Origin of the sequence: Marivita sp. (genome assembly GCF_051859345.1) — a bacterium.
GTDB lineage: Bacteria > Pseudomonadota > Alphaproteobacteria > Rhodobacterales > Rhodobacteraceae > Marivita.
Window position 1 is genome coordinate 1 of sequence record NZ_JBHYFV010000013.1, and the last position, 56,155, is coordinate 56,155.

Annotated in this window: 54 protein-coding genes (1 of these 54 cut by a window edge); 25 read left to right on the forward strand and 29 right to left on the reverse strand. The window is 61.5% G+C overall.

The genetic code is table 11. From position 1 onward, the window contains the following. From ACTIEN_RS10305 to rlmJ, 5 genes are all read right to left on the reverse strand, one after another. Positions 1-423: ATP-binding cassette domain-containing protein (locus tag ACTIEN_RS10305; RefSeq protein WP_439523046.1), on the reverse strand; the 423-nt coding region annotated here is incomplete at its 3' end. A 102-nt stretch (positions 424-525) separates the two neighbouring features. Beyond that, on the reverse strand, positions 526-1,296 hold the full coding sequence (locus tag ACTIEN_RS10310) for a PhnD/SsuA/transferrin family substrate-binding protein (RefSeq protein WP_439523047.1): 771 nt from the start codon (positions 1,294-1,296) through the stop codon (positions 526-528). Next, on the reverse strand, positions 1,293-1,730 hold the full coding sequence (locus tag ACTIEN_RS10315) for a TerB family tellurite resistance protein (protein WP_439523048.1): 438 nt from the start codon (positions 1,728-1,730) through the stop codon (positions 1,293-1,295). The genes ACTIEN_RS10310 and ACTIEN_RS10315 overlap by 4 nt, the downstream gene beginning before the upstream one ends. 41 nt (positions 1,731-1,771) lie before the next feature. Beyond that, complete coding sequence (locus ACTIEN_RS10320) at positions 1,772-2,458, reverse strand: hypothetical protein (protein ID WP_439523049.1); 687 nt, start codon at positions 2,456-2,458, stop codon at positions 1,772-1,774. Further along, positions 2,458-3,222, reverse strand: coding sequence for a 23S rRNA (adenine(2030)-N(6))-methyltransferase RlmJ (rlmJ, locus tag ACTIEN_RS10325; RefSeq protein ID WP_439523050.1), 765 nt, complete (start codon positions 3,220-3,222; stop codon positions 2,458-2,460). Before rlmJ ends, ACTIEN_RS10320 begins: the two co-directional genes overlap by 1 nt. 189 nt (positions 3,223-3,411) lie before the next feature. On the opposite strand from rlmJ, the gene ACTIEN_RS10330 reads away from it, so the two are divergent. Then, positions 3,412-4,677 carry a hypothetical protein gene (locus ACTIEN_RS10330; RefSeq protein WP_439523051.1) on the forward strand — a complete coding sequence of 422 codons (1,266 nt, stop codon included), beginning with the start codon at positions 3,412-3,414 and terminating at the stop codon, positions 4,675-4,677. Between the two features lie 4 nt (positions 4,678-4,681). Here ACTIEN_RS10330 and ACTIEN_RS10335 read toward each other — a convergent pair whose 3' ends face one another. The 3 genes from ACTIEN_RS10335 to ACTIEN_RS10345 form a co-directional block, all read right to left on the reverse strand. After that, the gene (locus tag ACTIEN_RS10335; protein ID WP_439523052.1) at positions 4,682-6,325 is read right to left on the reverse strand and encodes a CTP synthase; all 1,644 of its coding nucleotides are present in this window, start codon (positions 6,323-6,325) and stop codon (positions 4,682-4,684) included. Positions 6,326-6,553: 228 nt separating this feature from the next. Next, complete coding sequence (gene secG, locus ACTIEN_RS10340) at positions 6,554-6,928, reverse strand: preprotein translocase subunit SecG (RefSeq protein ID WP_439523053.1); 375 nt, start codon at positions 6,926-6,928, stop codon at positions 6,554-6,556. A gap of 95 nt (positions 6,929-7,023) precedes the next feature. Further along, positions 7,024-7,419 carry a DUF6524 family protein gene (locus ACTIEN_RS10345; RefSeq protein WP_439523140.1) on the reverse strand — a complete coding sequence of 132 codons (396 nt, stop codon included), beginning with the start codon at positions 7,417-7,419 and terminating at the stop codon, positions 7,024-7,026. A gap of 248 nt (positions 7,420-7,667) precedes the next feature. Here ACTIEN_RS10345 and ACTIEN_RS10350 point away from each other — a divergent pair, with 248 nt between their 5' ends. Together ACTIEN_RS10350 and ACTIEN_RS10355 are read left to right on the forward strand one after the other, a co-directional pair. Further along, positions 7,668-8,960, forward strand: coding sequence for an adenylosuccinate synthase (locus ACTIEN_RS10350; protein ID WP_439523054.1), 1,293 nt, complete (start codon positions 7,668-7,670; stop codon positions 8,958-8,960). Positions 8,961-8,977: 17 nt separating this feature from the next. Continuing rightward, on the forward strand, positions 8,978-9,199 hold the full coding sequence (locus tag ACTIEN_RS10355; RefSeq protein ID WP_439523055.1) for a DUF2842 domain-containing protein: 222 nt from the start codon (positions 8,978-8,980) through the stop codon (positions 9,197-9,199). A gap of 123 nt (positions 9,200-9,322) precedes the next feature. Here ACTIEN_RS10355 and ACTIEN_RS10360 read toward each other — a convergent pair whose 3' ends face one another. Beyond that, on the reverse strand, positions 9,323-11,653 hold the full coding sequence (locus tag ACTIEN_RS10360; RefSeq protein ID WP_439523056.1) for a hypothetical protein: 2,331 nt from the start codon (positions 11,651-11,653) through the stop codon (positions 9,323-9,325). Positions 11,654-11,876: 223 nt separating this feature from the next. On the opposite strand from ACTIEN_RS10360, the gene ACTIEN_RS10365 reads away from it, so the two are divergent. Continuing rightward, positions 11,877-12,560: a thiamine diphosphokinase gene (locus tag ACTIEN_RS10365; RefSeq protein ID WP_439523057.1), complete on the forward strand. Its 684-nt coding sequence runs from the start codon at positions 11,877-11,879 to the stop codon at positions 12,558-12,560. Here the strand turns inward: ACTIEN_RS10365 and ACTIEN_RS10370 are convergent. Next, entirely contained in the window at positions 12,484-13,428 is a 945-nt protein-coding gene (locus ACTIEN_RS10370; protein ID WP_439523058.1) for a DMT family transporter, read from the reverse strand. The two genes, ACTIEN_RS10365 and ACTIEN_RS10370, sit on opposite strands and share 77 nt — an antisense overlap. A gap of 99 nt (positions 13,429-13,527) precedes the next feature. Further along, positions 13,528-14,901, reverse strand: a complete 1,374-nt coding sequence (locus ACTIEN_RS10375; protein ID WP_439523059.1) for an L-serine ammonia-lyase — start codon at positions 14,899-14,901, stop codon at positions 13,528-13,530. Between the two features lie 539 nt (positions 14,902-15,440). Between ACTIEN_RS10375 and rpiA the strand changes: the two genes are divergently transcribed. After that, the gene (rpiA, locus tag ACTIEN_RS10380) at positions 15,441-16,223 is read left to right on the forward strand and encodes a ribose-5-phosphate isomerase RpiA (protein WP_439523060.1); all 783 of its coding nucleotides are present in this window, start codon (positions 15,441-15,443) and stop codon (positions 16,221-16,223) included. Here the strand turns inward: rpiA and ACTIEN_RS10385 are convergent, their stop codons facing one another. Continuing rightward, on the reverse strand, positions 16,224-16,676 hold the full coding sequence (locus tag ACTIEN_RS10385) for a GNAT family N-acetyltransferase (RefSeq protein ID WP_439523061.1): 453 nt from the start codon (positions 16,674-16,676) through the stop codon (positions 16,224-16,226). It abuts the gene before it with no gap. A 259-nt stretch (positions 16,677-16,935) separates the two neighbouring features. On the opposite strand from ACTIEN_RS10385, the gene ACTIEN_RS10390 reads away from it, so the two are divergent. The 5 genes from ACTIEN_RS10390 (at position 16,936) to ACTIEN_RS10410 (ending at position 22,476) form a co-directional block, all read left to right on the forward strand. After that, positions 16,936-18,378, forward strand: a complete 1,443-nt coding sequence (locus ACTIEN_RS10390; RefSeq protein ID WP_439523062.1) for an FAD-dependent oxidoreductase — start codon at positions 16,936-16,938, stop codon at positions 18,376-18,378. Between the two features lie 71 nt (positions 18,379-18,449). Next, positions 18,450-19,634, forward strand: coding sequence for an FtsH protease activity modulator HflK (hflK, locus tag ACTIEN_RS10395; RefSeq protein ID WP_439523063.1), 1,185 nt, complete (start codon positions 18,450-18,452; stop codon positions 19,632-19,634). After that, a complete protein-coding gene (gene hflC / locus ACTIEN_RS10400; protein WP_439523064.1) occupies positions 19,634-20,668 on the forward strand; it encodes a protease modulator HflC in 1,035 nt (344 codons plus the stop codon). Before hflK ends, hflC begins: the two co-directional genes overlap by 1 nt. Then, positions 20,668-20,856 carry a DUF2065 domain-containing protein gene (locus ACTIEN_RS10405; RefSeq protein WP_439523141.1) on the forward strand — a complete coding sequence of 63 codons (189 nt, stop codon included), beginning with the start codon at positions 20,668-20,670 and terminating at the stop codon, positions 20,854-20,856. The genes hflC and ACTIEN_RS10405 overlap by 1 nt, the downstream gene beginning before the upstream one ends. A 225-nt stretch (positions 20,857-21,081) precedes the next feature. Further along, entirely contained in the window at positions 21,082-22,476 is a 1,395-nt protein-coding gene (locus ACTIEN_RS10410) for a Do family serine endopeptidase (RefSeq protein WP_439523142.1), read from the forward strand. A gap of 188 nt (positions 22,477-22,664) precedes the next feature. On the opposite strand, the gene prpE is transcribed toward ACTIEN_RS10410, so the two are convergent. The 4 genes from prpE to ACTIEN_RS10430 all read right to left on the reverse strand — a co-directional run bounded on the left by prpE (position 22,665) and on the right by ACTIEN_RS10430 (position 26,290). Further along, positions 22,665-24,557 (reverse strand): propionate-CoA ligase PrpE, encoded by a 1,893-nt coding sequence (gene prpE / locus ACTIEN_RS10415; RefSeq protein ID WP_439523065.1) that lies wholly within the window; start codon positions 24,555-24,557, stop codon positions 22,665-22,667. 233 nt (positions 24,558-24,790) lie between these two features. Continuing rightward, the gene (locus tag ACTIEN_RS10420) at positions 24,791-25,339 is read right to left on the reverse strand and encodes a peptidoglycan-binding domain-containing protein (protein ID WP_439523066.1); all 549 of its coding nucleotides are present in this window, start codon (positions 25,337-25,339) and stop codon (positions 24,791-24,793) included. A 41-nt stretch (positions 25,340-25,380) separates the two neighbouring features. After that, complete coding sequence (locus ACTIEN_RS10425) at positions 25,381-25,821, reverse strand: OB-fold nucleic acid binding domain-containing protein (RefSeq protein ID WP_439523067.1); 441 nt, start codon at positions 25,819-25,821, stop codon at positions 25,381-25,383. Between the two features lie 64 nt (positions 25,822-25,885). After that, a complete protein-coding gene (locus tag ACTIEN_RS10430) occupies positions 25,886-26,290 on the reverse strand; it encodes a hypothetical protein (RefSeq protein WP_439523068.1) in 405 nt (134 codons plus the stop codon). Between the two features lie 250 nt (positions 26,291-26,540). Here ACTIEN_RS10430 and ACTIEN_RS10435 point away from each other — a divergent pair, with 250 nt between their 5' ends. Then, positions 26,541-26,864 carry a 2Fe-2S iron-sulfur cluster-binding protein gene (locus ACTIEN_RS10435; protein ID WP_188481986.1) on the forward strand — a complete coding sequence of 108 codons (324 nt, stop codon included), beginning with the start codon at positions 26,541-26,543 and terminating at the stop codon, positions 26,862-26,864. A gap of 4 nt (positions 26,865-26,868) precedes the next feature. Beyond that, on the forward strand, positions 26,869-27,624 hold the full coding sequence (locus ACTIEN_RS10440) for an FG-GAP repeat domain-containing protein (RefSeq protein WP_439523069.1): 756 nt from the start codon (positions 26,869-26,871) through the stop codon (positions 27,622-27,624). Positions 27,625-27,688: 64 nt separating this feature from the next. On the opposite strand, the gene ACTIEN_RS10445 is transcribed toward ACTIEN_RS10440, so the two are convergent. Beyond that, positions 27,689-28,438 (reverse strand): YebC/PmpR family DNA-binding transcriptional regulator, encoded by a 750-nt coding sequence (locus ACTIEN_RS10445; RefSeq protein WP_439523070.1) that lies wholly within the window; start codon positions 28,436-28,438, stop codon positions 27,689-27,691. Positions 28,439-28,561: 123 nt separating this feature from the next. Here ACTIEN_RS10445 and ACTIEN_RS10450 point away from each other — a divergent pair, with 123 nt between their 5' ends. Next, positions 28,562-29,302 carry a glutamine amidotransferase gene (locus ACTIEN_RS10450; protein ID WP_439523071.1) on the forward strand — a complete coding sequence of 247 codons (741 nt, stop codon included), beginning with the start codon at positions 28,562-28,564 and terminating at the stop codon, positions 29,300-29,302. Positions 29,303-29,362: 60 nt separating this feature from the next. Here ACTIEN_RS10450 and ACTIEN_RS10455 read toward each other — a convergent pair whose 3' ends face one another. The 4 genes from ACTIEN_RS10455 to xseA all read right to left on the reverse strand — a co-directional run bounded on the left by ACTIEN_RS10455 (position 29,363) and on the right by xseA (position 34,555). After that, the gene (locus ACTIEN_RS10455) at positions 29,363-31,102 is read right to left on the reverse strand and encodes an SLC13 family permease (RefSeq protein WP_439523143.1); all 1,740 of its coding nucleotides are present in this window, start codon (positions 31,100-31,102) and stop codon (positions 29,363-29,365) included. Positions 31,103-31,164: 62 nt separating this feature from the next. After that, positions 31,165-32,088, reverse strand: a complete 924-nt coding sequence (locus ACTIEN_RS10460; RefSeq protein WP_439523072.1) for a DMT family transporter — start codon at positions 32,086-32,088, stop codon at positions 31,165-31,167. Then, positions 32,085-32,906: a TIGR00282 family metallophosphoesterase gene (locus ACTIEN_RS10465; RefSeq protein WP_439523073.1), complete on the reverse strand. Its 822-nt coding sequence runs from the start codon at positions 32,904-32,906 to the stop codon at positions 32,085-32,087. Before ACTIEN_RS10465 ends, ACTIEN_RS10460 begins: the two co-directional genes overlap by 4 nt. 98 nt (positions 32,907-33,004) lie before the next feature. Next, positions 33,005-34,555, reverse strand: a complete 1,551-nt coding sequence (gene xseA, locus ACTIEN_RS10470) for an exodeoxyribonuclease VII large subunit (RefSeq protein ID WP_439523074.1) — start codon at positions 34,553-34,555, stop codon at positions 33,005-33,007. Positions 34,556-34,631: 76 nt separating this feature from the next. Between xseA and purD the strand changes: the two genes are divergently transcribed. From purD to ACTIEN_RS10510, 8 genes are all read left to right on the forward strand, one after another. Further along, the gene (gene purD / locus ACTIEN_RS10475; RefSeq protein WP_439523075.1) at positions 34,632-35,894 is read left to right on the forward strand and encodes a phosphoribosylamine--glycine ligase; all 1,263 of its coding nucleotides are present in this window, start codon (positions 34,632-34,634) and stop codon (positions 35,892-35,894) included. Then, positions 35,895-36,488 carry a LysE/ArgO family amino acid transporter gene (locus ACTIEN_RS10480; protein ID WP_439523076.1) on the forward strand — a complete coding sequence of 198 codons (594 nt, stop codon included), beginning with the start codon at positions 35,895-35,897 and terminating at the stop codon, positions 36,486-36,488. A gap of 78 nt (positions 36,489-36,566) precedes the next feature. After that, a complete protein-coding gene (locus ACTIEN_RS10485) occupies positions 36,567-37,478 on the forward strand; it encodes a DMT family transporter (protein ID WP_439523077.1) in 912 nt (303 codons plus the stop codon). A 143-nt stretch (positions 37,479-37,621) separates the two neighbouring features. Continuing rightward, positions 37,622-37,819: a hypothetical protein gene (locus ACTIEN_RS10490; RefSeq protein WP_439523078.1), complete on the forward strand. Its 198-nt coding sequence runs from the start codon at positions 37,622-37,624 to the stop codon at positions 37,817-37,819. An 85-nt stretch (positions 37,820-37,904) separates the two neighbouring features. Further along, positions 37,905-38,357, forward strand: a complete 453-nt coding sequence (locus ACTIEN_RS10495; RefSeq protein ID WP_439523079.1) for a methyltransferase family protein — start codon at positions 37,905-37,907, stop codon at positions 38,355-38,357. A 136-nt stretch (positions 38,358-38,493) separates the two neighbouring features. Next, entirely contained in the window at positions 38,494-40,065 is a 1,572-nt protein-coding gene (locus ACTIEN_RS10500; protein ID WP_439523080.1) for a Re/Si-specific NAD(P)(+) transhydrogenase subunit alpha, read from the forward strand. A gap of 13 nt (positions 40,066-40,078) precedes the next feature. After that, the gene (locus tag ACTIEN_RS10505; RefSeq protein ID WP_439523081.1) at positions 40,079-41,575 is read left to right on the forward strand and encodes an NAD(P)(+) transhydrogenase (Re/Si-specific) subunit beta; all 1,497 of its coding nucleotides are present in this window, start codon (positions 40,079-40,081) and stop codon (positions 41,573-41,575) included. A gap of 194 nt (positions 41,576-41,769) precedes the next feature. Beyond that, the gene (locus ACTIEN_RS10510; protein WP_439523082.1) at positions 41,770-42,207 is read left to right on the forward strand and encodes a phosphate-starvation-inducible PsiE family protein; all 438 of its coding nucleotides are present in this window, start codon (positions 41,770-41,772) and stop codon (positions 42,205-42,207) included. 31 nt (positions 42,208-42,238) lie between these two features. Here ACTIEN_RS10510 and ACTIEN_RS10515 read toward each other — a convergent pair whose 3' ends face one another. Beyond that, positions 42,239-42,775 carry a flavodoxin domain-containing protein gene (locus ACTIEN_RS10515; protein ID WP_439523083.1) on the reverse strand — a complete coding sequence of 179 codons (537 nt, stop codon included), beginning with the start codon at positions 42,773-42,775 and terminating at the stop codon, positions 42,239-42,241. A gap of 285 nt (positions 42,776-43,060) precedes the next feature. On the opposite strand from ACTIEN_RS10515, the gene ACTIEN_RS10520 reads away from it, so the two are divergent. Then, complete coding sequence (locus tag ACTIEN_RS10520) at positions 43,061-44,359, forward strand: DUF3422 family protein (protein ID WP_439523084.1); 1,299 nt, start codon at positions 43,061-43,063, stop codon at positions 44,357-44,359. Between the two features lie 51 nt (positions 44,360-44,410). Here the strand turns inward: ACTIEN_RS10520 and ACTIEN_RS10525 are convergent, their stop codons facing one another. Continuing rightward, the gene (locus tag ACTIEN_RS10525) at positions 44,411-45,958 is read right to left on the reverse strand and encodes a Ppx/GppA family phosphatase (RefSeq protein WP_439523085.1); all 1,548 of its coding nucleotides are present in this window, start codon (positions 45,956-45,958) and stop codon (positions 44,411-44,413) included. A gap of 187 nt (positions 45,959-46,145) precedes the next feature. On the opposite strand from ACTIEN_RS10525, the gene ACTIEN_RS10530 reads away from it, so the two are divergent. After that, positions 46,146-47,063, forward strand: coding sequence for a ketopantoate reductase family protein (locus ACTIEN_RS10530; RefSeq protein ID WP_439523086.1), 918 nt, complete (start codon positions 46,146-46,148; stop codon positions 47,061-47,063). A 48-nt stretch (positions 47,064-47,111) separates the two neighbouring features. Here ACTIEN_RS10530 and ACTIEN_RS10535 read toward each other — a convergent pair whose 3' ends face one another. From ACTIEN_RS10535 to ACTIEN_RS10560, 6 genes are all read right to left on the reverse strand, one after another. Next, entirely contained in the window at positions 47,112-49,289 is a 2,178-nt protein-coding gene (locus ACTIEN_RS10535) for an RNA degradosome polyphosphate kinase (RefSeq protein ID WP_439523087.1), read from the reverse strand. A gap of 67 nt (positions 49,290-49,356) precedes the next feature. After that, positions 49,357-50,052 (reverse strand): chromosomal replication initiator DnaA, encoded by a 696-nt coding sequence (locus ACTIEN_RS10540; protein ID WP_439523088.1) that lies wholly within the window; start codon positions 50,050-50,052, stop codon positions 49,357-49,359. After that, complete coding sequence (locus tag ACTIEN_RS10545; RefSeq protein ID WP_439523089.1) at positions 50,053-51,120, reverse strand: AI-2E family transporter; 1,068 nt, start codon at positions 51,118-51,120, stop codon at positions 50,053-50,055. 153 nt (positions 51,121-51,273) lie between these two features. Continuing rightward, entirely contained in the window at positions 51,274-52,233 is a 960-nt protein-coding gene (locus tag ACTIEN_RS10550; RefSeq protein ID WP_439523090.1) for an ADP-ribosylglycohydrolase family protein, read from the reverse strand. 34 nt (positions 52,234-52,267) lie between these two features. Next, the gene (locus ACTIEN_RS10555; RefSeq protein WP_439523091.1) at positions 52,268-53,737 is read right to left on the reverse strand and encodes a sensor histidine kinase; all 1,470 of its coding nucleotides are present in this window, start codon (positions 53,735-53,737) and stop codon (positions 52,268-52,270) included. A gap of 107 nt (positions 53,738-53,844) precedes the next feature. Then, positions 53,845-53,991 (reverse strand): hypothetical protein, encoded by a 147-nt coding sequence (locus ACTIEN_RS10560; protein ID WP_439523092.1) that lies wholly within the window; start codon positions 53,989-53,991, stop codon positions 53,845-53,847. A gap of 16 nt (positions 53,992-54,007) precedes the next feature. On the opposite strand from ACTIEN_RS10560, the gene proS reads away from it, so the two are divergent. Then, entirely contained in the window at positions 54,008-55,351 is a 1,344-nt protein-coding gene (gene proS / locus ACTIEN_RS10565) for a proline--tRNA ligase (protein ID WP_439523093.1), read from the forward strand. Between the two features lie 50 nt (positions 55,352-55,401). Beyond that, positions 55,402-56,155, forward strand: the 5' portion of a protein-coding gene (locus tag ACTIEN_RS10570) for a serine hydrolase domain-containing protein (protein WP_439523094.1). The gene runs 185 nt beyond the window's last position; only the first 754 of its 939 coding nucleotides appear in the window; its start codon is at positions 55,402-55,404; its stop codon lies beyond the right edge, outside the window.

Below are 56,155 nucleotides of genomic sequence, written 5' to 3' on the forward strand. Positions count from 1 at the left end.
GATGCCGACCTTGTCGAGATAGCCGCGCGCCGCCTGTTCGGCCTCGGACCGGTCACGGCCCAGAACCGTCACGGGGGCCTCCATCACGTTTTGCAGGATGGTCATATGGGCCCACAGGTTGAACTGCTGGAACACCATGCTGAGATTGGTGCGGATGCGCAGCACCTGCTTGGGGTCAGCCGGGTGGCGGCCCAGGCCGCTGCCTTTCCAATGCACGGCTTCGCCCTTGAACAGGATATCGCCCTGCTGACTGTCCTCGAGAAGGTTGGCACAGCGCAGGATGGTGGATTTGCCCGATCCGGACGATCCGATCAGCGACACCACGTCCCCGCGATGCGCGGTGATGTCGACGCCTTTGATGACCTCAAGACTTCCATACTGCTTGTGCAGGTTGCGGATTTCGAGAACGGGCGTTTCTGTCACAGGTGGGCCTGACGGCTGAGATCGACGTTGCACCCGAAGATGGGGCCAAAAGGCGCAACGATGCAATGCAGAATTTGCCGGATTGCCCTGTGTGACCCTGCGTCACCCGGGCGGCGGCGCGGGAATGGGCTCTGCGAAATAGCGTTGCGCGTCCAGCACGCAAAAGGACATTGGCCCACCCAGTACGAACGGGTCTTCGGGTGCAAACGCCGTGGTCGCCGCCGTCAGCGCCGCGCGCAAGGGGGTGGGGTCGGTGCCAAGGCTGGTGATCAGCGGAAGAGCCGGCGTCGGTTTGGTGTGACCCGCGACATGGACGCGGGACGCGTTCGGATCATGGCGTTTCAGCAGGCGCCATGTAACGGCGTCGATATAGGCGATGTCGGCCCGACCTTCTGCCACGGCGGCCAGTGATGCCGCATGTGATCCGGTTTCGACAAAACCGGCGAATGCGGGGGCGGACGCAAAGGGCGCGGCCTGTTGCGAGGCAGCCCAGCCGGATTGGCTGTTGGCTGCGTTGTAGGCGAGACGCAGACCGTCGGCTGGGCTGGTCCGGCCCGTATCATCGGGTGGCCGCCCTGTGATCACGCGCGAATGGTAATGACCCTCGGTGCAGTTCAGCCCAAACCCCAGAGTGCCGACATAGCTGACCCGATCCTTGAGGGCAGTGCGAAACGGCAGGCCGCAGGTCATCGACAGGGCCAGATCGGGCGCGCGCCAATGGTCGTGCCAGTCGGTCGGCAAATCCTCGGGCGCGGTGAGGTCCGGGAGCGGACAGCCTTCGCGCGCGGCGCAGTCTTGCAGGATCGACCAGAACTCGCGCCACTGCGCCGCGTTCTCGTCCCGCCAGTACATCGGCAGGCTGGCGCGTGTCATGTGGTGTCGACGCGTTGCCGCGCCAACGCGCTGTCGCGGTCGTTGACGCCAAGCAGCTTGGACACGAGGCGCAAGAGCGCGTCTTCCTCGGCCTCGCGGACGCCATCGGCCAGCACAACCTGCCACAGCGCCTCGATCACCGCGATGCGGTCTTCGTAGGGCACGGCGTCCTTGATCGCGCCGGTAAAGCGGACGGTGTCGGGGGCTTCGGATTCGAGCACTTCCGCCTCGCCACGCAGTTTCGACGCCTCGAACGGCGACAGGCCATAGCGGGTGGCGGCGATCCTGTCGATGCGGGTTTTCTCGCTTTCGTCGTATTCGCCATCGGTGCGGGCGACGCGGACAAGCAGGGCGGTCAGGGCCAGACGCGCATCGGCATCGGGCAACGGGGCGGGGTCGGGCGCGGTGAGGCGCTTGAGGAAATCACCAAACATAAGAGGGATATATGCCGTGCGGGACGGTTCGCCAATGGGCGTTATCCCGAGAGATCCTCGACCTCGTAGAGAATGTCGTCGATGGCGATGCCGCCGGGATCGGTGTTCTGGATCGTCACCGCCGCCACGCCATAGCCGCTGCGCCATGCCAGCGAGATCACGCCGCGCCCCAGCGGCAGCACAAACTGGGTGATCAGCCGCGCGTTGACGTCATAAAGCGCCACTTCGGCCGCGCGCGGCATCGGGCGCTGGCCCAGCGGATCGGGGTATTCGGCGTGAACCCGCAAGCCAAAGGCGAATTGCGGATCATCAAAGGTCATCGCGATGCTGCCTTCGCCCCGGCCATCAGCCCCGGCAAGTCCCACCGGACCAAGCGGGAACAGCGCGTTTGAGCCAAATCCGTCGTGATGGGCGATGGTGAAATTCTGGCCGGACGCGCCGGGGATCACGCGGGGCGGCGCACCGGGAAGGCCGGTCAACCTGTCAAAGCGGCCATAGTCGGTGTCGGTTTCCCCAAGACCCTGACCCAGCAACCGCTCTGCGATGGACAGGCCCGGCGCGCGCCAGTGCTGGTCGAAATTGATGCCGGGTTCTGTGACCGAGGGCAGGCTGTCGAAGGTCTCGATCCGGTGGGGTTGAGAGCGCAGGTCGTCATAGGGCACCTTGCGCAGCTCTGCGGCCGTGGCAAGGCCAGGCAGGCAGACCAGAACGAGGGTCGCGCGCAGCATCACAGCGCCCTGAACAGCGCCGACAGGCGTTTGAGGTCTGGTCCGAGGCCATAAGGCGGGTTCACGATGAACAGGCCCGATCCGATCATGCGGTGGCCGTCGCGGGCCGGGGGAAACCGCACCTCGTGGGTGAGCGCATCGGTGTGATCGCCCTGAAGCGCGCGCAGCATCGGGGCCTGAGCGCCGGAGGTCAGGATCGGATACCAGATCATCACCACGCCGACATTCCATTTCCGGGTGATCGCGGCCAGCCATTTCGGCAGCGCGGCATAGTCGGCCTTGATCTCGTAACTGGGGTCGACCAGCATCAGGCCGCGGCGCGGTGTCGGTGGACACAGGCTTTGGGCCAGCGCGAGGCCGTCCTGTTTGTAACTCGTCACGCGCGGATCGCGCAGGTTGGAGCGAAGCGCGTCATATTCCTGCGGGTGCAGTTCGGCGAGGTGGAGCTTGTCCTCGGGCCGCAGCAATGCGCGGGCGATGGCGGGGGAGCCGGGATAGAGCCGATCCGGCTGGGCATTCAGCGCCTTGAGATAGGGGTGATCCTTTGGAAAGCCGCCGCGCAACCGCGCGATCCCCTGCGCGGCCTCTCCGGTCTTGACCGCTTCGGGGGCGTCGAGGTCATAGAGACCCCGGCCCGCATGGGTTTCGAGATAGGTCAACGGCTTGGGTTTGCGGGTCAGGTAGTCCAGCGCCAGCGCAAGGGCGGCGTGTTTGTGGACATCTGCGGCGTTGCCCGCGTGGTAGAGGTGTTGGTAGGACAGCATGGGGTGGTGATAGGGCAGATGGCGGGGAACGGGTAGGGGGATTTGTGCGGGGGTGGTGGTTACAAACTGGATTTGCTGAAAGAATGAAGCTGAGTTTGAAAATAGGTGATGTTAAAAAAACACCTGGGGTTGCGAACTATTTTGATTTATGTAACCTAATTTTTAACCTTTTCTAGTTTGGGCGCGAACATGTTTTCACCTCACAGGTTCTCTTCAGATGAGGAAATTCAAAAATCTTTGGAGCTATCAGGTTTTCTATTTGTGTATGGCGAAAATACGCTTAATCCAGAATTAGTAAACTTTTGCTATGACCAAAACTACGATCCTAGATTTTTCGCACAATTTTCTATGAATGATTATGCTTCTGCGCAAGGCGATCAAAAGATTTCATTTAAGAATATAGCTATCACAGAAGAATTTATACAGATTAAGACTACTATGGATTTTTCGGACAAGTGGAGCGCTATATATTCGCCAAGGACAGAGCCATTTCTTTGGGGTGACTCTGGCCTTATTGATAAAGCTACTTTTGTAGTTTTGAATGGACCCTATGTCTTTTTCTCAAATCGAAGTTTAGAGTGGAGATCAGGTGACTTCCGATTTGAATACTCAATGTTTGATGAGGTGCGTGAATGCCTCAAAGACCCGCGCTTGTGCAAAAAAAAGGTTATCGCCAGTGGAACTCTGACTGTCTTTTGTGAAAACGGTACAACCGTTATGCCTGATGTGGCTAGAATGCAGGCTTACCTTGCATCCCTAGCACTCACCTTCATAAGTGGAATTGGCGTTTCTATTGGACATGGCGAGTTGTCAAAGGATGAGGTTATTTCTTCACATTACATTGGCTTTATTCGATGTGACCCATTAACGCATCATAAGAATTGGTTTGATATTGAGATATTTAAGGATGCTGGCGATTTTTCAGAACGATATATGCAATTTCTCGTAAGCGAACCCAAAACATCACCAGTTACTTATGCAACTGACTTCTACCGAACATCTAATGCAATAAGGGATTCGAGCCTAGAGATGGCGGTAATAGCATCTTATAGCGCTTTGGAGGTTCTAGTGAGTTACATTCTCCGCGAAGAGGCGGGGTGGTCTAGCTCGTTACTTGGCCCACGCACAACAATGGCAGACAAAATGAGAGCTTGCACTCGATATTGTGGTCTTCGTGACACCCCACTCTCCAAGGCGAAGAGAATAAGAAAAAAGCTAAAATCATTTAATAATTATGACGATTATGACGTCTTCTCGGAAACGCGAAACTCAATAGTGCATGCTGACAAGTCTTTCAAACTAGAAGGTTTTGAGCTTCATGAAGTATGGCTTGCATCGCAGTGGCTTGTAGAGGTGCTTGTGTTCTACATGATTGATTACCGAGGAATGATGGCGGATCGACGGCCAATGACCGGTTGGCGCGGTGAATATAATTGCAAAGTACCTCTTGCATGAACACTCAAACCAAACGCGACACATCCTTCGCCGCCCGGACAAAATCCTTGAACAGCGGGTGCGGATCAAACGGTTTCGACTTCAGCTCGGGATGGAACTGCACACCGATGAACCACGGGTGATCCGACCATTCGACGATCTCGGGCAAACGGCCGTCCGGGGACATGCCGGAAAAGCACAGGCCCGCCTTTTCCAGCGCGTCCTTGTACTTGATGTCGACCTCGTAACGGTGGCGGTGGCGTTCGTCGATTGTGGTGGTGCCATAGATACCCGCCACGCGTGAGCCTGTTTTCAGCACGGCGTCATACGCCCCGAGGCGCATGGTGCCGCCCTTGTCGTCATCGACCTTGCGGTTGACCTTCTCGTTGCCCTGCACCCATTCCTTGAGGTGGTACACCACGGGTGTGAACCGCTTTTTCCCGGCCTCGTGATCGAATTCCTCGGACCCGGCATCGGGGAGTTTGGCGACGTTACGGGCGGCTTCGATCACCGCCATTTGCATGCCAAGGCAGATTCCCAGATAGGGCACGTTGTGTTCGCGGGCGAATTGGGCGGCCTTGATCTTGCCCTCGGTGCCGCGTTCGCCAAATCCGCCGGGGACAAGGATGGCGTGGTAGCCCTGAAGGTGGATCGCGGGGTCTTCGCGTTCGAAGATCTCGGCATCGACCCATTCGATATTGACCTTCACGCGGTTGGCCATGCCGCCATGGGTGAGCGCCTCTGCGATGGATTTATAGGCGTCTTCAAGCTGGGTGTATTTGCCGACGATGGCGACCGTGACCTCACCTTCGGGATTGTGGATGCGGTCGGCAACGTCGTCCCATTTCTGGAGGTTGGGCTTGGGGGCAGGGGTGATCTGGAACGCGTCCAGCACCGCCTGATCCAGCCCTTCGCGGTGATAGACCAGCGGCGCTTCGTAGATCGACTTGAGGTCTTGCGCGGCGATCACGGAATCGGGACGCACATTGCAGAACAGGGCCAGTTTCTCGCGTTCCTTGGTCGGGATCGGGCCTTCGGAGCGACACACGAGGATGTCGGGGGCGAGACCGATGGAGCGGAGTTCCTTGACGCTGTGCTGGGTTGGCTTGGTCTTCAGTTCGCCGGAGGCCTTGATGAAGGGCAGAAGCGTGAGGTGCATGAAGATGCACTGGCCACGCGGTTTGTCTTGGGAAAACTGGCGGATCGCCTCGAAGAAGGGCAGGCCTTCGATGTCGCCCACCGTGCCGCCGATTTCGCAGAGCATGAAATCCACCTCGTCTTCGCCGATCGAGATGAAGTCCTTGATTTCGTTGGTGACGTGCGGAATCACCTGGATCGTCTTGCCAAGGTAGTCGCCGCGCCGTTCCTTTTCGAGCACGTTGGTGTAGATGCGCCCGGAACTGATGCTGTCGGTCTTGCGGGCCGGCACGCCGGTGAAACGTTCGTAATGGCCCAAGTCCAGATCGGTTTCCGCGCCATCGTCGGTGACAAACACCTCGCCATGTTCAAACGGCGACATCGTGCCGGGATCGACGTTCAGATACGGGTCAAGCTTGCGCAGACGGACGGAAAAGCCGCGCGCCTGCAACAGCGCGCCAAGGGCGGCAGAGGCGAGGCCCTTGCCAAGCGAAGACACCACGCCGCCGGTGATGAAGATAAAGCGTGCCATGTGGTGAAACCTCCCGCGAAGCGCCTGCAAATCATGCAACCTGCGCAGCCCGGGGCGCGCAGTATCACGGGATTTGACCGGTAAAGGATTCGGCAGCGAAACGCAAGCCTGAACCCCCAGATGATGTTACGTCAGATTGGCGCACCTCAAGGGATTGTGGCCCCATGGTGCAAAGAAAAACGCGCGGTCGGTTTGGACCGCGCGTCGGTGTGTTGGATCAGGCCCGTGTCAGTCGGCGCGCGGCACAATTGGTGCGTCGGTGCTGCCGGACGAGGGAGGGGGCAAGAGACCATCCGTGGCAAGCGGATCGTCCGCCTGTTCCGTCGCAGGGGCGCTGCCGTCGCGGGTCAGGCGGTCCATGATGGAACTGCCCGATGCGTTCTGCGCGGCGATTATGGTCAGGGCGAGAGACGTGCAGATGAAAGCAATCGCCAGCACCCATGTCAGCTTGCCCAGCCCGGTTGCCGCGCTGCGGCTGCTGACCGAGCCACCGCCGCCGCCACCCATGGCCCCGAGTCCCCCGCCATCAGAGCGCTGCAGCAGCACGACGCCGATCAGCGAGAGCGCAAGAAGAAGGTGGATGGTGAGAACGACGTTTTCCATGACAGTCCCGGATGGCTTTCGTGAATGGGGGGTATCTAAGGCCAAGTGAAGCGTCGTGCAACCCGTGTTGGCCTATTCGGAACAGGAAGAAGGGACTATTCGTCGACGTCGTCCATGTCCGCCTGACCGGTGAGTTTGCGGCGCACGATGGACCAGCTGAGGCCGATGCCCAGAACCAGCGACAGCGCGACAATGCCGATCCAGGCGGTCATGTTGCGGTTCTGCAAGTCAAGATAGCCGAAATCATAGGCGACCCAAAGCAGCGCGCCGACAAGCGCCAGAATCAGCGCCATGCCGAACGCGCCGATAGAGCGCAACGTGGCACGCAGGTAGATGATGTAGCCCACCAACAGAACCAGCCCTGCCAGCACGGTGATCGACAACTGGTCCTGCCCGTCGGTCATGGCCCAGCGGGTGAAATTGTAGGGCGTCGGATTGTAGGTGGCGGTGACCAGGCAGAACGCAAAGAGCCAGCGCAGCAGGAATCCCATCATGTTCGCCCTTTCGTCGTCACTTCTGCGGTGTGATGGCCCGAACCGGGGCGGCCTGTCCAGAGGGCGTGTCATTTATCGGCGTGTGGTTGTGGCAAACGGGCAGATGTGGCCCGCCCGCAAACCGCCGTTGGGATCGATTTTTGCCGTGTGGTGCGATTTGAACGGAAAACCGGTTCCCACTGTCCGGTTTGCGCACTATACGGGCGCGGGTTTGACGGATGGAACTCCAGCAAAGGTCTATAGACATGGCGAATGTGGTGGTCGTGGGTGCCCAGTGGGGCGACGAGGGCAAAGGCAAGATCGTGGATTGGCTGTCCGAGCGGGCGGATGTGATCTGCCGCTTTCAGGGCGGTCACAATGCCGGTCATACGCTGGTGATCGACGGCAAGGTCTACAAGCTGCATGCGCTGCCCTCGGGTGTGGTGCGCGGCGGCAAGCTTTCGGTGATCGGCAACGGGGTTGTTCTGGACCCGTGGCACCTGATGTCCGAGATCGCGACGATCCGCGAACAGGGCGTCGAGATCACTCCGGACAACCTGATGATCGCGGAAAACACGCCGTTGATTCTGCCCTTCCACGGGGAATTGGACCGCGCCCGCGAAAACCAGAATTCGGTCGCCAAGATCGGCACCACCGGGCGCGGAATCGGTCCGGCCTATGAAGACAAGGTTGGCCGCCGCGTGATCCGCGTGGCGGACCTTGCCGACAACGCCACGTTGGAGCTGCGGGTGGACCGCGCGCTGGTGCATCACGACGCGCTGCGCCGTGGCCTCGGGCTGGAACCGGTAGACCGCGACGCTGTGCTGGCCAAACTGCGGGCCATCGCGCCCGAGATCCTGCCCTTTGCCGCGCCTGTGTGGAAAGTGCTGAACGAAAAGCGCAAGGCCGGCAAGCGCATCCTCTTCGAAGGCGCGCAGGGCGCATTGCTGGATATCGACTTCGGCACCTATCCGTTTGTCACCTCCTCCAACGTCATTGCTGGACAGGCGGCGACGGGGGTCGGCCTTGGGCCTGGCGCGATTGATTACGTGCTGGGCATCGTCAAGGCATACACGACCCGCGTGGGTGAAGGCCCGTTCCCGACGGAATTGCACGACGAAGACGGTCAGCAGCTGGGCGAGCGGGGGCATGAATTCGGCACCACCACCGGGCGCAAGCGGCGCTGCGGCTGGTTCGATGCCTGCCTCGTGCGCCAGACCTGCGTGACCAGCGGCGTGAACGGGATTTCCCTGACCAAGCTCGACGTTCTGGACGGGTTCGAAACGCTGAAAATCTGCGTCGGCTACGAGCTGGACGGGAAACACTACGATTACCTGCCCACGGCAGCCGACGAACAGGCGCGCTGCACCCCGATCTACGAAGAGATGCCCGGCTGGTCGGAAAGCACCGAAGGCGCGCGGTCCTGGGTCGATCTGCCCGCCGAGGCGATCAAGTATGTGCGTCGGATCGAGGAATTGATCGACTGCCCGGTTGCCCTACTTTCCACGTCACCCGAACGGGAGGACACGATCCTCGTGACCGATCCGTTCGCGGACTGAGGCAAAAGGGGGCGCAGATGGCGCTGAGCTACAAGGCACGCAAACGCTGGTCGCTGGTGATCCTGCTGGTGGGGCTGCCCGTCTATATCGTCGCCTGTGTGACGGTGATCAACTGGCTGGACCGTCCGTCGGTTCTGATCGAACTGCTGGTCTATGTGGGGCTGGGTGTCCTGTGGGCGTTTCCGTTCAAGTTCGTCTTCATGGGGGTTGGGCAGGAAGATCCGGACGCGGATCGGTGATCGGGTTCTGATCAGCATTGTAGAGCGTGACATCGCGTTTGGGGATGTCACCGGGCCCTGTCGCGGCACAAAAAAAGGCCGGACCGTCGGGTCCGACCTTTGTTTTTTGTCTGGTGGGCGGTCTTAACCAGCTGCGCGTGCGTTCGGTTTGAAGCCTATGGTGTCGGCAGCAGCAAAGCGGCCGCCGCCCATCTTCTGGATTTTGCCCTCGCGGAGAAGCTGGCCAAAGCTGCGCAGGCGTTCTTCGCGCGAGCTGGCTTCGCCTTCGGCCTGAAGCAGTTTGGTCATCAGCTGCGGACGCGAGAACTGATCGCGGCCTTCGACAAACGACATGTAGGCTGCGGCGGCTTCCAGAAGTTCGGGCAGGGTATGTGCGCCCTGGCTTTCGGCGAAATCCGCAAACCCCGTGTCATCGCCTGCCGATGCGTCAGCCGTTTCCGCCGCCGCTTCGGTGCTGCGCAGAACGCGGCGGGGGCGCACAGGGGCCAGGTCTTCGACGTCGATGCGCTGTTCGGCAACCAGTTTCAGCGGAGCCGGACGAACCGGCGCGGGGCGCTCGGACCGGGCTTCGGTAACTTTGGGGCGGCGCGGGCGCACGGCATCGGCGAGGTCTTCGCGATAGGGGACTTCTTCATCGACGGTTTTCTTGCCGAAACCCAGCAGACGGTCTGCCTTGGTGGCGGCAACAGCGGCGCGCAGATGCGCAATGGCGCTGCGGCGGCGGTTGCCTTCGGGTTCGTCCATTTCGGTATCGGTCTTGTCGGCAAGACGGTCGACGGAATGGTCGTCCTCTTCGATTGACGTGTCGGTCAGCATGGCGCGGCCGGGGCTGGTCAGCTTGACTGCCTTGCGGATGTTGGCGGTGGCCTCTTCCTCGTCTGCTTCGGACAGAATGGGCGCATCGTCGTCTTCGGCGCTGTCGTCATCGTCGTCATCGTCAAAGTTCCAGTCGTCGTCCTCTTCGATCTCGGCGTGCAGGGCAGCGAGTTCGCGGGCAAGCTCTTCTTCCTGTTCACGGGTGAGCGAGCTGTCTTCGAGGCTGGGAACGGGGGCGGAGGCGATGTCGTCGTCTTCATCCTCTTCGTCGTATTCCTCGATTTCACCGGCAGCCAGAGCGGCTTCGACATCCGAACGCTTGGCCTTGCTGACACGCGCAACGATCGGTGCGCGGGCGTCTTCGGCGATGTCGTCGTCGATCTCTGCCGCGCCTTCGAGGACCAGCGGTTCATCGTCGTCTTCGGCGTAAACCTCATCGTCTTCGTCGTCGGTCACATCCGACGCCGCGGCCTGTGCAGAGGCGGCCCGTGCTTCGAGAGCCGCGATCTTGGCGCGCAGGGCCTCGAGTTCGCGTTGGGCGTCTGTGGCGGCACTGTCAACGGCGGTGTCGTCTTCATCTTCGTCGTCATCGTCAAAGGACGCATCGGACAGGACAGCATCCTCCTCGAATTCATCCTCATCCATGTCGATCTGGTCATTCACAACGGCCGCGATGGTATCGGCGAACAGATTGTCGTCCTCGTCAGACGCGTCGTCCATTGCAACATCGGTTTCGGCGCGCGCGTCTGTGGCGTCGACAAAGCCGGGGATTTCGGCATCTGCGTCGATGACATCGTTTTCGTCATCGCCGTCACCGTCGGGGCCGGACATGGCGTGTTCGTCTTCGATGTATTCCGGAGCGGCCTGCGATTTGGCGGCAACCACGGCGCGGATGCGCTGCAGCTTGTCCGCGACGCTGTCGATGACGGGCGCCGCCGAGGGGGCGACGTCTTCGATCTCGGTGGGTGCCATGTCCTTTGCCGCCACGTCAGCAAGGCGGTTGGATCTTGCGCCATGTGCGGAGATCAGATCGTCGATGCTCGACTCTTCCGAAGTGTCTTCCTCGAGGTTGAGAATGTCATTGGCGTCGATGGCATATTGTTCGACCGGTTCAAGTGACAGGTCCGACAGGTCGATGTCTGTCAAGTCGATGGACACATCTTCGTCTTCAAGGAATTCGTCATCCGCGATGACATCGGCCATTTCGACTTCGGAAATTGTCGCAACCTCGGGACGCTCTGGCACCTGAATGTCATTGAGCGTCAGGCTGCCCGAGTCATCCAGTGCCTCTTCTGCCTCTTCTGCCTCTTCTGCCTCTTCGACCTGCGGGTCAGCGGCGACAAACGCGGACTGCTTTGGTGTGTTCGCGACAGCCAGAGCGGTAGCAGCCACTCCAGCCGTCGCGCCCACGGAGGCTGCGTCCGACGATTGTTCCGGTGCGACATCCCCTCGCGGCGGTCCGGCTTCATCGGTCGGGCGCAGAACCAGGTTGCCCTTTTCAAAGCGTGCCTCGACCCGGCGCTCGATCTCGCGCTCGGCAATCCGGGCCAGCATCTCTGCATCCGGGGTCGGCGGTTCAGCGCCAAAATATCGATCATCCTGGGCCAGATCGCGGAAGTACTCCGCAATCGCTTTCATGGTATCGAAGGAGTTGTCAAAACCTTCGAGCGTACATGAAAAGGTACCGTAGGATACCGTGAGTATTTTGTTTGAACTCACCATAGAAACACTCGCTTTCCAAACTTCTGCGATGGTCTTGGTAGCATGTTTACCAAGACCAAAGAGCATCGAATCTGTGCCTTGCACGGTATCATTTCGTGACCTGATTGTGATCTGTTTCGGCTTTCGCCATTAATCAGCCATGAATCATGCAATTGTTTTCTCTGACGAACCAGTCTTGCTTGTCGGTGGTGCCACCGGCGACAATACCCAGCTCTTGCAGCTATTGACCGAGGTTCACACCGTTGTCGCGGCTGATAGCGGAGCAGACTGGCTTCGGGCCGTCGGGCGGTTGCCGGATGCGTTGATCGGCGATCTTGATTCCGTATCGCAGGAAACGCGCGCCGCCATGCCGCCGGGGACCGTTTACCACATTTCCGAGCAGGACAGCACCGATTTCGACAAGGCGCTGCGGTCGATTGCCGCGCCGTTGATCATCGGCATCGGGTTTCTGGGCGGGCAGGTGGACCATCTGCTGGCGGCGATGACGGTGCTGGCACGCTATCCGGATCGGGCCATTGTTCTGGTCGGAGACCACGACGTGGTGGCGCATGTTCCGCCGCGCCTGCACCTGCCCCTGGCGGCGGGCACCCGGGTGTCGCTTTATCCGATGCGGCCGGTTGAAGGGGTGTCCACGGGGTTGTGTTGGCCGATCGACGGGATCGCCCTGTCGCCGGGAACCCGCGTGAGCACGTCGAACCGTGCGGATGGGCCGGTATCGCTGACGGTGCAAGACTCCGGGTTGCTGGTTATTCTGCCAGTGTCTGAGCGGGACGTGGTACAACAGGCGCTGGTCCGGGCAGACGGCTTATGGCCTGTTCTCTGAACACGATATAAAGGCCCGAGGCGACGGTGATCGCAATGCCGACGCTCGCCAATGTGTTGGGCAGGTCTCCGAACACGGCAAAGCCGATGATCGTTGCAATCGGGATTTCAAGATACTGCATCGGCGCAACCGTGGCGGACGGCGCATAGCGCAGCGACCATGTCATCAGCAGGTGCGCCAGCGTCCCTGACAGCCCGATGGCAAGCAAGAGCGTCCATGTGGTGCTGTCCAATGCGCTGTCCCATGCAAGGATCGGGGCGGTCATTCCGGGGATCAGGAACATCGCCGGGGCCATCATGAGGACAGCCATGACACCCGACACCGCCTGAAGGCCGATGGGGTCCGTTTCCTTGGCGATTTTGCGTGTGACCAGCATGAACAGCGCAAAATTGACCGCGACGCCCAGTGGCAGCAGGGCAGGCCAGCCAACCTCCTGGAACGAGGGCTGGATCACCAGAAGCGTGCCCAAAAAACCTACGGCACAGGCGAGCATGCGGCGCAGGCCGACCTCTTCCCCCAGAACATAGTGGCCAAGCAGCAGCATGATGAACGGCATCACGAAGGCAATCGCGATCGCGTCGGCCAGCGGCAGGTAATACAGCGCCGAGACCATCATCCCGATTCCAAGAATGTGCAGGATCGTGCGCACCAACGTCAGGCCCAGAACGCGGTTCGACATGCGCCAGATCCGGCCTGTCATGGCGATGATCGGGATCAGGACCAGCGCCTGAATGGCAAAGCGCACCAGCAGCAATTGGCCAAGCGCCACCTCGGACGACAGGATCTTTGCAATTGCGTCCCCCATCGGAGCGACGACGCAAAAGCCGAGCATAAGCGCAATTCCGAGTGTTGGACGATCCTGTGTCATACAAAACGCTACCCTTGGTTGTGCGATGCTGTCAACGCTCACCCAGCGCCATCTGTACGGGCGTAAAATTGGCCGATTTTCGCTAATATTGGTCTGTGTTTAGCAGTTCGGGATATTGACCGCCAATCCCCCCAACGACGTTTCTTTATACTTCTCATGCATGTCGGCCCCGGTCTGGCGCATCGTTTCGATGGCCGAATCGAGCGGCACAAAATGCGTGCCGTCACCGCGCAGCGCGAGGCTGGCTGCAGACACGGCCTTGATCGCACCCAACCCGTTGCGTTCGATGCAGGGCACCTGAACAAGCCCCTTGACCGGATCACAAGTCATGCCGAGGTGGTGTTCGAGCGCGATCTCGGCGGCGTTTTCGATCTGTTCAGGCGTGCCGCCCAGCACGGCGCACAGACCGGCGGCGGCCATGGCGCTGGCGCTGCCGACTTCGGCCTGACACCCGGCCTCGGCGCCGCTGATCGACGCATTGAACTTGACCAGACCGCCAATCGCGGCGGCGGTCAGAAGAAAGTCCGGAATGCGCTTGGTCGTGGCCCCCGGCACATGGTCAAGGTAGTAGCGCAGCGTTGCAGGCACCACGCCCGCCGCGCCGTTGGTCGGGGCCGTGACCACCTGACCACCCGCGGCGTTTTCCTCGTTCACCGCCATGGCGTAGACGCTCATCCAGTCGTTGATCGTGTGCGGCGGGCTGAGATTCATGCCGCGTTCGGCCAGCAGTTTCTCGTGAATGCCCTTGGCGCGGCGTTTCACGTTAAGCCCGCCGGGCAGGATGCCATCGTTTTCCAGCCCACGGTCAATGCAGTCGTTCATCACTTCCCACAGACGTTTTATGCCGCCGTCGAGGTCAGACACCGACCGCCGCGACAGTTCATTCGCGCGTTTCATCTCGGCGATGGTGAGGTGCGAAATCTGCGCCATTTCAAGCATGTCTGCGGCGGATTTGAACGGGTAAGGCACGGCCGGTCCGTCTGCGCTATCCTTTCCGGCGTCCAGTTCGGCTTGCGTCATCACGAAACCGCCGCCGATGGAGTAGTAGGTTTCCTGCAGAATGACGTCGCCCTGGGCGTCTGTTGCGCGCAGGATCATGCCATTGGCGTGGCCGGGCAGGTTGGGGCCGAAATCAAAGGTCAGGTCCGTCTCGGGGTCAAAGGTGAGGGGTGGCAGTCCGTCTGGCGTGACGGTCTTGTTTTCCTTGATCCGGGCAAGGGTGGCTTGTGCCGCGTCGCGGTCGTAGGTTTCGGGAACAAAGCCCGCAAGACCAAGGATCGTGGCGCGGTCGGTGGCATGGCCGACCCCGGTAAAGGCCAGTGACCCATGCAGCGAGGCGCGCACGCCGTTGGCGGTGAACGGAGCGGCGCGAAGCCGATCAAGAAAGCGCGCGGCGGCCACCATCGGCCCCATCGTGTGGGATGAGGACGGACCGATGCCGACCTTGAACATGTCGAACACAGACAGAAACATGGTTAAATCGCGCTCCTTTCCGGAGAGTTGCGTTGTCAGGGACATGGTGCAGGACAAAGTCGCTCATGAACAGCGGTGTATCGCGGGCGAGATGACCAAGAAGCAGCGAAAGCGGCGGGTGACGGCGAAAAAACGCAGCATTTAACCGTGTCTTTACCCGGATGCGGCATCTTTGCCGAAGATGACATTCATTTGGGGGCAAAGATGCTTCAGACTCTGAACAAAATCGCCTGGTTTGCAGCGGCCTTGGCCATTCTGGCGTGGGCCTTCATGCCGAATCTGGTGTCCGCGCATACCGTCATGATGCCAAAGGTGCCTTTGGTCGTAGCCACTGCGCTTGCCCCGCCAACGGTCCCGGCACCGCAGACGCTTTTTCCGCAATTCAGGCGAAGTCCAACCAAATAAGCGGGCAATCCTTGTCCTGGATGCAGCCTGATGATGGAGCGGCAGCGGTCGGTCGCATTTCTTTGGCAATTCGGTCTCGCCCCCTGCCTCTTGACGGCCTATAAGGCGGCAACATCTGCCCAAGGAGCTGCCCCATGTCCGGAGAATTGTCGCCCATCGACAAGGCCAAATATGTCGCCGCAAAACGCGCCGCCGATCTGGTAGAGAATGGCATGCGGGTGGGGCTCGGCACCGGGTCGACTGCCGCGTGGCTCGTGCGCCATCTTGGCGAACGGGTCCGCGATGAAGGTCTGCGTATTCAGGGTGTGCCCACATCCACCCGCACGGCGGAACTGGCCCGCGATGTCGGAATCGAAGTGATCACGCTGGACGAGGCAAAGACACTGAACCTGACCATTGACGGGGCTGACGAATTTGACGGCAATCTCAATCTGATCAAGGGCGGCGGCGGCGCGTTGTTGCAGGAAAAGATCGTCGCGGCTGCCAGTGAAGAGGTGGTGATCATCGCGGATGCCGCCAAGGAGGTTGGTACCCTTGGGGCGTTCCCCCTGCCGATCGAGGTGATCCCGTTCGGCTGGACCACAACCCAAATGCTGGTTGAAGAACTGCTGGTCTCGGCTGACGTGATGGGGCGCAAGATCACCTTGCGCATGAACGGCGACAAGCCGTTCCGCACCGATGAAGGCAATCACATCCTTGACCTGCATCTGATCCGAATCGGCAACCCCCGTCAGCTTGCCATGGCGCTGAACCAGATGCCGGGTGTGGTGGAAAACGGGTTGTTCATTGATCTGTGCGACAAGGTCATCATCGGCTACAGCGATGGCCGGGTCGAAACCCGCGACATCAATGAAGGCACGGTCAGCGAAGATCGCGTCAATCTGATCGAGACCGACAATCTGTTTTCGGATATCTGATCAGCGCGCGTTCAGCGGCTTTTCGAAATAGACCCGGTCAAAGCCATCTTCGCTGCGACGCTCGGTTTCGCGATATCCAAGACGCGGATACAATGCGATATTCGCCACCATCGCCGCGTTGGTATAAAGCGTGACCGCGCGAAGACCCTTGGCGCGGGCGGTGTCTTCGCACAGCGTGATCAATTGGCGGCCGATGCCCTGACCCGACCAGTCGGGATGTACGGCCACGTTTTCAAGAAACATGTCGTCGCCTATGGGAAAAAAGACAATGTATCCCGCAAGCCCATCAGTGTGTGGCGCAACCCAGACCCAGTTTCGGGCGATCTGGTCGGAAAAATCGGCGACCATCGGCGCAGGTTCCCGACCGATCAGGGGCACATACTGGGCATAGGCGGCGCGGGCACAGGTCTTGATGTCGGACAGGTCAGCCAGCGTTGCGCGGCGAAGGGTCATGTCGCACTCCGTTTGGTCCAGTGCCGCCGGCCAACAGAAGGTCGGCTGTCACAATGTTGTGGTTGCGCGCACCTTCCGACCGGGTCGTGATCGGGCTGTCGTATCTGTTATGGTTAATTGCGGTCTGTTCGTTTGGACTTTGACGGTAGGGGGAATTTTTGCAGCGGGCAACGGCTGGAACGTGAAACCGTGACATCCCTCTCTGGCGTTCCGCGTCTCCTTATGAAATATCTGCGCCCGCATTCTGAAGGAAACGACGATGAGCGCATTCGACTATGATCTCTTTGTGATCGGCGGTGGATCCGGTGGGGTTCGGGCCGCGCGTGTCGCCGCCGGAGAGGCTGGTGCCAAGGTCGCGCTGGCAGAGGAAGACCGCTATGGCGGCACCTGCGTGATCCGGGGCTGCGTGCCGAAAAAGCTGATGGTGTTCGCCAGCGGCTATGGCGGCATGGTCGAGGAAGCCACGCATTACGGATGGGACATGCGCGCGGCGGGCTTTGACTGGCAGACGTTTTCGGGCCGCCTCAACACCGAACTTGACCGGCTTGAGGGCGTTTATCGCAAGCTTCTGGCGGGGTCGGGTGTGACGACGTTCGATGCGCGGGCGCGGATGAAAGACCCGCACACCGTGGAATTGTCCACCGGAGAGACCGTCACGGCCAAGCACATCCTGATCGCCACAGGTGGGCGTCCGGTGCGGCCTGACATGAAGAACGCGCATCTGGGGATTGTGTCGGACGACATTTTCCATCTGACGGAATTGCCGAAATCCATTCTGATCGTCGGAGGCGGTTACATCGCCTGCGAATTCGCCTGCATTCTGAACGGGTTGGGTGTCGAGGTGACGCAATATTACCGGGGCGCCCAAATCCTGCGCGGCTTCGATGAAGAAGCGCGTGGTCTGATCGCGGATGAAATGAGCGAGAAGGGCATCAAGATTCACACCGGCACCAATATCGTAGAGATGTACTGCGCTCCGAATGGTGAGGATGACGGCCTGACCGCCCCGATGGAGGCGCGGCAATTCGGAGGCGATGAGCCTGAGGACGAAAAGGTCGATGGTCCGATCCGCGTCAAGGCGACGAACGGTCATACAGAGGATTTCGATGTGGTGCTGTTCGCCACCGGGCGCCGTCCGAACACCGATGACATGGGGCTGGAAGATTTGGGTCTCACGCTGGGGCGCAATGGCCAGATCGAGGTGGATGCCTACAGCCAGACAAAGGTGCCGTCGATCTATGCGATCGGGGATGTGACCGACCGGGTCAACCTGACCCCTGTGGCGATCCGCGAAGGCATGGCCTTTGTTGAAACCGTATTCAACGGCAATCCGACACCCGTCGATCACGACCTGATCCCGTCTGCGGTTTTCACCCAGCCGGAATTCGGCACCGTCGGTCTGAGCGAGGAAGAGGCGCGCGACCGGGAGCCGATCGAGGTATATTGCACGTCGTTCCGTCCGATGCAGACCGCCTTTGCCGAAAAACCGGACCGCGTGCTGATGAAGCTGGTGGTGAGCGTCGAAACCCGAAAGGTTCTGGGCTGTCACATCGTCGCGCCGGGGGCGGGCGAAATGATCCAGATGGCGGGCATTGCGATCAAGATGGGCGCAACAAAAGAGGATTTCGACCGGACCGTGGCGGTGCATCCGACCATGTCGGAAGAAATCGTCACCATGCGCAAACCGATGCGCACGGCTTGAATTTTCAAGCAATGTGCACAGGTATCATAACAAGATGAAAGACGGATTGTTCCGAGAGGGGAAAAGACCAGATGGCAGGTAACAGTGGCGGCCCGTGGGGTGGCGGCGGCAATAACGGTGGAGACCGAGGCGACGATCGCCCACGCGGTGGCAACAATGGGGGTGGGCGTCGTCCGGGGGATGGCAACCAGCCGCAGATACCCGAGATCGATGAGTTGATGAAGAAAGGCCAGGAACGCCTGCGTGTCCTGATGGGCGGTCGCGGCGGCAATGGCGGGGCCAATGGCTCTGGCGGCGGCGGTGGAGGCGGCGACGGCTTCAAGCTGACCCGTGGCACGATTGGCCTGGCCGCGTTGGGCGCAATTGCGCTTTGGGCCTTTTCAAGCTTTTACACCGTGCGCCCGGAAGAACAGTCGGTCGAGCTTTTCCTGGGTGAATATTACTCAACCGGCAATCCCGGTCTGAACTTTGCGCCGTGGCCGCTTGTGACTGCCGAAGTGGTCAACGTGACCTCTGAACGGACGGAAAACATCGGTGGTGGCCGTGGTGCCGGTGGCGATGGTCTCATGCTGACCACGGACGCCAACATCGTGGATATCGACTTCCAGGTGGTCTGGAACATCAACGATCCGGCGAAACTCCTGTTCAACCTGCGCGATCCGCAGGTGACGGTTCAGGCGGTGTCCGAGGCGGTGATGCGCGAAATCATCGCGGCGACCAACCTTGCCCCGATCCTCAACCGGGATCGTGGTCTGATTGCCGATACCGCCCGCGAGAACATCCAGGCGACTCTGGATGAATATGAAAGCGGGATCACAATCGTGCGTGTGAACCTCGATACCGCCGATCCGCCCAGCGAAGTGATCGACGCCTTCCGCGAAGTGCAGGCGGCCGAACAGGAACGCGACCGCTTGCAGCGTCAGGCGGATGCCTACGCCAACCGCGTTCTGGCCGAAGCGCGTGGGTCTGCTGCGCAGATCCTCGAAGAAGCCGAAGGCTACCGCGCGCGCGTCGTCAACGAAGCCATCGGTGAGGCCAGCCGCTTTATCGCCGTGGCACAGGAATTCAATCGCGCACCTGAAGTTACTCAGCGTCGCCTTTACCTAGAGACAATCGAACGGACCCTGGGAGACATGGACAAGATTCTGCTGGACGAAGCCGGAAGCTCGGACGGGCAGGGCGTGTTGCCCTACCTGCCGCTCAATGAATTGCGGCGCTCCGGGACCACCACCACCACCACAGGAGGGTCGAACTGATGCGTAAATCTGCTTTCCTTCTTCCGATTGGCGTTCTCGCCCTCGTCGGGTTCCTGTCGTCCATCTACATTGTCGATGAACGCGAAAAGGTGCTGGTGCTGCAATTCGGCCAGATCAAACAGGTTGTCGAAGAACCGGGTCTGGGCTTCAAGGTCCCGGTCATTCAGGAAGTGGTGCGCTACGATGGCCGTATCCTGTCGCTCGACACCGACACGATCGAGGTCACGCCGTCCGATGACCGCCGCCTGGTGGTTGACGCTTTCACCCGCTACCGGATCGCCGATGTGGTCCAGTTCCGTCAGGCTGTCGGCATCGGGGGCACGCGAGTTGCCGAAGACCGTCTGTCATCGGTCCTGAACGCGCAGATCCGCGAAGTTCTGGGTGCCGATCAGGTGACATCCGACACGATCCTGTCCCCGCAGCGGCGCGACCTTGCCCTGCGTATCCGCGATCAGGCCCGCACCAGCGCGGCGGGTCTTGGTCTTGAAATCGTCGACGTGCGGCTCAAGCAGACCAACCTGCCCGAACAGAACCTGTCCGCGACCTTTGCGCGGATGCGGGCGGAACGTGAACGCGAGGCCGCGGACGAAATCGCGCGTGGTAACGAGGCCGCGCAAAGGGTGCGCGCTGCCGCCGACCGGACCGTGGTGGAAACCGTGTCCAATGCACAGAGGGAAGCCAACATCACCCAGGGTGAGGCCGATGCCGAACGCAACGGCATCTACGCCGAAGCCTATGGCAGCAACCCGGACTTCTTCTCGTTCTACCGGTCCCTGGCGGCGATGGAGCAGTCTTTGAACAAGGACACGTCGACCCTCGTGTTCTCTCCGGACAGTCAGTTCCTGGGTCAGATGTTCGGTGCCATCCGTGCCGATGGTCTGGGGCAGATTGCCGATCAGGAATTCGACATCGAACGGCTTCGCGACATGGCACCGGAAGCCACCATCTCACCCAACCTGCCCGAGTCCGAACGTGAACGGCTCGAACAGCAGCTGGAAGGACAAACTGAACCCAACGAGGACGCGACCAATTGATCGGGTCCGTGATCCAAGGGATTGCACTGGTGCTGATTATCGAGGGGCTGGCCTACGCGCTGGCCCCTTCGCTTATCGAACGTATGCTCGAGGCCATGCGCCTGATGCCGCTGGATATGCGCCGGCTCATCGGCGTGTCGGCGGTGGCTGCGGGCATCGCCATGCTCTGGATCCTGCGCACGTTTTGAAGCCCACCAATTGAAGCGCCCGTCACGTTCAAGTCACATATGCTTGAACCGCGGCTTTCCTGTTTGCGTGTTGCGTCGGCGCACCTACATTATGACCCTATACGGAAGGTGTCGGGCAATGCACCCACACCAAAGACGAAGGAGTTTCCCTTGACCTCACAGGCAAAAGTTATCGAACGGGATCAGAGCACGCCGTTGCGCATGTTCTGGATCACCTCGCTGTCGATGATTCTCATAGTTGCACAATCGCTGATGGCGCAATCGCAGGAAAGCTTTGCTGATCTTGCCCAGAAGATCAGCCCCTCGGTCGTGAACATCACCACATCCACCACCGTTGCAGGCCGCACCGGCCCGCAAGGCATTGTCCCCGAAGGTTCCCCCTTCGAGGATTTCTTTCGCGAATTCCAGGATCGCAACGGCCAGGGCGACCGTCCGCGCCGGTCGTCAGCGCTGGGGTCCGGCTTCGTGATCTCGGAAGACGGGTTCATCGTCACCAACAACCACGTCATCGAAGGCGCGGATGAGGTGATGGTCGAATTCTTCGAAGGCTTCGATCTCCCCGCAACCATCGTCGGCACGGATCCCAACACGGACATCGCGCTTCTCAAGGTGGAAAGCGACGAACCGCTGAAATTCGTCAATTTCGGCGACAGCGACACCGCGCGTGTCGGCGACTGGGTCATGGCGATGGGCAACCCGCTGGGACAGGGCTTTTCCGTCTCCGCAGGCATCGTCTCGGCCCGCAACCGCGCGCTGAGCGGCACCTATGACGACTACATCCAGACCGACGCCGCCATCAACCGGGGCAACTCGGGCGGCCCGCTGTTCAACATGAATGGCGACGTGATCGGCGTGAACACCGCGATCCTGTCCCCCAACGGTGGCTCGATCGGCATCGGCTTCTCGATGGCCTCCAACGTGGTGACGCGTGTGGTCGACCAGCTCAAGGAATTTGGCGAGACCCGCCGTGGCTGGTTGGGTGTGCGCATCCAGGACGTCACCGAGGACGTCGCAGAAGCGCTTGGTCTGGCCTCGGCCAAAGGCGCGCTGGTGTCAGATGTGCCCGAAGGTCCGGCCATGGAAGCGGGTATGCAGGCAGGCGACGTGATCGTCAGCTTTGATGGCCGCGAAGTGGAAGACACCCGGGGGCTGGTCCGCCAGGTGGGCAACACAACTGTCGGCAAGGCGGTCCGTGTTGTCGTGAACCGCGATGGGGCGACACAGACACTTCTGGTGACATTGGGTCGCCGCGAAGAAGCTGAAACAGCCGTTCCAGCCTCGCAGCCCGGTCCGATGGAAGAAGAGGCACCGCAGTCGATGGACCTGATGGGTCTGACGCTCAGCCCGCTGAGCGGCGAAATCCGCGAGCAGCTTGAACTGCCGGACACCGCCAAGGGTCTTGCGGTGATGGATGTCGATGAAACCTCCGAAGCCTTTGAAAAAGGCCTGCGTGCCGGTGACGTGATCACCGAAGCCGGTCAGGCCCAGGTGGCGGCGCTTGGCGATCTGGAAGATCGGATTGCCGAAGCAAGAGACGCAGGTCGCAAATCGATCCTGCTTCTGGTGCGTCGCGCCGGAGATCCGCGCTTTGTGGCGCTGACGATTGCGGAAGACCAATAAGGTCAGTGCCGGGAAACGCGAAAGGGCGCCGATGAGTTCGGCGCCCTTTTGTTTTTGCAATACGTGCTTTTGGTTTCTTTGGGCTGAAAATACCTCGGGAGTGTGAGGGCAGAGCCCTCACCCGCGCCGCAGGCGCGGCTTTTTCCGTGAACGGAAAAACCGGATGCGTCGACGCATCCGCCCCGGTGTCAGCCCTTGGCGTATCCCATGCCCTGCAGCGCCAGCTTGATCTCGTCAAGGATCGCCGGATCATCGATGGTCGCGGGTGGTTTGAACGTTTCGCTGTCCGCGATCTTGACCATGGTCGCCCGCAGGATCTTGCCGGATCGCGTCTTGGGCAGCCGGTCCACCACGGCACACAGCTTGAATGCGGCCACCGGGCCGATCTTGTCGCGCACCAGTTTCACACATTCCCGTGTGATATCCTCATGCGGACGGTTCACACCTTTGGTGAGACAGACAAACCCCATCGGCAGCTGCCCCTTGAGCGGGTCCGCCACACCGATCACCGCGCATTCGGCCACGTCGGGATGTGCTGCCAGCACCTCTTCCATGCCGCCGGTGGACAGGCGGTGGCCCGCGACGTTGATCACGTCATCGGTGCGCGCCATGATGTAAAGGTATCCGTCTTCGTCGATCATGCCCGCATCGCCGGTTTCGTAATAGCCGGGGAAATGCGACAGGTAGGATTTGCGGAACCGGTCCTCAGCATTCCACAGCGTGGGCAACGTGCCGGGGGGCAGCGGCAGCTTGATCGCAATCGCGCCGAGTTCCCCCGGTTTCATCTGGTGGCCCGCCTCGTCGAGGATCTGCACGTCATAACCCGGCATCGGCACCGAGGGGGATCCGATCTTGACCGGCAGTTCCTCGATCCCCGCAGGCATGCCTGCAATCGTCCAGCCGGTTTCGGTCTGCCACCAATGATCATACACAGGCTTGCCGGTGACGTTCATCGCCCATTCGATGGTATCCGGGTCAGCGCGTTCGCCCGCAAGGTAGATCGCGCGCAGGCAGGACAGATCGTATTTCTCCAAGAACTCGCCCTTGGGATCGTCGCGTTTCACGGCGCGGAACGCGGTGGGCGCGGTGAAGAAGCTGCGCACCTTGTGGTCAGAGATCACCCGCCAGAACGTACCTGCGTCGGGTGTGCCCACCGGCTTGCCCTCGAACACGATGGTGGTGTTGCCGTGGATCAGCGGTGCGTAGCAGATATAGCTGTGGCCCACGACCCAGCCCACGTCGGATGCGGCCCAGAACGTGTCGCCGGGATCGACATTGTAGATATTCTTCATCGACCAGTTCAGCGCCACAAGATGCCCGCCGGTGTGGCGGATCACCCCTTTGGGCGCACCGGTGGTGCCGGAGGTGTACAGGATATAGGCCGGGTGGTTGCCCTCGACCGGGACGCAGTCTGCGGGTTCGACGCCGTACTGAAAGCCGTGCCAGTCGACATCGCGCCCTTCGATAAGTTTGGCAACCTCTTCCTCGCGCTGGAAGATCACGCAGAAATCGGGTTTGTGTGTGGCCTGCTCGATCGCGCCATCGACCAGTGGCTTGTAATGCACCACGCGCCCCGGCTCGAGCCCGCAGGAGGCGGCGATGATCGCCTTGGGTTTGGCGTCGTCGATACGCACCGCCAGTTCGTTGGCGGCAAAACCGCCGAACACCACCGAATGGATCGCCCCCAGCCGCGCACAGGCCAGCATCGCCTCGAGCGCTTCGGGCACCATTGGCATGTAGATGATGACACGGTCGCCCTTTTCGATGCCTTTGGCGCGCAAAGCCCCGGCCAGTCGGGCCACGCGATTGCGCAGGTCGCCATAGGTGATCTTGTGCAGCGTTCCGGTGATCGGGCTGTCATGGATGATCGCCACCTGTCCACCGCGCCCGGCTTCGACATGGCGATCCACCGCGTTCCAGCAGGTGTTGGTCAGGCCATCGGCGAACCATTCATACAGGCTGTCTCCGACCTCGTTCAGCGCCTTGCTGGGTTTGCGGTCCCAGTCAATCGCGTCGGCCTGCTCCATCCAGTACCCTTCCGGATCCGACTTCCAGCTTTCATAGACCTCTTTATAGCCCATCCCGATCTCCTCCTGTACCTTGACGATCTTGGCCTACGGCGCACACGACGTTGCGGCAAGCCTCTGGATCAAACGCGCGGCAGAGTGCCGCAAAAACTTTGCAGATTTGGCGCTTCTGGATTGCAAACTTTTGCAAACTCAGCCCCATTATGCAGAGTTTCTTTTTCGCAAGGGCGGTTTTGCAAAATTGCAAACAGTGGGATGCAAACCTGTCTGGGGTCCGAGTCGCCGGATCAAAGTTGATCCAGCGGCGTTGCCAAAAGGCCAAGCCCACGCGCCGATTGCATCGACAGCAGCGCGCTTGGCAGGTCACGGGCGTTCTGGTAGCGGCGCACCGCCAGCAAAGTGCGGACATCCATGGCCCCCGTGATCGGCCCGCGATACAACCCGCGCGCCTCCAGCGCCCGTTGCAGGGTCGCGATGACCTCGGGGGTGAGGGCATGCGGGCAGGGGGTCTCGAACACCAGTTCCTGCCGTTCGCGGGTGATCGCCTGTGCGGTTTCGGTCCGGTAGCGGGCCGGAGACCGGACCGTGCCATCCTCGTTGATCTGCGCCGGGGCGACTTCGATCTGGCGGGTGACGGTTTCGATTGCGGCCGGGGCCACGTCGCGGACCCAGCACGTGTCCGGGGTGGCGCCGGGGGGTGGTTTGATCTGGGCAGAGGCGAAATCGGGAACCGCAACACGCGGCGCGCCGTCAGGGTCTTGTATGTCGCCACAGCCGCTCAGGCCGACAAAAGCCATGGCACACAAGGCCCGGATCGCTGACGGGAGGGGGGTCACGGAAAATGTGCGCCTGTTGCCTGTTTCTGCTTGGGCGCAGTCTAGCCTGTTTGCCCGTCTGGCGAAAGCGCCTCTGGCTGGTGATCCGGGCGATCCTCTGGCGCGGGGGCAAGAAGCTGGTCCAGAAGCGGCGAGATATCCTCGATCACCTCGGCGATGACATGGATCACGTCACCTTCGCTTTGCAACCGCCCGGTGACGCGCAGCATCCGGCCCGCGATCACCGCGCGGCGATAGCGTTCATAAAGCTTGCGCCAGACGATGATGTTCACCGTGCCGGTTTCGTCTTCCAGGGTGAGGAAGATCACGCCCTTGGCGGTGCCGGGCCGCTGCCGCAGGATCACCAGCCCCGCCACGGCGATGCGCGCATTGTCGGGTGGCAGCCGCAGTTGCGACGCCGTCAGGCAGGACGGGGGACGGGGCCAGTCGGTCTGGGCAGGGCGGGGGGTGATGACACGCATGGGAACAAAGATAGAACACATGGCAAAACCCGCAAGGCCGATCTTTCCGCAGATTTCGGATCGCTTTGGAACCTTTAATCCGGCCTTAAGGACGCAGCGCGCCCCGGTGTACCCGCGCAGCTTCGGCCCAGATGAGTTTGGGTTCAAATGCCCCGGCCACTCGTGCGGCAACAGTATCCTGAAGGTCGAAAATGTCTTCGGTCGTGCCGTCGAAACGGTCGTGCCAGATCATGCGGGCGGTCTTGGCCTCGACCAATTGGGTGAAGATGCGCATGCGGTTGCCCGCTTTCTGGATGCTGCCTTCAAGGATATATCGCACCCACAGATCGCGCCCCACTTCGGTCAGATCGACCGCCTTGCCGCGATAGGTGAAGGTCGAGGTGTTGAAGATCACGAAGAACGACGCCACCCGCGCCAGCGCCCCAAGCGCGACGGGGATTCCCTCTATCAGAACGGCGCGCCTGTTTTCGTCGATATGCAAAGCGTTCATTCCCGTGTTCGGTCCTGTGGTGTTCGTCAAAGCCTACCCTGTCCCGTCCGTTCCCGCCAACGGGTTTGCGGTAAACGCAGTTCCTTGGTTTGAGTCCTGTCCTGTGGCTATTGGGGTGACCCATGGGGACAAAACGCCATGTCAATCGGGACAGCCAACGCGCTGACGCCGATTTGACGACAAAAGGGGCTGGCAGCTTGTTCGTTGCCAGATTAGGTAAGACACGATTTCAGAGACGGAGAGCGCTGTAATGGCAAAGATCACCTATATTGAGCATGGCGGCACAGAGCATGTCGTCGACGTGGCCAACGGTCTGACCGTGATGGAAGGCGCACGCGACAACGGCATTCCGGGCATCGAGGCGGATTGCGGCGGGGCCTGCGCCTGTTCGACCTGCCACGTCTATGTGCATCCTGATTGGGTGGGCAAATTGCCGCCGAAGGAAGACATGGAAGAAGACATGCTCGATTTCGCCTATGAGCCGAACCCGGAACGGTCGCGTCTGACCTGCCAGTTGAAAGTCTCGGACGCGCTGGATGGTCTTGTGGTGCAGATGCCCGAAAAGCAGATCTGATCCGATGCGCGCGCCGCGACAGCTGTTGCCTGTCTTGCAGCGTTGCGCCCGCGGCGCGGGGTTTGGGCTGGCGCTTGTGGTGGCGGCGCAGGCCAGCGCACTTGAGATCGAGTCGGCGCGGTATGACGGGCCGACCCAGCGCTACCCGCACGGCGTTCTGGGCGATGACATTGAATACGACACGCTGGTGGTGCGCCTGAGCGACGGGCGCGAGATGTCGGCGCGTTGGGGCGATGACATGGTGTTCGAAGACCTGGCGCCGCGCGTGGTGGATGTGGATGGTGACGGAGCGCCCGAGGTGGTGACTGTCGAGAGCCATTCCCAGCGCGGCGCGCGTTTGGCTGTCTGGGGGCTGGTGGATGGATCGCTGGCCCAACTGGCCGCGACACCGCATATCGGGTCACGCTTCCGCTGGTTGGCCCCGGTGGCGATTGCCGATCTGGATGGGGACGGGAGAATTGAGTTGGCCTATGTGGACCGTCCGCATCTCGCCAAGGTGCTGCGGGTCTGGCGGTTTGATGCGGTGCGCCAGGTGCCTTTGGGTGAGGTTGCGTCGCTGGACGGGCTGACCAATCACCGCATCGGCTGGGATTATATTGCAGGGGGTCTGCGCGACTGCGGGCAGGGGCCGGAGATGGTGCTGGCGGATGCGGCCTGGGCGCAGGTGATGGCGGTGCGGTTCGACGGTCTTGTCCTGAACCAACGGGCGCTTGGTGCCTATTCGCCCAACAGGATGGCGGCCGCCCTGAAGTGCCGCTAGAAGCGCGTCGAAACGCGCTTCCATGCGGTTTCGAAACCGCATTGCACGGGCTTTCGAAAGCCCGTCACTCTGCGTCGAGCTGGGCCATGACCTCGTCGGACGCTTCGAAATTCGTCGTCACGCGCTGCACGTCGTCATCATCTTCCAGCGCATCGACCAGTTTCATGAGTGTGGTCATGCCGTCCAGATCAAGCTCGGTTGTGGTGGTTGGCTTCCAGACCAGCTTGGTCGAGTCCGACTCGCCCAGTTCCGCCTCGAGCGCGGTTGCGACGTCGTTCAGATCCGTGTCGGCGCACCAGATGACATGCCCATCCTCGGTTGATTCCACGTCTTCGGCCCCGGCCTCGATGGCGGCCATCATCACCGTGTCCGCGTCACCAACGCTGGCGGGGTAGGTCACTTCGCCCTTGCGGTCGAACATGAAGCCGACCGATCCGGTCTCGCCCAAGTTGCCGCCGTTCTTGGTGAAGGTCGAGCGCACGGTCGATGCGGTGCGGTTGCGGTTGTCGGTCATCGCCTCGACGATCACCGCAACGCCGTTGGGACCATAGCCCTCGTAGCGGATTTCCTCGTAATCCTCGCCCTCGCCACCGGACGCCTTCTTGATGGCGCGTTCGATGTTGTCCTTGGGCATGGAACTGGACTTGGCTTCCTTGATCGCCAGGCGCAGGCGCGGGTTCTTGTCGGGGTCGGGGTCACCCATCTTGGCGGCGACAGTGATTTCCTTGGAGAACTTGGAAAACAGCTTGGCGCGCATCTTGTCCTGACGGCCCTTGCGGTGCTGGATGTTTGCCCATTTGGAATGGCCGGCCATGATATCTGTCCTTGATTGTCGCGTGTCCAGAGGTTGGCCGGTCTTTACCGCAGAAGATGGGGCGGGAACAAGTGGTGCGTTTTCGCGGTTTGCGCCGTGCCCCGCGTTCGCTATGAGACGCGCATGAAACCCTTTCTGATCCTGCAACTGCGCCCCGAGTCAGACGCCAGCGATGGCGAGTTTGCCGCCTTTCTCGACAAGGGTAGGCTGACCCCCGATCAGGTCCACCGCCTGTGTCTGGACCGTGACCCGTTGCCCGAAGATCTTCGGCTTGACGATTACGCGGGTGTGATTGTCGGAGGTGGTCCCGGCTGTGTCTCGGATGATCCAAAGGACAAGGATCCGATCGAGGCCCGGATCGAGGCGGACATCCTGTCGCTGATGCCGGACATCACGGCGCGGGATGTGCCTTTCATGGGCTGTTGTTATGGCATCGGCATTCTGGGGCATCATCTGGGGGCGGAGGTGTCAAAGGCCCGCTATGGAGAGCCGGTTGGCCCGGTCACCTGTACCGTGACGGCTGACGGGGCCAGCGACCCGCTGATCGCGGGCTTGCCGCCCCGGTTCGAGGCGTTTGTGGGGCACAAGGAAGCGGTGCAGGCATTGCCGGCCGGATGTGTGCATCTGCTTGCCTCCGATCCATGCCCGTACCAGATGATCCGCTATGGTGAAAACGTCTATGCCACGCAATTTCATCCCGAGGCCGATGGGGACGTGTTCGAAGACCGCATCCGCATCTATCGCCATCGCGGGTATTTTGCCCCCGAGACGGCGGATGATCTGATCGCGATGTGTCAGGCCAGCGATGTCACGGTGCCACGCGAGATCCTGCGCCGCTTTGTCGAGCGCTACAGCAGCCGTTGAGCGGGAAAGCGGTTTCGAAACCGCTTGCTGAAGGCGCTTCGAAGCGCCTTCCCGCCCGGACTACAGCGGCCAGATCACCGGAATGAGCGCCGCTGCAAGCATGCCGACCGTGATGTTCAAAGGCACACCCACCTTGAGGAAATCGGAAAAGCTGTATCCGCCGGGGCCATAAACCAGCGTGTTGGTCTGATAGCCGATCGGCGTGGCAAAGGAACACGAGGCCGCCACCATTACCGCGACGACCAGCGGTCGGGGATCAAACCCCATCACCTGCGCCAGCCCGATGGCAATCGGCGTCACCACCACCGCCACCGCGTTGTTGCTGACCAGTTCGGTCAGTACGCTGGTCAACAGGTAGATCACCCAGACAATCGCCCAGGGGGGCAGGTTCATCAGGTACGGGGCCAGCCCTTCGACAATCAGCGTGACCGCACCCGACGCTTCGAGGGCCGCGCCAATCGCCAGCATGGCAAAGATCAGTGCCAGAAGCTGTCCTTCGACAAAGGAAAACGCCTCGTCGGAATCCACACATCGGGTGATCAGAACCACCGCCACGGCAACCACCGCAAGCGCAAGGATCGGGGCAACGCCAAAGGCTGCGAGAAGGACCAGCCCGGCCAACGCGGCAATCGCGATCGGGGCATGGCTGCGCCGATAAGCGCGGGCCGAGGGTTTGGCGACATCCACGAGGTTGAGTTCGTCGGCCATACGCTGAATGTCCTCGGGCGCGCCTTCAAGTAGCAAGGTGTCGCCCACGCGCACCACCAGATCGTCAAGCTGGCGACCGATGTTCTGATTCCGCCGGTGGACCGCCAGCGGGTAGACACCATAGCGCCGCCGCAGACGCATCGCACCAAGGCGGCGGCCCACCATCTTGCAGACCGGGGTGATCAGCACCTCGACCGTTGTGGTTTCGACCGCCGAAAGCTGATCCACGCGCCGCAATTCGCGATTGGTCTGAAGGCTCAGCAATTCGGTCATCTGCGTGCGCAGTACCACCCGGTCCCCGACCTGAAGCGTGACCCCGTCAAGATTGCGCCGCAGTGAGGCATCGCCGCGCACCACGTCGATCAACCGCACGCCATCGCGTTTGAAAAGCTGAACGCCCTGCACCTCGCGTCCGATCAGGTTGCTTTCGGGGGGAATCACCGCTTCGGTGAAGAATTTCATCTTGGAGCGGTCCGACAGCATCGCCGCCATGCTGGTGCGTTCGGGCAGCAGGAACCGTCCAAAGGCCCAGAGGTAGAACATCCCCCAGGCAATCAGCACCACGGCCAGCGGCGTGACCTCAAAGATCGTAAACGGCGCAAGCCCCTGTGCGCGGGCAACGCCATCGACCAGAAGGTTGGTGGATGTCCCGATCAGGGTCAGTGTTCCGCCAAGGATCGCCGCATAGCTGAGCGGGATCAGCAGCTTGGAGGGTGCGAGACCCAGCGTCTTGGACAATTGCACAAACAGCGGCAACATCACCACCACCACAGGTGTGTTGTTCATGAAGGCCGAGGCCACGATCACCACGCCCAGAATGGCCGCCATCGCACGTTTCGGGCTTTTCTGAACCGCCGATTGTGCAGCCGTGGTGAAGGCCGCCAGCGCCCCGGTGCGCACGAGGGCCCCCATGACCAGAAACATCGCCGCGATGGTCCAGGGTGCCGGGTTGGACAGCACCGCCAGCGCATCGCTGTAGGGCAACACACCGGTGGCCAGCAAAAAGGCGACACCGGCGATTGCGACCACCTCGGTCGGGAAGGTTTCGCGGACAAACAGCGCGAACATCACCGCGACGGTGCCAAGCGCCATCATCGCCTGTGTGGTCTGGTCCGGATCAATCAGCGCGGTAAGCACGTCAGGTGGTCCTCATGTCAGGAAGGTTCAGTGTGGCCGGGTTGGAGCGATGGAACAAGCATGGCCTTGGGACGCGGCTGGACCAGCGCCAATCCTGCCAACATCACTGCCAGGGCTGCCCAGAAATAGGACGAATAGATTTCACCCAGGAACAGCATCGCCCATGTGACGCCGAACAGCGTCACGAAGTAGCTGATCTGCACGGTGAAAACCGGCCCCGCGCGCCCGACCAGCCAGACATAAGATGTGTAGGCCGCGGCATGCAGCAGCGAGGAGGCGATGATCGCATGATCCGGTGCGCCCCAGGGCCCGCGTGGATCAATGAACTGCCCTGACAGCAGCGCAAGCGGCAGGGTGATCAGCGCCCCCACCAGAGAAGCCCCGCACAGAACCTGCACCGGGTCCAGCCCTCCCAGCCCCCAACGCGCCACAACGCTGCTTTCCAGCGCGTAGAACAGCGACGAGATCAGCGCCACGAAGACCCAAATTATGGGCACTGCGGCGGGCAGGCTGGCCTCGGGCAGGATCAGCAGACAGATGCCGGTAAAGCCAAGGCTCAGACCCGCCAGCCTGCGCCAGCGAAACCGCTCCAGTCCAAAGGTCAATGCGATCGGAAAGGCCAGCATCGGGACCGAACTGAGAAGGATGGACAGAACCCCCGAGGGCAGGTGGATCGCCGCCGAGTAAGAGGCAATGCCCGGCAGGACCGATCCGATCAGCGCAAGAACACCGTACAGCGTCACGTCGCGGCGGGTAAACCGCATGCCGGTGCCACGCAGCGCGCAGAGCAGACCCAGCACCACGGCACCGATGCCCATTTGCCAGAACAGGATGCCGAAATGGCGGTAGCCCTCGCTGACGGCCGTCTTGGCCAGTGGCTGGGTTGCTCCCCAGGCGGCGCCCGAAAGGATCAGCACAATCAGCGGCAGCGCGCGTGTCATGGGGCGCTGGGGGCGCTGGCTTGCAGGCGGCCACCATCGCGGATCATGTGGATCGCCGTTGCCTTGCCGGTGCGGTCGTCGGTTTCGACCAGAACACCGGACAAGGTTGCCTCGCCCAAGGCGGGTTGGAACCGGGTTTTGCCCATGCCGGTCACAAAACGGCGCATCGGTTCGGTCTTTTCCATGCCGATGACGGAATTGTAATCCCCGCACATGCCCGCATCGGTCAGGTATCCGGTGCCAGAGGGCAGGATCTGCGCATCCCCCGTGGGCACATGGGTGTGGGTGCCCACGACAAGGCTGGCGCGCCCGTCGCAATAATGGCCCATACCCATCTTTTCCGACGTCGCCTCGCAATGCATGTCCACAAGGATCATCTGCGCCTGCCCCCCCAGGGGATGCGCGCGCAACACCGCATCCACCGCCGAGAACGGATCGTCGAAGGCGCGTTTCATGAACACCTGGCCCAGCACCTGAAGCACAAGGATCTTGCGCCCGCGCGCATCGCTGTAAAGCCGATGTCCGCGCCCTGGTGCCTGTTTGGCAAAATTCAGTGGTCGCAGGATGCGAGGTTCATTTTCGATGAAGGACAACATGTCCTTCTGGTCGAAAGCGTGATCGCCGAGGGTCAGGCAATCGACGCCTGACTCCAGCATGTCCTTGGCATGTGGGCCCGACAGACCCACACCGCTTGACGCGTTTTCGCCATTCACCACGCAGAAATCGACCCGCAATCGCGTGCGCAGGGCAGGCAAGCGCTCGGAAATCGCGTTGCGACCGGCGCGGCCCATGATGTCGCCAAGAAAGAGTGTTCTCATGAGACTGAGGATTAGAGCGACGCCGTTGGAAAGCAAAGAGGCAAACGGCCCGGACGGTGAAACGCGTTTCGAAATCGCTTGTGCACCAGGGTGCGCGGTCAGAACAACGATCCCTGTTCAGGCGGTTTTGCCTTGGACTTCGGCGCGGGCCTCGTCCCGGCTGCGCCCACGGTCATCCGGCCATCGGCAAATTCGATCTCCAATGCGCTTGCCTTGCCCGCTTTGGCCTTGCTCGTGACCACGTCGCCGTCGCCACGCACCACCGCATAGCCGCGCTTGAGCGTTTCCTTGTATCCCAGCGTCTCGCGCAGGCGATCCAGCGCGGACAGGCGGCTTTGCCAGTCGCGGACCTGCGCCTGACCGGCTTTCGAAAGCCGGTGCGCCACTGCATCCAGCCGGTCGCGCTTGGCGGCAAGATCGCGTTCGATGGGTTTCAGCGTCAGCCTGTCAGCGCGCCGCGCCAGCGCTTCTCGCTTGGTGTCGACGACACGGGCGAGGCCGGGGGCGAGCCGTCCACTGCTCTGGTCAAACCGTCGCCGCTGTTCGGCCAGACCGCGGCCAAGCAAAGAGGGGCGCAAGGAGGCAGACGCCTCGATCAGCCGCCCGCGCCGCAAATCGACCGACCGGATCAATGCGCGTGGCAGGCGGTCCGACATCAGGTCCAGCCGTTGCGACGGACCCGACAGCAGACTGTCCGGCCGCGGCAGGGCGCGCGCAAGATCGCGCAGGCGCTGGTCGCGGGTCTGCATCCGCTGCAACACCGCGCGGGTCATGCGCGCCTGTTGATCACCGACCCAGCCCAGAAGTTCGAGCCGCACCGGAACGGCGATTTCCGCCGCTGCCGTCGGGGTGGGCGCGCGCTGGTCGGACACGAAGTCGATCAGCGTCGTGTCGGTCTCGTGGCCCACCGCCGAGATCAGCGGGATCTCCGACGCCGCCGCCGCGCGGGCCACGATTTCCTCGTTGAAACCCCAGAGGTCTTCGATGCTGCCACCGCCGCGCGCCACGATCAGCAGGTCGGGTCGGGGCAGGGCGCCGCCCGGTGACAGCGCGTTGAACCCGGCAATCGCGCGGGCCACCTCGGGCGCGCAGGCGGCACCTTGCACCGCCACCGGCCACACCAGCACCTTGCGCGGAAAGCGGTCGCGCAGCCGGTGCAGGATATCCCGGATCACCGCCCCCGAGGGCGAGGTGATCACCCCGATGATGTCGGGCAGGTAGGGAAGTTCCTTCTTGCGCGCCGGATCGAACAGGCCTTCGGCGGCAAGTGCCTTCTTGCGCTTTTCCAGCATCGCCATCAGCGCGCCTTCACCCGCAACTGTCACCTCGTCGACATTGAGGTTGTACTTGGACTGCCCGCCAAACGCCGTCATGCGCCCGGTGACGACCACTTCGAGCCCTTCCTTGGGTACGACCGAAAGCTGCGAGACCTGGCCTTTCCACGTCGTGCAGGCCAAGACGCTGCGGTCATCCTTGACATCGTAGTACAAATGCCCCGACCGCGCCGTGAACACGCGGCCCACTTCGCCGCGCACGCGGATGCGGCCGAATTCGTTCTCCAGCGTCTTCTTTACCGCACCGGACACTTCGGACACCGAATATTCCGGCAGGTTCTGCCCCGGTCTGGGATCGTCGATCAGGTCGGACATCTCGCCTCGCTTGCTCTTGGCCTCGCGCAACCTTAGAACGCCGCCAACGCAAGGAAAAGCACGGAAGGGCGCGCGCATGAACATCCTGATCCTTGGCAGCGGCGGGCGTGAACACGCGCTGGCCTGGGCCGCGCTGCAGAACCCCAAATGTGACAAGCTGATCGTCGCGCCGGGCAACGCGGGCATCGCCCAGATCGCGGATTGTGCCGATCTCGACATCGAGGATGGTGGCGCGGTTGTGACCTTTGCCGAGGAAAACAGCATCGAGTTCGTGATTGTCGGCCCCGAAGCTCCTTTGGCCGCCGGGGTGGCGGATCGTCTTCGCGACGCGGGGCTGCTGGTGTTCGGCCCCTCCGCCGAGGCAGCGCGGCTTGAGGCATCCAAAAGCTTTACCAAGGAAATCTGTGACGCGGCCAATGCCCCGACAGCCGCCTATGGTCACTTCACCGACGCCGACAGCGCCAAGGCCTATGTGCGTGCGCAGGGCGCACCCATCGTGGTCAAGGCCGACGGGCTGGCCGCTGGCAAAGGTGTGATCATCGCCGAAACCGTGGCCGAGGCCGAAGCCGCCATCGACGACATGTTCGGCGGCGCGTTTGGGGGGGCCGGGGCAGAGGTGGTGATCGAGGAATTCATGACGGGCGAAGAGGCGTCGTTCTTCGTGCTGTGTGACGGCACCGATGTGCTGCCCATCGGCACCGCGCAGGACCACAAGCGCGTCGGCGAAGGCGACACCGGCCCCAATACCGGCGGCATGGGCGCCTATTCGCCCGCGCCGGTCATGACGGAGGCCGTCACGCAAAAGGCCATGGACGAGATCATCAAGCCGACCATGGCCGAGATGGCCAAACGCGGAACGCCGTTTCAAGGCATCCTGTTTGCCGGTCTGATGATCGAAGACGGGCAACCCCGGCTGGTGGAATACAACGTGCGGTTTGGTGATCCGGAATGCCAGGTCCTGATGATGCGCCTCGGCGCGCAGGCGTTCGACCTGTTGCATGCCTGTGCCGAGAAGCGTCTGTCAGAGGCGCCGGTGAACTGGGCTGACGACCACGCGATGACGGTTGTTCTGGCTTCAAAGGGGTATCCCGGCCCCTATGAAAAAGGCTCTGTGATCAGCGGTCTGGAAGGTCTGCCGGAAGACAGTTTCCGGATGATGTTCCATGCAGGCACCACCGAAAAAGATGGCAAGATCATCGCCAGTGGCGGGCGCGTGCTGAATGCCACTGCGCGTGGGGCCACCCTTCAGGAGGCTCGGGATCGCGCGTATGAGCAGGTGGATGCGGTTGACTGGCCTCAAGGCTTCCACCGCCGCGATATCGGCTGGCGGGCGCTCTGAATGGCGACGGCCCTGGCCGGGTTTGCGCTTGGCTTTTCCCTGATCCTTGCCATTGGCGCACAGAACGCTTTTGTGCTGCGGCAGGGATTGCTGAGATCCCATGTGTTCGCGGTCTGCCTGACCTGCGCGCTGTCGGATGCGATCCTGATTGCCGCCGGGGTCGCCGGCTTTGGCGCGCTGACGCAGGCCGTTCCCGGGCTTGAACTTGCCATGCGCCTGTTGGGGGCGGGTTTCCTGATCTGGTACGGTGCACGCACCCTTCTCAGCGCATGGCGCGGAGGGCAGGTGATGCAGGCCGGGCAGGCAGCGGGATCGCTGCGCACCGCTTTGCTGACCTGCCTCGCGCTGACATGGCTCAATCCGCATGTGTATCTCGACACGGTGGTCCTGTTGGGTGCGGTCGCGGCACAATACGACGACCGGCTGAATTTCGCGCTGGGCGCGATGACCGCCAGTTTCGTTTTCTTCTTCTCGCTGGGCTATGGCGCACGGCTTTTGGCGCCGTTTTTTGCAAAGCCCCGCGCGTGGCAAGTGCTGGATGTGATCATCGGCGTGATCATGTGGGCGATTGCGGCCAAGCTGCTGTTGATGTGACACTGCTAAGGCCGCCGTCAGATCTGATGAGCCCCCCTTGCGCTTTCCCGAGGCTTCCGGTCCATTGCAGCCATGCGCATGTCTTCACCTGTCAACAGCACGTCCAATCCGGTCAAGGGCGTCTTCTGGATGATCACGACGGGGCTGTGTTTCGTGACCGTCACAGCCCTTGTCAAGACACTCGGAGGGCGCATTCCTGCGGCGGAATCGGCGTTTCTGCGCTACCTGATCGGCTTGGTGTTCCTGATCCCTGTGTGGCGCGTCCTGATGGCCGTGCGGCTGACCGGGCGACAGAAGAAACTCTTTGCCGTTCGGGGTCTTGTTCATTCGCTCGGCGTGATCCTGTGGTTCTTTGCCATGACCCGTATCCCGATCGCAGAAGTCACCGCGATGAACTATCTCAACCCGGTCTATGTGACGATCCTTGCGGTGTTCGTGCTGGGCGAAACGCTGGCGCTGCGGCGCGCCATGGCGGTGGCGGCGGCGCTGGTGGGGGCGCTGATCATCCTGCGTCCGGGCTTTCGCGAACTCGATCCCGGCCATATCGCCATGCTGGGCACGGCCCTTTTGTTTGCGGGCAGTTACCTGATCGCCAAGATCGTGTCGGGGGAATTGCCCGCCAGCATCGTTGTGGCGCTGCTGTCGATCACGGTGACCATTGGTCTTGCGCCTTTTGCATTCGCGGTCTGGGTCACGCCAAGCCTTGCCGATCTGGGGATACTGGCGGCCATCGCCTGTTTCGCAACCGCCGGTCACTACACCATGACCCTTGCCTTCGCCGCGGCGCCAGTGACCGTGACTCAGCCCGTGACCTTTCTTCAACTGGTCTGGTCGGTCCTGCTGGGCATGATGTTCTTTGACGAACCCGCAGATCCGTGGGTTATCCTCGGGGGTGGCGTAATTATGGCTTCGGTGATCTTCATCACCTGGCGTGAAGCCCGCCTGCGCAAGATTCACCGAACGCCAAACGTCAACGAAACAAAGGGGTAAGGTGACCTTACGTCGCCCTACCTGACTTTGTGGCAGGCCCTCCAGAAACATTGTTTCGGTTTCCGCAAAAAACCGGGATTGGTTCCAAAATTGGTCACAATCCGGCGCGACAAACAGGGAAGGTAATGTACGAGGAGAGACCCATGTTTGCCGAAACTTTTTCAAGCGCCAATCTTGGCGACTTACGCCACTTCCTTGTGTCCGAGCGTGAAAAGACGCTGTCGGATACCGAATGGAAATTCCGCATGCGCGGCTATGGTTTTCACGTCAAACGCGTTGATGGCGGCGTGATGGTGGCACGGATCGCGAAGAACGAAATCCTCGGCTGCGTTAAGATGTGATCTTGTCGGCCGCTGCGCTTGTGGCGGCCATTTGTCCATCTGTCGCGTCTCGCGCTTTGCACAGCGCTTTGCTATACGCCGCGACATGCAGAAGAATATTGATCTTCCTCCTGTCTGGCTGCTTGGCGCGCTGATCCTTGCGTGGCTGCAAAAGACGTACGCAAGCTACGGGCTTGGCTTTGGACCTGTCTGGGCAGATCTGCTGGGTGGTCTTCTGGTTGGCGCGGGCATTGTTCTGATGGCACTGGCGGTCTACGAATTCCGCCGCCACCGCACGACGATCATGCCACACCGCGAGGCAGATGCGCTGGTGACCAGCGGCATTTTCAAGCGCTCGCGCAATCCCATCTACCTTGCTGATTCGTTGATCCTGACCGGAATGATCCTCTATTGGGATGCGGTGTTATCGCTCCCATTGATCCCGCTCTTTGTCTGGTGGATCGAGAAACACTTCATTATAGCCGAAGAAAAACGCTTGCGGCGAAATTTTCGTGCGGATTTTGCACGATATGAGAAACAAACGCGACGTTGGCTCTAGCCGATCATGCACATCTGTTCTAGATGAGCGGTTCGCGGGTGGGCAGCATTGTGCGCTTTAGGTCAGCATTGTAGACCCATCGCCGGAAAACATGCCGCTACGGCACTTCGGAACGAAGCAAAGGGGGACGGCTCAGGTGAAAATCGGGACGCCAAAAGAAGTGATGAAGGGTGAGGCACGCGTTGCCATGACCCCGGATTCCGCCCGCCAGCTGCAAAAGCTCGGGTACGACTGTATCATCGAAACCGGCGCAGGCGACGCGGCAGGGTATAGCGACGCAACCTACAAAGAGGCTGGCGTCGAGGTTGTCAAAACCGCCGCCGCGCTTTGGAAAGCGGCCGATGTGGTCGCCAAGGTCCGCCCACCCACCGACGCCGAGCTGAAGAAAGCGCGCGATGGTCAGTTGCTGATCTCGTTCTTCTGGCCAGCCCAGAACGAAAAACTGATGCAGCAGGCCGCTGATCAGGGCACATCCGTGATCGCGATGGACATGGTGCCGCGCATTTCCCGCGCCCAGAAGATGGACGCGCTGTCGTCGATGGCGAATATTGCGGGCTATCGTGCCGTGATCGAGGCGGGCAACAATTTCGGTCGCTTCTTCACCGGCCAGATCACCGCTGCGGGCAAGGTGCCCCCGGCCAAGGTTCTGGTTGTTGGTGCCGGTGTGGCCGGCCTTGCCGCCATCGGCACATCGACCTCGCTGGGTGCGATCACCTATGCGTTCGACGTGCGCCCCGAAGTGGCTGAACAGGTTGAATCGATGGGAGCCGAATTCGTCTTCCTCGATTTCGAGGAAGAACAGAAGGACGGCTCTGCCTCTGGCGGCTATGCCTCTGTGTCCTCACCGGAATTCACCGCAGCCCAGCTTGCAAAGTTCCGCGAACTGGCCCCCGACATCGACATCGTGATCGCCACCGCGCTGATCCCGAACCGCGAAGCGCCCGAGCTTTGGACCAAGGACATGGTCGACGCGATGAAGCCGGGATCGGTGATCATCGATCTGGCGGCGGAAAAGGGTGGCAACTGCAAGCTGACCGTGATGGACGAGAAGATCGTCACTGACAACGGTGTCACGATCATCGGTTATACCGACTTCCCCAGCCGAATGGCCACGCAGTCCTCGAACCTCTACGCGACCAACATCCGTCACATGATGACCGACCTGACCCCGGAAAAGGACGGACAGGTCAATCACAACATGGAAGACGACGTAATCCGTGGCGCCACCATCGCGCATGAAAAGGCCGTCACCTTCCCGCCACCCCCGCCAAAGGTGAACGCGATTGCCGCGAAGCCCAAGGAAAAGGTCAAGGAACTCACACCCGAAGAAAAGCGCGCGAACGAAGTCGCCGCGTTCAAGGCACAGACCAAGCAGCAGGTCACGTTGCTGGCCATCGGGGCCGCTCTGGTTCTGGGTGTTGGTCTGGTCGCTCCGGCCAGCTTCATGCAGCATTTCATCGTGTTCGTGCTGTCGGTTTTCATCGGCTTCCAGGTGATCTGGAACGTCGCGCATTCGCTGCACACACCGCTGATGGCCGTCACCAACGCGATCTCGTCGATCATCATTCTGGGCGCGCTGATCCAGATCGGGTCCAGTTCGCTGCTCATCACTTTGCTGGCGGCGCTGGGTATCTTCATGGCCTCGATCAACATATTCGGCGGCTTCCTCGTGACACGGCGCATGCTCGCCATGTTCCAGAAATCCTAAGGGGGCAGGCACCATGGAATTCGGATTCACCATCGCGGCCTATGCGGTCGCAGCGGTTCTCTTCATCCTGTCGCTTGGCGGGCTGAGCGGTCAGGAAAGCGCCAAACGGGCCGTCTGGTACGGCATTGTCGGCATGGCCATCGCGGTTCTTGCCACGCTCATGGGACCGGGGCAGGGGCTGTTTGTGGCTTCCATCGTCCTGATCGCGCTGGGCGCGGGTGTGGGCTACCAACTCGCCACGCGGGTTCAGATGACCCAGATGCCCGAGCTTGTGGCCATCATGCACAGCCTTGTCGGTCTGGCAGCGGTGTTCGTGGGCTTCAACGCCGACATCATGATCAACAATATCGGTGATCTCTACGACGCGAACGGCCTTGTCATGGGCGCGGTTGCGGATGACGGCTACACTGCCATTGGCCTGCCGAAAGAGGTCTATGACGGGCTGTCGTCCTTCGGCAAACTGATCGCCAAGAAAACCAATGTCGAGATCAACATCCTCAAGGTCGAACTGGTGCTGGGCATCTGGATCGGTGCCGTGACCTTTACCGGGTCGGTCATCGCCTATGGCAAACTGGCAGGCAAGGTGGACAGCGGCGCGAATAAGCTGCCGGGCGGTCACCTGCTCAATGCCGGTGCTGCGGGTCTGTCGCTGTTGCTGGCGGCAATGTATCTGGGTGGTTCGGGCAGCTGGACACTGGTTCTGCTGACTCTGCTGGCGCTGTTCATCGGCTACCATTTGATCATGGGCATCGGCGGCGCCGACATGCCGGTCGTGGTCTCCATGCTCAACAGCTATTCGGGCTGGGCGGCTGCCGCGATTGGCTTCAGCCTCGGCAACGACCTCTTGATCGTGGTCGGTGCGTTGGTCGGCTCTTCCGGTGCGATCCTGTCCTACATCATGTGCAAGGCGATGAACCGCAGCTTCATCAGCGTGATCCTGGGCGGCTTTGGCGGTCCGGCAGGCGAACAGATGGCTGTGGAAGGCGAACAGATCGCCATTGACGCCGATGGTGTGGCGGGCGCGCTCGACGAGGCCGACAGCGTCATCATCATTCCGGGCTACGGCATGGCGGTGGCACAGGCACAGCAGAACGTGGCGGAACTCACCCGTCGCCTGCGCGCCAAGGGCAAATCCGTGCGCTTTGCGATCCACCCGGTTGCGGGGCGTCTGCCCGGCCACATGAACGTGCTGCTGGCCGAAGCCAAAGTGCCCTATGACATCGTGCTCGAGATGGACGAGATCAACGACGACTTCCCGGATACGGATGTCGCCATCGTCATCGGCTCGAACGACATCGTGAACCCGGCAGCCCAGGACGATCCCAACAGTCCCATCGCCGGGATGCCGGTTCTGGAATGCTGGAAGGCCAAGCAGGTCTTCGTGTCCAAGCGCGGGCAGGGCACCGGCTATTCGGGCATCGAAAACCCGCTGTTCTTCAAGGACAACACGCGGATGTTCTACGGGGACGCCAAGAAGTCACTGGAAGACCTGCTGACCCGGATTAGCTGAACCGCACTTTGGCGAAGATTGAAAACCCCGGTCCCAGTGGCCGGGGTTTTTTGTTCTGCGCCGCTGCAATCTGGCCCGGACCAGAATTCCGGGTTGCAATCGAGTACGGGGCGATGCGGCTGGTCATGGGGGTTTGGCGCATTATGTCCCTGAACGGACGCCATTCACACGACACCAAAGAGGCCTCCGGACACATGAACGACTTTGTCAGCGCCGCCTACGATCGGTTCGCCATTTTCATCGCCCTGTTGCTTCTGATGGGAACTGCGGTGGTGATCGTCATAGCGACTTTCTCATTCCTCCTCCTGACGTGGGAGGTGCTTCTGGGCGCGATGGGTGGCACCTCGTACGCGACCCTCCAGCGCGTCTTCGATGCTCTGCTTGGTGCGATCATCGCATTGGAACTCGCGCATTCCGTAAAACTCATGGTCACCGGGCAGCGCGGCTTCGGACAGGTCCGCATCGTTCTGGTGATCGGTATTCTTGCGGTCGTGAGAAAGCTTATCGTTATCGAATTGGAGGCTGTTTCCGGGTTTCTCCTGCTTGGGCTGGCGGCGGCCATCATTGCCCTTGGGGGAATATACGGCTACCTGCTTTGGCTTGATCGCGACGGAACCGTAGAACGCGATTGAGCTTTCTCCGCGCGATGATCTGTTCGAAATGTCACACCGACATGTTGTTCAGCCATCCGTCAACCAGCGCGTCCAACCTGTCCCAATCCGTGTATTCTCGGTCGCTATCCAGATCGACCTCGGGATCCTTGGCCGCGATGATCCTGCGCATGATGAACCTGCGGAACACGTCATAGCGTGACGGAGCATATGCACCTGCCACCTGCGCCACGTCCCCCGGAGTCCAACCTGTGGCCTCACCGAATTCCGAAAGGATGGTGTCGAGTGTCCGCCAATCGTCGGCATCATGCCCGGCGGCCGCCAGGGATACGGAAATCATCAGCGATGGCATGTCGTTCAGGGTGTCCGCATGTTGCGCGGCAAAGCCAGACAATGCCTTCTGATAGTGTCCCGCATGCAGCGAGCCCGCCAGTATCACACCGTCGAACCGCGTCAGGTCCATCGTTTCCGCATCTGCCACGGGGGACAGTTCGATCATATGCCCCATGTCGAAAAGGCGATCCGCAATGTGACGGGCAATTTTTTGAGTCTGACCTTCGGTGGTCGCGTACCCAATGAACAGTTTCATGGCCTCTCCCCTTGCTGCCAAAGTGCCACAACCCTGTGGCCCATCCAGACAGCCCGAGTTTATGACAGCGGGCACCTCCTTGCGTTGACCCATCGCAAAAACCGTTTCAGATCATGGAACTGGCGTGGTTTTGCATCTGCCGCGTATCAAGGCAGGGTGCATAGTGTCGCGCCACATCGTTCAATGCATACAGTTGAATACCGGTAAAATACTGAAATGTCTGGAAATTTCCTTTACTTGAATTGTTTGCGCGCCTAAGTCGTATCGAAATCCGAAAGACGACTCATGTCCCCGATCGAAGACCATCCGCTGCGATATGCCCTCTCGAACGAGCTGCACGCGCGCCCGTTTCCGTCGCTCGAAGCGCCGTGTCGTGCCGTGTATCTGGCGCTGAAAAAGCCCAAGGCGGCCGCCGCGCGGGACAAGACGTTGGATCTGGATCATCTCAAGGCGCTCTTGGACCGGTACGGCACCGCGCATCCGCAACCAGGGGCGACGCATTTCTCGGGCCAGATCGGTCAGAACATGCTGAAATGGGAACAGCATACCGAATTCGTCACCTACACCGTGTTTCTGAACGGTGTCTCGGACCGCCCCTTTGATCCGGCGGATATGGACGTGTTTCCCGAAAGCTGGCTTGCCTCTGCGCCCGGTGTACGCATCACATCGGCCCTGATCCGGGTCGAGGAACGTCCCGACGAAGACACGATTTCGCAACATCTCTCGGACTGGTTCGTGCCCGAAAGCCTTGCTGTCAGCCGTGTTCTGGATGACGATGCCATCGTCGCGGGCGACTTTCGCATTGATCCGGCAGGGCACCTGCGCTTTGGCTGTTTCGTCAGCAACGGGATCGGTCGCCGTCGCGTCGGGCGGATCGTACAACGCCTGTGCGAGATCGAAACCTACAAGACCATGTCGATGCTGGGCTTCACCCGCGTGCGCGAACTGGGGCCGCGCATGGGCGAGATCGACAACGAACTCAACCTTCTGATGGCCGCCATGACCCAGGGTGACGGTCAGGAAGAAGACCGCCTGAAGTCATTGCTGGCGGTCTCGGCAGAGCTTGAAAGCCTGTCCGCCCAGACTTCGTTCCGGTTTGGCGCAACCGGCGCATACGAGGCGATTGTCGGACAGCGCGTGTCGGTCCTGCGCGAAGAACGCTTTCAGGGGCGGCAGACCTTTGCCGAATTCATGACCCGTCGTTATGATCCGGCGATGCGCACGGTCAAATCCGCCGAAAACCGGCTCTCGGCCATGGCCGCGCGGGCGGTGCGCGCCGGTGATCTGCTGCGCACGCGGGTCGAGGTGGCGCGGTCCGCGCAGAACCAGCAATTGCTCGAGAGCATGAACCAGCGCGCCGACATGCAGCTGCGCCTGCAAAAGACGGTCGAAGGCCTGTCGGTTGTGGCGATCAGCTATTACGCGGTGTCGCTGGCGGGATACCTGCTGTATCCGGTCTCGGCGATGATGGACATCTCCAAAGGCGCGGTGACGGCGCTGGTCACGATCCCGGTTGTGCTCTTGGTCTGGTTTGCCATCCGCCGCATTCGCCGCGTGGTCGAACAGGATGGGCCTGACCTCTAGGGATGGCGTATTGGCCGTTGACGTTTCCGTCGACGGAAACAACCGGATGCTTCACCGCTTGATGAGAACCTCGGTTTCTGCCCCCAGCGATGACGCAAGGGACGCAAACCGCGCCTCGGCCACTTCCCCGTAAAGCGGCACCGACGCCTTGGTCAGCTTCAGGCGCAACAGCTTCTTGCGCGGCTGCCATTCCAGCGCCGTGCCGTCCGCGCTTGCATCCGACATCCAGAGCATCGACCCGAAGCGCAGCGCCTTGCCGAGAACTTCGGCCTCCAGCGTCGCCTTTTCCGACAGCAGCCCTTCCAGATCCTCGAACCGCGTGCCCTCGCGCTTGTTCTTGTAGCGATGCAGCAGGGCCAGCCCCAGGAACACACGTTCGGAATGTTTCAACCCGCCAAGGTTGGCGCGTGTGGCGTTGTCGAAACAGGTCTCCGCGCGATAGTCCGGATGCGCGCGCCAGCTGACATCATGCAGCAGGCATGCCGCCTTGATCAGCCGCGTCCGCGCTGCATCGACACTTGAAAACAAGGGCGTGACAAAGCGATACAGTTTTTTGCCGAAACCCGGCAACCGCGCGTCTTTCGCCTCGGCAAAGCGGCATGCCTCGATCAGCGGATCGCGGTCCCTCAAATCCTGCGGCATCTGTTCGTAGAGCAGCCCCTCGCGGATGCCATAACTTGATATCGCGATGTCCTTGGGCTTGAACGTCTGCACCAGCCGTTTGAGCACATCCACCGCGTAAGGCACAAGCTCCATACGGGCATTGGAAATGCCGCAGGCCTGGCGCAGTTCTTCAAGATCGCTGGACTTGATGAACTTCACGGTCTGGTTCACCGATTTCTTGTCCATCCGGTACTCGTGCAGCACATGCAACGGATAGCCGCGCCGATACATGTCGATCCGCGCAATCGCCCGCCAGGACCCGCCGACCAGGAACAACCGGTCGCGCTGTGGCCCCATATGCGTGACCAGCTTGTCCATCACCTCTTTGATGTGCAGGTCCCGGCCTTTCTGCCCACCCTTGAGGTCGCGCAATTTGAGCGGCCCGAGATTCGAGCTGATCCGCCGACCGACCCGGCCATCCGATATCTCGGCCAGTTCCATCGACGATCCGCCAATGTCGCACACCAGTCCATAGCTGCCCGGCCAGCCCAGCAACACACCCTGCGCCGACAGCCGCGCCTCTTCCTCGCCGCCGATCACCCAGATGCGCAACCCGGTCTCGCGCAGGACATCCTCGCGGAACTCCGGCCCATCCTCGGCCTCGCGCACCGCAGCGGTGGCAACGACGGACAGCGGCGGCAGGTCCATCCCCTCGGCGAGCGCCTGAAACCGCTTGAGCGCCTGCAACGCCCGGTCGCGACCTTCGGGATTGAGACGGCCCGTTTCGGACATGCCCGCGCCCAGGGCACACATGAGTTTCTCGTTGTAGAAATAGGCCGGGGACCGCGCCGCGCCGTCAAAGACAACCAGTCGGACAGAGTTCGACCCAATGTCGATCACACCCACACGCGACAGCGCGCGTGCCTTCGGATCGTTGAACAGGGGGCGGTCAAAGGGGCCCAACGTGTCGTGTTCGGCGTCTGAGGAACCGTCCATGAGGCCTCCTGATCAAGTTGCGCGCACCGTGTCAAAGCAGGAGGGGAAGGTCAAGAAAACAAGGCTTGGAAAAGCCCGTCCCCTGATGCCCCAGACGCGTCTGTGGGTCAACATAGGGCTTTCGGACCCAAAGGATATCGTCCATCTTGCCCCCGGCAACGGTCAAGGCAACAGGGAGACGCAAGAGATGCGTATTGCAACCATGGCAACGGGCGGGATCGGAGGATTTCTGGCCGTCAAACTGGCCAATGACGGGCACAGCGTGGCCACCATTGCACGCGGGGCACATCTTGGGGCGATCCGCGACAAGGGCCTGACGCTGGACGGCGCAACCGGTGTCGAAACCTGCCGTCCGGAGATCGCAACCGACCGCCCCGACGAGGTCGGTCCAGTGGATGCCATCATCTTCGGCGTCAAGGGGGACGGGCTTGAAGCAGCGGCGCGCGCCTGCCTGCCGATGATCGGCCCGGACACCGTGGTTGTTCCGTTCCTCAACGGGGTCGAGGCGTCGGACCGCCTGATCCGGATTCTGCCCGAACACAACGTGGCCAACGGCGTCGCGCGGGTGTCCACAACCATTTCCGCGCCCGGAGTGATCACGCAAACCGGGGCGTTCAACTCCTTCATCTTTGCCGAACGCGACAGCCGACCCTCGGCGCGCATCGACGCGCTGCGCGACGCCATCACCGCCGCTGGATCGTCTGCACCCCCAACCGATGACATCGTCAGGGAACTCTGGTCGAAATTCGCCCTGTTTGCGGCGCTCTCCGGGGTGACGGCGGCGGGGCGCTGCACGATTGGCGATGTCCGGAACATCCCGCAGCTTGAAAGCCTGTTCAAACGGGCGTTGTCGGAAATCGTCGCGATTGGCCGGGCCTTCGGGGTCGAGCTGGATGTCGATATCGAAGAACAGGTCTGGTCCAGCATGCAAGGCTTCCCGCCAGAGGGGCGCGCCTCCACGGCGATTGACCTGGAAAAGGGTCGTCCCCTGGAAATCGAATGGGTGTCCGGGGCCGCGACCCGTCTTGCCGCTCAGATGGGGATCGACGCGCCGGTCAACAGCGCACTCTATGCCATCCTCTTGCCCCATAAACACGGGCGCTGACCGGCTTTTGCAAAAGCCGGACAAGACCTTTGCAAAGGTCTTGCCGCCCTATTCCTCGGTATGGGTCAGTTTGGGAACATCGGATGCGCCCGCCGACCCGCGACCCGACAGCGACGGGTTCTCCATGAAGAACCGATGGCAGTTGAACGCAAACGCACCCTCATCCCAGGTGGTGCGCACAAACGCGCCATCGGGCTGCATGATCCAGCTTTGCGCCACATCCGCCAGGTTGGCCGCCATGATCTGGCTGACGATCTGGGCCTTGACCGTGGCGTTCTCGATCTCGACCAGCGTTTCGACCCGGCGGGTCAGGTTGCGGCCCATCCAGTCGGCGGACGACATGAACACCCGTGCTTTCTTGTGCGGCAACCCATGGCCATTGCCGAAACAGATGATGCGCGAATGCTCGAGGAACCGCCCGACGATGGACTTGACGCGGATGTTCTCGCTCAGCCCCTTGACCCCCGGTCGCACGCCGCAGATGCCACGGATCACGCAGTCGATCTTTACCCCGGCTTCGGAGGCGGCATAAAGCGCGTCGATCATGTCCGGTTCGATCAGCGAATTCATCTTGAGCCAGATCTGCGCCGGTTTGCCCGCGCGGGCATGGCTTGCCTCGGCTTCGATCATTTCCAGCATCTTGGGCTTGAGCGAATGCGGCGAGATGCTCAGGTTCTCAAGCCCGTCCGGCAGGGCGTATCCCGACAGGTAGTTGAACACCTTGGTTGCGTCCCGGCCCAAGGGGGCATCGCAGGTGAAAAAGCTCAGATCGGTGTAGATCGTGGCGGTGATCGGGTGGTAATTGCCAGTGCCGTAATGCGTGTAGGTGACCAGCTTGGTGCCTTCGCGGCGCACCACGATGGAAATCTTGGCGTGGGTCTTCCAATCCAGAAACCCGTAGACCACATGCGCGCCCGACCGTTCAAGACGCCGCGACTGGCGGATGTTGGCGGCCTCGTCGAACCGGGCTTTCAGCTCGACCAGGGCGGTCACCGACTTGCCGTCCTCCGCCGCCTCGCACAGCGCGGCCACGATGGGCGATTGGCGCGACGTGCGGTACAGCGTCTGCTTGATCGCCACCACATCCGGATCGCGCGCCGCCTGCGCCAGGAACCGCACCACCATGTCAAAGGTCTCGTAGGGGTGGTGCAGCAGCATGTCCTTCTGCTTGATCGCCTCGAACATGTCGCCATCGAAATCCTGCACCCGTTCGGGCACGCGCGGGGTAAAAAGGGGCCAAAGCAGGTCGGGTCGGCTGTCCAGCACAAGTTCCTTGAGGTCGGCCGCACCGATCATGCCGGTCAGTTCGATCACATCGTCTTCGCGGACCCGCAATTCGCGCATCACCGTATCGCGCAGACCCTTTGACGACGACCCCGCCGAAATCGTCAGGCGCACGACCTCGCCGCGCCGCCGCCGCTTCAGGGCGACCTCGAATTCGCGCACAAGGTCTTCGGCTTCGTCCTCGACTTCGATATCGCTGTCGCGCAGCACCCGGAATCCGAAATGATCGCGCAGCTTGTAGCCCGGAAACAGCCGGTCAAAATGCAGCAGCAACACATCTTCAAGAAAGATGAACCGATCCGCGCCGTCATTCGAGGGCAGGGCGATGAAGCGATCCACCTGCGCGGGGATCGGTAACAGCGCCTGCAGACTGGTCTTGTCCTTGCGCCGTTCCAGTTGCAGGGCAAGACAATAGCCATTGTTGGCGATGAACGGAAACGGGTGCGCCGGGTCGATGGCAAGGGGGGACAGCACCGGGAACACCTGGTTCAGGAACACGTCTTCCAGAAAGGTCAGGTCCACCTCGCCCAACCCGTCACGCGACAGGATGGATATGCCTTCGGCTTCCATCTTTTGCCGCAGATCGGCCAGCACCCGCTGTTGCGACGCCATCAGCTTGCGCGCATCTTCGTTGATCAGCACAAGCTGTTCGGCCGGGGTCAGCCCATCGTCGGCGGGTGTGACATTGCCAGCCTGCGCCAGTTCCCGCAGTCCAGCCACGCGCACGGTGTAGAATTCGTCCAGATTGTTTGCCGAGATCGACAGGAACCGCAGCCGCTCGAGCAAGGGCACACGCGGGTTCTCCGCCTCTTCAAGAACACGCCAGTTGAAGCCCAGCCACGACATTTCGCGATTGAAGAAACGCCCTGGTCCGGTCAGGTCGAGATCGGGCAGGGTTGTCGGTTCGGGGCGGGGGGCGTTCAGGAAATCGGCACTGTTCATGGGCGTCCCTTAGCTGTGGCGCGTGACAGATTGGTGACATCCCGTGTCAGGACATCGCTGCAAGCCCCTAGTCTGACGCGTTTTCCTCGGGGAATTCAAGATCGGCCAGCGCGCTGCGGGCAAGTGTCCGCGTCACCCCTTTGGGTGTGCCCAGCGCTTCGGTGTCGAGATGCGCCACAACCTGCCCGGCGGCCTCGAAGGACCGGGGCATCCAGCGCACCAGGTAGGGGATCACATCCGCCATCGGCACGATCTGGCGATCCGCAAACAGCTTGGCCAGAACTGCGGACAGCAGGATATCATCCGGCAGCGCCATCTTGGCCACGGTGGTGCCAGACATCCGGCTTGCCAGATCAGGCAGGTTCAACCCCCATGCCGACGGAGGCCGCGTGGCGGTCAGAAGGATCGAATGCCCGTTGGCGAGAACAAGGTTGTGCAGATGGAACAGCGCCCGCTCGGCCGCGTCATGGCCCGCGATCTGCTCCACATCCTCGACACAGATGGGCTGGTCCGCCAGCGTCGGCACATCACCCCCCGCGATGTCGAGCGCCGAGACCATCTGCCCGCCGCTTTCGGTACACCAGACATGCGCCAGATGGGTCTTGCCCGATCCGCGCGGACCCACCAGCACCAGCTTGCCATTGGGCCAGTTCGGCCAGGTGTCCACCAGACCCAGCGCCACGGCGTTGCTGTGGGTGACGTAAAAGTCCCCCCGCCCCAGCGCGGGCCGCGCCGGAATGTCGAATTTCAGTTGCAGGGACATTTATTCGCCGTCCTGATCACTCAACCCGCGATAAAGGCGGCTTTGAAGATATTGGTTTGCGGCGAACCGGGCAATCACGCCAAGCGCCGCGGCGACGGGAACCGCCACCAGCATCCCGACAAACCCGAACAGGGTGCCGAAGATCGACAGCGCAAATATCAGCCAGACCGGGTGCAGCCCCACCGACGACCCCACCAGCTTGGGCGTCAGCACGTTGCCCTCGATCACTTGTCCCAGCACAAACACACCGGCCACCAGCCCGATGGAGAGCCAGTCGCCCCAGAACTGGAACAGGGCCAGACCGATGGCCAATGCGCCGCCGATCAGCGCGCCAAGATAGGGAATGAACGTCACCAGCCCGGCGACAAACCCCACCACCAGCCCGAACTGCAGCCCGATCAGCATCAGCGCCACGGCGTAATAGGTGCCAAGGATGATGCAGACGGTTCCCATGCCGCGAATGAAACTGGCCAGCGTCCGGTCAATATCCGCCGCCAGCTTGCGGATGGTCGGCGCATGATCGCGCGGCAGCATCTCGTCGATGCGGGCCACCATGTTGTCCCAGTCCAGCAGAAGGTACACCGCCACCACCGGCACGATCACGAACAGCATCACGATATTGATGATGCCCGCAGCCGAGCTCAGCACTGTATTGAGCAATTCTCCGCCGCGCGACTGGATGGTTTCCCCGATCGACACCAGCGATTGCCGCAACGGGCTTTCGGTGTCCATGATGTCGGGGAATCGCGCGATCAGAAAATCGCGCAGATTGGCGAACAGGGTCGGGGCCACATCGAACAGGTCGAGCGCCTGATTGACCAGCGACGGAATCACCCACAAGAGCAGAAGCACAAACGCGACCATCCCGATCACGGTAATGATGGCCGTGGCCGCCACCCGGCTACAGCCCATCCGTTCCAGACGGTCCGCCACCGGATCAAGGAAATAGGCAATCGCCCCACCCAGAACAAAGGGCAAAAGCACGTCGCCAAGGAACCACAGCACCACCGCAAAGGCGACTGCCGCAATCCCCCAGTATTTCACCTGCTCCCGCGCGGGAAGTGCCATCTTGTCCGCCCTTGTGACCTGTCCCCTACATCGCTCGTGTCGCGCAGGGTTTCAAGCGAAAGGCGCGCACGATGCGTCAACGCATCAACGTTTTGCGATCCCGCAAAACCCCGCGTCCCTGTCCGCCGGGACGACACAGAAACCGTCCCCTGCTCAGGCAGAGCCAAGCCGCGCACATCCGTCCCACAGGGGGGCACCATCGGTCAGCTGCAACACCCAGGCCAGGGGAATCCCCGCCGGAGTCGCAATCCCGTGTGCCGCGCCCATGACCGCGCCGATGAGGATGGCGCGACCGGCGCTGTCTCCTCCGGCCAGGATGTTGTGCTCTACCGCGTCGCTGTAGGTGGCGCTGTGCTTGAGCACATGAAACATCACCGGTCCCGCTGTTGGCAAATGACAGGCGCGCCCGACCTCTCCGGCAAAGACGGTTGGGTCCGTTTCGTCGCTGGCCAGCGCGTGCAACAGCGCCTCCCTGACGTCGCCCTCTGCCGCGCGCGCCGCCATCGCAAGCGCCTCTGCGACAGGGGCGCCGTCAAGAACCCGGCACAAGAGATCGCAAAACACCGCGTTATAGGCTGCGGCCACATCGTTGACATTGGTGATCTGCATTGCCGCCTGCGACCTGTCGGCCAGTTCCGGCGTCCCGTGATACCCCGCCACAATTGCCGGAAGCCGCGTCACCGCCGGGTTCTGGTCGTCGTCGATGCCCGAAGGTGACAGTTGCGCCGCGATCCGCTCGAGCGCGCCGCGCGTCGGGCGGTCGATATAGCCGTGATAAGCTCCGCCGGGACCAAAATGCGTGGCGAACGCGGCCTGTTGCGCAGGCACATCGAACGCACCGCCCTCTGCGATCATCGTCCGGATTGCCAGCCAAAGCGCCTCGCCATATTGCGTCAGCATGCCGGTTTGCCGTGCGCCATGGGCGAAATACCCCTTGGCCCCGTCGAAATGTGCGGCATCCACCGGGGTAAACGCAGCGCCACCGCGCCGTGCCGCGATGTCTGCGATACGGTCGGGATCATAAAGCCAATGCAATCCAAGGCTCGCGGCATCGGCAACCAAGGCGCCCAAGAGCATCGTGGATCTGGGGGTGGGGGTGTGGGCGACGTGCATGCTCTGCCTCCGGTCGGTGACGTGGAAGGATTTGTCAGGCGTTCAAGGGCATGGTGATGCGCGCGATCACCCGTCCGTTTTCCTTGGCCCGGTCGATCTCGGCGCCGATCTGGGCCGCGAATTGCTGGACCAGCCGTTCCCCGGTCCCACCGGAATCAATGTCCAGCCGGGGATCTGCGGTCAGATCGGCGTTTTCGACCGTGATCCGCAAGACCCGCTCTGGCGTCATATCAATCTCAAGCGTCACCGGGCTGTGTTCACCCGGTCCGCCATACTTGATCGCATTGGTCAGGAGCTCGTTCAGCATGAGGCTCAGCGCGATGGCCCTGTCGCTTTTCAACCGGATCACTTCGGCCGAATGGGTAAACACCATCGCGGCGTCGGGCAGTTCCGCGCTTCTTCGGGTCGAGGCGACCAGACGCGCGACAAGTGTGATCAGGTCGATATTGGCGACATCGTCATCAATCTGGATGGTGGCATGTACATCCGCCACTGCCCGCACACGCGATTCCACAGCGCGCAGCGCCTCGCGTGCCTTTTCCGCCGCCGGACCACCCGCCACAATCAACTTGCTGGATTGCAACCGCAACAGGGACAACGCGATCTGAAGGCTGTTCTTGATCCGGTGATTGGCCTCCACAACCAGCGACTCGCGGACATGCACCGCTTTTTCAAGATCACGCCGGGCGTTCTCGATATCGGTCAGGTCAACAAACGTCCCGACAAGCTTGGGTCGGCGATCCACAGGGTCGGTTGCCATCTCGCCACGGATGCGGACGAACCGTTCTTCGCCCGAGGGCAGGGGCACCCGGTAATCGAAGCTTGCGATTTCGCCATGTGGCGCGCCAAGAACCCGCGCAACCTCGGCATGGACGGCGGCGATATCGTCTGCATGCACACGTTCGAAAAACGGCGCGGCGTAAATCCCGGCCTCGTCCGGGGCAAAGCCGAACATCGCGTCGATGGCGTCATGGCGCAGGAACAGGTCGGTTTCCGGGTCATAGCTGAAATAGGCGACCGACGCCGTCGAAGTGGCGGCACGCCGATGACTTTGCGCAAGCCGGGCGGTCAGGGTCGCCTCGGTCACGTCGCGCGCGGTCTGAAGAATGGCAATGGTCCTGCCGTCTTTGCGGACCGGGGCAAAGTGCATTTGCCAATGGTGTTCGACATAGGCACCGGACTTGTCCAGCAGATCGAACCGCGCCGGACCCACCTCCTGCGGGATGCCGGTGCGCATGGTTTCGTTTGTGGCAGTGCGAATGAACGTCACCGCATCCGCGCCATCCGCATCGGCATTGGGCGGGAACGCCTCGAACATCCCAAGCCCGGTCACGTCGACCCCGACAGATCCAGACATCACCTGATGCGCACTGTTGCGCCACAGCAGCGTCAGCTTGTCATCCGGCAGAAAGAAAAGCGCCGCAAACGGCACAGCTTCAAAGCCAAGAGCAAGGATATCTGTGATGGAATCGGGCCGTTCGGACAGCTGAATTTGACCGTTCATTCTGGTGGCGCACTCCGAAACCAATAACTGTCTCAGGTTGATTGATTTCTCAAAAAGAGTCCACTGTCGCGATGGCGCGTCCGCGGAAATGCGCACATAATTCCCATTCACGCATCGCGGTGGTCAATGTCCGACCGCCCGAATGCGCCGATACGATCCCCCTGCCGCGCCAGCAGTCCTCCCGAAGGCAGGACACAGAACACCGCGCTGCCCTTGTCCGGGTCGATGCAACCCGGTAGGACGGGCCAAACCACCCATCCGAGGTCCCAGATGCGTCTGTCCCGATATTTCCTGCCCGTACTCAAAGAAACCCCGTCCGAAGCCCAGATCGTCAGCCACCGGCTGATGCTGCGCGCCGGCATGATCAAGCAGGCCAGCGCCGGGATCTACTCCTGGCTGCCGCTGGGCTACCGGGTGTTGCGCAACATCGAACAGATCGTACACGAGGAACAGGTGCGCGCGGGACATATCCCGATGCTGATGCCGACGCTGCAATCGGCCGATCTATGGAAGGAATCGGGCCGGTATGACGCCTACGGCCCCGAAATGCTGCGGATCGAAGACCGTCACGGGCGCGACATGCTTTACGGTCCCACCAATGAAGAGCTGATCACCGACATCTTCCGCAGCCATGTCGGCAGCTACAAGGATCTGCCGCTGACGCTCTATCACATCCAGTGGAAATTCCGCGACGAGATCCGTCCGCGCTTTGGCGTGATGCGGGGCCGCGAATTCCTGATGAAGGATGGCTACAACTTCGACCTGACCAAGGAAGACGCGCTGCACGCTTATAACCGCCATCTGGTCAGTTACCTGCGCACCTACGAACGCATGGGCCTTCAGGCGATCCCGATGCGCGCCGACTCTGGCCCTATCGGCGGCGATGACACCCATGAATTCCTTGTTCTGGCCGAAACCGGAGAGAGCGAAGTGTTCTACGATGCCCAGATCACCGATCTGAAGTTCGGCGACCGTGCCATCGACTATGACGACAAGGCCCAGTGTCAGGCGGTCCTTGAGGAATTCACCTCGCGTTATGCGCGCACCGACGAAACGCACGACGAAGCCGAGTTCGCAAAAGTGCCAGCCGACCGCCAACGCACCGCGCGGGGCATCGAAGTAGGCCAGATCTTCTATTTCGGCACCAAGTATTCCGACGCGATGGGTGCCACTGTCGCCGATGGCGACGGCAACCGTGTGCCTGTCCATATGGGCAGCCACGGCATTGGTGTCAGCCGCCTCCTCGGCGCGATCATCGAGGCCAGCCACGACGACAACGGCATCATCTGGCCCGAAGGTGTGACCCCGTTCCATTGCGGGATCGTCAACCTCAAGCAGGGCGACGACGAGGCGGATGTCGCCTGCGAGGCGCTCTATGCCAGTCTGACAGCACTTGGGCTTGAGCCGCTCTATGACGACCGGAATGAACGGGCAGGGGGCAAGTTCGCCACGATGGACCTGATCGGCCTGCCGTGGCGCATCACCGTCGGCCCACGCGGGCTCAAGAACGGCGTTGTCGAACTGACCTCTCGCCGCACCGGCGAGAGCGAAGAACTGGCCCCCGAACAGGCCATCGCGCGGATCGCCGTCATTTACGGCAAAGCCACGGCCTGACGCCTGACAGTCCCTTGCGGGACACCAACGCGATTTGCTAGCCAGAGGGCATGATACGCCTTCTGGCTTTTTTTCTTGGTCTGTGCTTCGCCACCCCGCTTATGGCCTCCGATCCCGTGACCCTTTTCGAAGACTGGGCGCGCGGCGAAGGGGCAGATGCGACCGCGATCAGTGTTCTGGTCGATGGAGAGCCTATCCACACACGCAACGCCGACACGCCGATTGACCTTGCCTCCAACTCCAAGGCGATCACCGCGCTTTGTGTTCTGACACTGGTCGATGACGGCGCGCTGCAATGGGACACCTTGCTGACCGACGCGCTGGGGCAGGCGGCCCCGTCAGGCACAGTGGCGGACCTTGTCACCCACAGCGCCGGGATCGCGCCGGATTCGACCCAGCTTCGGATGCTGTTTTGGCTCAACGAGGATCAACCGCGCCACGAACAAGTCACCGACATCGTGCTGAACCGCAGCCGCCAGAAAGGCACGCAAGGCGCATTTGCCTACAACAACGAAAACTATGCGCTTCTGGGGCGGATCATCGAACTGACGTCAGGCGCGCCCTACGAAGACACCTGCCACAAGCGGGTTCTTGACCCCGCAGGTGTCACAGGGGCGCTGTCCCCTCGCTTTGGCGCGTTTGCAGGCTGGGGCGGCTGGCGCATGACGATGGCGGAGTACACAACCCTGCTCTGGCACTGGTATGGACCCAAGGGGCGCGTCGGTCGCGATCCGCTGTCGCTGCCGCATATCGCCCGTGCCGAGGGCAGCTATTACGGTCTTGGCATGAACTACGTCACGGAGG

Bases quoted from the DNA above. Each gene is read 5' to 3' on its own strand.
- ACTIEN_RS10310 (WP_439523047.1), bottom strand. From the start codon at position 1,296: ATGACACGCGCCAGCCTGCCGATGTACTGGCGGGACGAGAACGCGGCG.
- ACTIEN_RS10315 (WP_439523048.1), bottom strand. From the start codon at position 1,730: ATGTTTGGTGATTTCCTCAAGCGCCTCACCGCGCCCGACCCCGCCCCG.
- ACTIEN_RS10320 (WP_439523049.1), bottom strand. From the start codon at position 2,458: ATGCTGCGCGCGACCCTCGTTCTGGTCTGCCTGCCTGGCCTTGCCACG.
- rlmJ (WP_439523050.1), bottom strand. From the start codon at position 3,222: ATGCTGTCCTACCAACACCTCTACCACGCGGGCAACGCCGCAGATGTC.
- ACTIEN_RS10330 (WP_439523051.1), top strand. From the start codon at position 3,412: ATGTTTTCACCTCACAGGTTCTCTTCAGATGAGGAAATTCAAAAATCT.
- ACTIEN_RS10335 (WP_439523052.1), bottom strand. From the start codon at position 6,325: ATGGCACGCTTTATCTTCATCACCGGCGGCGTGGTGTCTTCGCTTGGC.
- secG (WP_439523053.1), bottom strand. From the start codon at position 6,928: ATGGAAAACGTCGTTCTCACCATCCACCTTCTTCTTGCGCTCTCGCTG.
- ACTIEN_RS10345 (WP_439523140.1), bottom strand. From the start codon at position 7,419: ATGGGATTCCTGCTGCGCTGGCTCTTTGCGTTCTGCCTGGTCACCGCC.
- ACTIEN_RS10350 (WP_439523054.1), top strand. From the start codon at position 7,668: ATGGCGAATGTGGTGGTCGTGGGTGCCCAGTGGGGCGACGAGGGCAAA.
- ACTIEN_RS10355 (WP_439523055.1), top strand. From the start codon at position 8,978: ATGGCGCTGAGCTACAAGGCACGCAAACGCTGGTCGCTGGTGATCCTG.
- ACTIEN_RS10360 (WP_439523056.1), bottom strand. From the start codon at position 11,653: ATGAAAGCGATTGCGGAGTACTTCCGCGATCTGGCCCAGGATGATCGA.
- ACTIEN_RS10365 (WP_439523057.1), top strand. From the start codon at position 11,877: ATGAATCATGCAATTGTTTTCTCTGACGAACCAGTCTTGCTTGTCGGT.
- ACTIEN_RS10370 (WP_439523058.1), bottom strand. From the start codon at position 13,428: ATGACACAGGATCGTCCAACACTCGGAATTGCGCTTATGCTCGGCTTT.
- ACTIEN_RS10375 (WP_439523059.1), bottom strand. From the start codon at position 14,901: ATGTTTCTGTCTGTGTTCGACATGTTCAAGGTCGGCATCGGTCCGTCC.
- rpiA (WP_439523060.1), top strand. From the start codon at position 15,441: ATGTCCGGAGAATTGTCGCCCATCGACAAGGCCAAATATGTCGCCGCA.
- ACTIEN_RS10385 (WP_439523061.1), bottom strand. From the start codon at position 16,676: ATGACCCTTCGCCGCGCAACGCTGGCTGACCTGTCCGACATCAAGACC.
- ACTIEN_RS10390 (WP_439523062.1), top strand. From the start codon at position 16,936: ATGAGCGCATTCGACTATGATCTCTTTGTGATCGGCGGTGGATCCGGT.
- hflK (WP_439523063.1), top strand. From the start codon at position 18,450: ATGGCAGGTAACAGTGGCGGCCCGTGGGGTGGCGGCGGCAATAACGGT.
- hflC (WP_439523064.1), top strand. From the start codon at position 19,634: ATGCGTAAATCTGCTTTCCTTCTTCCGATTGGCGTTCTCGCCCTCGTC.
- ACTIEN_RS10410 (WP_439523142.1), top strand. From the start codon at position 21,082: ATGATTCTCATAGTTGCACAATCGCTGATGGCGCAATCGCAGGAAAGC.
- prpE (WP_439523065.1), bottom strand. From the start codon at position 24,557: ATGGGCTATAAAGAGGTCTATGAAAGCTGGAAGTCGGATCCGGAAGGG.
- ACTIEN_RS10425 (WP_439523067.1), bottom strand. From the start codon at position 25,821: ATGTGTTCTATCTTTGTTCCCATGCGTGTCATCACCCCCCGCCCTGCC.
- ACTIEN_RS10430 (WP_439523068.1), bottom strand. From the start codon at position 26,290: ATGAACGCTTTGCATATCGACGAAAACAGGCGCGCCGTTCTGATAGAG.
- ACTIEN_RS10435 (WP_188481986.1), top strand. From the start codon at position 26,541: ATGGCAAAGATCACCTATATTGAGCATGGCGGCACAGAGCATGTCGTC.
- ACTIEN_RS10440 (WP_439523069.1), top strand. From the start codon at position 26,869: ATGCGCGCGCCGCGACAGCTGTTGCCTGTCTTGCAGCGTTGCGCCCGC.
- ACTIEN_RS10445 (WP_439523070.1), bottom strand. From the start codon at position 28,438: ATGGCCGGCCATTCCAAATGGGCAAACATCCAGCACCGCAAGGGCCGT.
- ACTIEN_RS10450 (WP_439523071.1), top strand. From the start codon at position 28,562: ATGAAACCCTTTCTGATCCTGCAACTGCGCCCCGAGTCAGACGCCAGC.
- ACTIEN_RS10455 (WP_439523143.1), bottom strand. From the start codon at position 31,102: ATGGCGCTTGGCACCGTCGCGGTGATGTTCGCGCTGTTTGTCCGCGAA.
- ACTIEN_RS10460 (WP_439523072.1), bottom strand. From the start codon at position 32,088: ATGACACGCGCGCTGCCGCTGATTGTGCTGATCCTTTCGGGCGCCGCC.
- ACTIEN_RS10465 (WP_439523073.1), bottom strand. From the start codon at position 32,906: ATGAGAACACTCTTTCTTGGCGACATCATGGGCCGCGCCGGTCGCAAC.
- xseA (WP_439523074.1), bottom strand. From the start codon at position 34,555: ATGTCCGACCTGATCGACGATCCCAGACCGGGGCAGAACCTGCCGGAA.
- purD (WP_439523075.1), top strand. From the start codon at position 34,632: ATGAACATCCTGATCCTTGGCAGCGGCGGGCGTGAACACGCGCTGGCC.
- ACTIEN_RS10480 (WP_439523076.1), top strand. From the start codon at position 35,895: ATGGCGACGGCCCTGGCCGGGTTTGCGCTTGGCTTTTCCCTGATCCTT.
- ACTIEN_RS10485 (WP_439523077.1), top strand. From the start codon at position 36,567: ATGTCTTCACCTGTCAACAGCACGTCCAATCCGGTCAAGGGCGTCTTC.
- ACTIEN_RS10490 (WP_439523078.1), top strand. From the start codon at position 37,622: ATGTTTGCCGAAACTTTTTCAAGCGCCAATCTTGGCGACTTACGCCAC.
- ACTIEN_RS10495 (WP_439523079.1), top strand. From the start codon at position 37,905: ATGCAGAAGAATATTGATCTTCCTCCTGTCTGGCTGCTTGGCGCGCTG.
- ACTIEN_RS10505 (WP_439523081.1), top strand. From the start codon at position 40,079: ATGGAATTCGGATTCACCATCGCGGCCTATGCGGTCGCAGCGGTTCTC.
- ACTIEN_RS10510 (WP_439523082.1), top strand. From the start codon at position 41,770: ATGAACGACTTTGTCAGCGCCGCCTACGATCGGTTCGCCATTTTCATC.
- ACTIEN_RS10515 (WP_439523083.1), bottom strand. From the start codon at position 42,775: ATGAAACTGTTCATTGGGTACGCGACCACCGAAGGTCAGACTCAAAAA.
- ACTIEN_RS10520 (WP_439523084.1), top strand. From the start codon at position 43,061: ATGTCCCCGATCGAAGACCATCCGCTGCGATATGCCCTCTCGAACGAG.
- ACTIEN_RS10525 (WP_439523085.1), bottom strand. From the start codon at position 45,958: ATGGACGGTTCCTCAGACGCCGAACACGACACGTTGGGCCCCTTTGAC.
- ACTIEN_RS10530 (WP_439523086.1), top strand. From the start codon at position 46,146: ATGCGTATTGCAACCATGGCAACGGGCGGGATCGGAGGATTTCTGGCC.
- ACTIEN_RS10535 (WP_439523087.1), bottom strand. From the start codon at position 49,289: ATGAACAGTGCCGATTTCCTGAACGCCCCCCGCCCCGAACCGACAACC.
- ACTIEN_RS10540 (WP_439523088.1), bottom strand. From the start codon at position 50,052: ATGTCCCTGCAACTGAAATTCGACATTCCGGCGCGGCCCGCGCTGGGG.
- ACTIEN_RS10545 (WP_439523089.1), bottom strand. From the start codon at position 51,120: ATGGCACTTCCCGCGCGGGAGCAGGTGAAATACTGGGGGATTGCGGCA.
- ACTIEN_RS10550 (WP_439523090.1), bottom strand. From the start codon at position 52,233: ATGCACGTCGCCCACACCCCCACCCCCAGATCCACGATGCTCTTGGGC.
- ACTIEN_RS10555 (WP_439523091.1), bottom strand. From the start codon at position 53,737: ATGAACGGTCAAATTCAGCTGTCCGAACGGCCCGATTCCATCACAGAT.
- proS (WP_439523093.1), top strand. From the start codon at position 54,008: ATGCGTCTGTCCCGATATTTCCTGCCCGTACTCAAAGAAACCCCGTCC.